At 33.2% G+C, this 57,671-nt stretch carries 62 protein-coding genes (1 of these 62 cut by a window edge); 41 read left to right on the top strand and 21 right to left on the bottom strand.

The annotated features are described in order from the left end of the window. A protein-coding gene (gene rho, locus ACFPTQ_RS13660) for a transcription termination factor Rho (RefSeq protein WP_379778107.1) crosses the window boundary here: on the bottom strand, positions 1-254 show its 5' end (the start). The gene continues 1,561 nt to the left of window position 1, outside the view; 254 of the gene's 1,815 nt are visible here — the first part of the coding sequence; the start codon lies at positions 252-254; the stop codon falls past the left edge of the window. 184 nt (positions 255-438) lie between these two features. Here rho and ACFPTQ_RS13665 point away from each other — a divergent pair, with 184 nt between their 5' ends. From ACFPTQ_RS13665 to ACFPTQ_RS13675, 3 genes are all read left to right on the top strand, one after another. Next, the gene (locus tag ACFPTQ_RS13665; protein ID WP_379778109.1) at positions 439-852 is read left to right on the top strand and encodes a DUF4293 domain-containing protein; all 414 of its coding nucleotides are present in this window, start codon (positions 439-441) and stop codon (positions 850-852) included. Positions 853-948: 96 nt separating this feature from the next. Continuing rightward, positions 949-1,611, top strand: coding sequence for a response regulator (locus ACFPTQ_RS13670; protein WP_379778111.1), 663 nt, complete (start codon positions 949-951; stop codon positions 1,609-1,611). 153 nt (positions 1,612-1,764) lie between these two features. Then, positions 1,765-3,333: an ATP-binding protein gene (locus ACFPTQ_RS13675; protein ID WP_379778113.1), complete on the top strand. Its 1,569-nt coding sequence runs from the start codon at positions 1,765-1,767 to the stop codon at positions 3,331-3,333. On the opposite strand, the gene ACFPTQ_RS13680 is transcribed toward ACFPTQ_RS13675, so the two are convergent. After that, entirely contained in the window at positions 3,334-3,831 is a 498-nt protein-coding gene (locus tag ACFPTQ_RS13680) for a metallophosphoesterase family protein (RefSeq protein WP_379778115.1), read from the bottom strand. It lies immediately after the preceding gene. Positions 3,832-3,950: 119 nt separating this feature from the next. On the opposite strand from ACFPTQ_RS13680, the gene truA reads away from it, so the two are divergent. The 4 genes from truA (at position 3,951) to ACFPTQ_RS13700 (ending at position 8,307) form a co-directional block, all read left to right on the top strand. Further along, complete coding sequence (gene truA, locus ACFPTQ_RS13685) at positions 3,951-4,691, top strand: tRNA pseudouridine(38-40) synthase TruA (protein ID WP_379778117.1); 741 nt, start codon at positions 3,951-3,953, stop codon at positions 4,689-4,691. An 89-nt stretch (positions 4,692-4,780) separates the two neighbouring features. Next, a complete protein-coding gene (locus ACFPTQ_RS13690; protein WP_379778119.1) occupies positions 4,781-6,535 on the top strand; it encodes an ABC transporter ATP-binding protein in 1,755 nt (584 codons plus the stop codon). Positions 6,536-6,541: 6 nt separating this feature from the next. Continuing rightward, positions 6,542-7,327 carry an ABC transporter ATP-binding protein gene (locus ACFPTQ_RS13695; RefSeq protein ID WP_379778121.1) on the top strand — a complete coding sequence of 262 codons (786 nt, stop codon included), beginning with the start codon at positions 6,542-6,544 and terminating at the stop codon, positions 7,325-7,327. 125 nt (positions 7,328-7,452) lie between these two features. Next, positions 7,453-8,307, top strand: coding sequence for a hypothetical protein (locus ACFPTQ_RS13700; RefSeq protein ID WP_379778123.1), 855 nt, complete (start codon positions 7,453-7,455; stop codon positions 8,305-8,307). Between the two features lie 39 nt (positions 8,308-8,346). Here the strand turns inward: ACFPTQ_RS13700 and ACFPTQ_RS13705 are convergent, their stop codons facing one another. The 5 genes from ACFPTQ_RS13705 to ACFPTQ_RS13725 form a co-directional block, all read right to left on the bottom strand. After that, positions 8,347-8,814, bottom strand: a complete 468-nt coding sequence (locus tag ACFPTQ_RS13705) for a tRNA (cytidine(34)-2'-O)-methyltransferase (RefSeq protein ID WP_379778124.1) — start codon at positions 8,812-8,814, stop codon at positions 8,347-8,349. 29 nt (positions 8,815-8,843) lie between these two features. After that, complete coding sequence (locus tag ACFPTQ_RS13710; protein WP_379778277.1) at positions 8,844-9,449, bottom strand: pseudouridine synthase; 606 nt, start codon at positions 9,447-9,449, stop codon at positions 8,844-8,846. A 67-nt stretch (positions 9,450-9,516) separates the two neighbouring features. Continuing rightward, positions 9,517-10,899: an outer membrane beta-barrel protein gene (locus ACFPTQ_RS13715; RefSeq protein WP_379778126.1), complete on the bottom strand. Its 1,383-nt coding sequence runs from the start codon at positions 10,897-10,899 to the stop codon at positions 9,517-9,519. A gap of 41 nt (positions 10,900-10,940) precedes the next feature. Then, on the bottom strand, positions 10,941-11,492 hold the full coding sequence (locus ACFPTQ_RS13720; protein ID WP_379778127.1) for an RNA polymerase sigma factor: 552 nt from the start codon (positions 11,490-11,492) through the stop codon (positions 10,941-10,943). A gap of 57 nt (positions 11,493-11,549) precedes the next feature. After that, the gene (locus ACFPTQ_RS13725) at positions 11,550-11,957 is read right to left on the bottom strand and encodes a hypothetical protein (RefSeq protein ID WP_379778129.1); all 408 of its coding nucleotides are present in this window, start codon (positions 11,955-11,957) and stop codon (positions 11,550-11,552) included. Positions 11,958-12,108: 151 nt separating this feature from the next. On the opposite strand from ACFPTQ_RS13725, the gene rmuC reads away from it, so the two are divergent. After that, the gene (gene rmuC / locus ACFPTQ_RS13730) at positions 12,109-13,476 is read left to right on the top strand and encodes a DNA recombination protein RmuC (protein ID WP_379778131.1); all 1,368 of its coding nucleotides are present in this window, start codon (positions 12,109-12,111) and stop codon (positions 13,474-13,476) included. A 202-nt stretch (positions 13,477-13,678) separates the two neighbouring features. After that, positions 13,679-14,221, top strand: a complete 543-nt coding sequence (locus tag ACFPTQ_RS13735) for a YceI family protein (protein ID WP_379778133.1) — start codon at positions 13,679-13,681, stop codon at positions 14,219-14,221. A 1-nt stretch (position 14,222) separates the two neighbouring features. Here the strand turns inward: ACFPTQ_RS13735 and ACFPTQ_RS13740 are convergent, their stop codons facing one another. Beyond that, positions 14,223-15,137: a TIGR01777 family oxidoreductase gene (locus ACFPTQ_RS13740; protein WP_379778135.1), complete on the bottom strand. Its 915-nt coding sequence runs from the start codon at positions 15,135-15,137 to the stop codon at positions 14,223-14,225. Between the two features lie 106 nt (positions 15,138-15,243). On the opposite strand from ACFPTQ_RS13740, the gene ACFPTQ_RS13745 reads away from it, so the two are divergent. The 6 genes from ACFPTQ_RS13745 to ACFPTQ_RS13770 are packed head-to-tail and all read left to right on the top strand — an operon-like array spanning position 15,244 to position 20,259. Beyond that, positions 15,244-15,903: a TetR family transcriptional regulator C-terminal domain-containing protein gene (locus ACFPTQ_RS13745; RefSeq protein WP_379778137.1), complete on the top strand. Its 660-nt coding sequence runs from the start codon at positions 15,244-15,246 to the stop codon at positions 15,901-15,903. Beyond that, positions 15,903-17,201, top strand: a complete 1,299-nt coding sequence (locus ACFPTQ_RS13750; protein ID WP_379778139.1) for an ABC1 kinase family protein — start codon at positions 15,903-15,905, stop codon at positions 17,199-17,201. Before ACFPTQ_RS13745 ends, ACFPTQ_RS13750 begins: the two co-directional genes overlap by 1 nt. 2 nt (positions 17,202-17,203) lie before the next feature. Further along, positions 17,204-17,482, top strand: coding sequence for a TIGR03643 family protein (locus ACFPTQ_RS13755; RefSeq protein WP_379778141.1), 279 nt, complete (start codon positions 17,204-17,206; stop codon positions 17,480-17,482). Between the two features lie 22 nt (positions 17,483-17,504). Beyond that, positions 17,505-18,188, top strand: coding sequence for an SDR family NAD(P)-dependent oxidoreductase (locus ACFPTQ_RS13760; protein WP_379778143.1), 684 nt, complete (start codon positions 17,505-17,507; stop codon positions 18,186-18,188). Positions 18,189-18,215: 27 nt separating this feature from the next. Beyond that, positions 18,216-18,827 carry a GTP cyclohydrolase I FolE gene (gene folE / locus ACFPTQ_RS13765; protein ID WP_379778145.1) on the top strand — a complete coding sequence of 204 codons (612 nt, stop codon included), beginning with the start codon at positions 18,216-18,218 and terminating at the stop codon, positions 18,825-18,827. Between the two features lie 13 nt (positions 18,828-18,840). Next, positions 18,841-20,259, top strand: coding sequence for an SDR family oxidoreductase (locus ACFPTQ_RS13770; RefSeq protein ID WP_379778147.1), 1,419 nt, complete (start codon positions 18,841-18,843; stop codon positions 20,257-20,259). Positions 20,260-20,398: 139 nt separating this feature from the next. On the opposite strand, the gene ACFPTQ_RS13775 is transcribed toward ACFPTQ_RS13770, so the two are convergent. The 7 genes from ACFPTQ_RS13775 to ACFPTQ_RS13805 all read right to left on the bottom strand — a co-directional run bounded on the left by ACFPTQ_RS13775 (position 20,399) and on the right by ACFPTQ_RS13805 (position 27,046). Further along, positions 20,399-21,694 (bottom strand): cryptochrome/photolyase family protein, encoded by a 1,296-nt coding sequence (locus tag ACFPTQ_RS13775; protein WP_379778149.1) that lies wholly within the window; start codon positions 21,692-21,694, stop codon positions 20,399-20,401. Next, positions 21,694-22,155: an SRPBCC family protein gene (locus ACFPTQ_RS13780; protein ID WP_379778151.1), complete on the bottom strand. Its 462-nt coding sequence runs from the start codon at positions 22,153-22,155 to the stop codon at positions 21,694-21,696. Before ACFPTQ_RS13780 ends, ACFPTQ_RS13775 begins: the two co-directional genes overlap by 1 nt. Positions 22,156-22,305: 150 nt before the next feature. Then, positions 22,306-22,746: a carotene hydroxylase gene (locus tag ACFPTQ_RS13785; RefSeq protein ID WP_379778153.1), complete on the bottom strand. Its 441-nt coding sequence runs from the start codon at positions 22,744-22,746 to the stop codon at positions 22,306-22,308. Between the two features lie 23 nt (positions 22,747-22,769). Continuing rightward, positions 22,770-23,612 (bottom strand): phytoene/squalene synthase family protein, encoded by an 843-nt coding sequence (locus ACFPTQ_RS13790; protein ID WP_379778155.1) that lies wholly within the window; start codon positions 23,610-23,612, stop codon positions 22,770-22,772. A gap of 2 nt (positions 23,613-23,614) precedes the next feature. Then, on the bottom strand, positions 23,615-25,084 hold the full coding sequence (locus ACFPTQ_RS13795) for a phytoene desaturase family protein (protein WP_379778157.1): 1,470 nt from the start codon (positions 25,082-25,084) through the stop codon (positions 23,615-23,617). A gap of 36 nt (positions 25,085-25,120) precedes the next feature. Beyond that, positions 25,121-26,017 (bottom strand): MerR family transcriptional regulator, encoded by an 897-nt coding sequence (locus ACFPTQ_RS13800; protein ID WP_379778159.1) that lies wholly within the window; start codon positions 26,015-26,017, stop codon positions 25,121-25,123. Between the two features lie 69 nt (positions 26,018-26,086). Next, complete coding sequence (locus tag ACFPTQ_RS13805) at positions 26,087-27,046, bottom strand: ion channel (RefSeq protein WP_379778161.1); 960 nt, start codon at positions 27,044-27,046, stop codon at positions 26,087-26,089. A 161-nt stretch (positions 27,047-27,207) separates the two neighbouring features. Here ACFPTQ_RS13805 and ACFPTQ_RS13810 point away from each other — a divergent pair, with 161 nt between their 5' ends. From ACFPTQ_RS13810 to ACFPTQ_RS13820, 3 genes are all read left to right on the top strand, one after another. Continuing rightward, the gene (locus tag ACFPTQ_RS13810) at positions 27,208-27,918 is read left to right on the top strand and encodes a DUF4197 domain-containing protein (protein ID WP_379778163.1); all 711 of its coding nucleotides are present in this window, start codon (positions 27,208-27,210) and stop codon (positions 27,916-27,918) included. A 136-nt stretch (positions 27,919-28,054) separates the two neighbouring features. Continuing rightward, positions 28,055-28,909, top strand: coding sequence for a formyltetrahydrofolate deformylase (gene purU, locus ACFPTQ_RS13815; protein WP_278036214.1), 855 nt, complete (start codon positions 28,055-28,057; stop codon positions 28,907-28,909). Between the two features lie 380 nt (positions 28,910-29,289). Continuing rightward, the gene (locus tag ACFPTQ_RS13820; protein WP_379778165.1) at positions 29,290-29,430 is read left to right on the top strand and encodes a hypothetical protein; all 141 of its coding nucleotides are present in this window, start codon (positions 29,290-29,292) and stop codon (positions 29,428-29,430) included. A gap of 1 nt (position 29,431) precedes the next feature. On the opposite strand, the gene ACFPTQ_RS13825 is transcribed toward ACFPTQ_RS13820, so the two are convergent. Together ACFPTQ_RS13825 and pyrF are read right to left on the bottom strand one after the other, a co-directional pair. Further along, entirely contained in the window at positions 29,432-30,223 is a 792-nt protein-coding gene (locus ACFPTQ_RS13825) for an ABC transporter substrate-binding protein (RefSeq protein ID WP_379778167.1), read from the bottom strand. A gap of 89 nt (positions 30,224-30,312) precedes the next feature. Beyond that, on the bottom strand, positions 30,313-31,134 hold the full coding sequence (gene pyrF, locus ACFPTQ_RS13830) for an orotidine-5'-phosphate decarboxylase (protein ID WP_379778169.1): 822 nt from the start codon (positions 31,132-31,134) through the stop codon (positions 30,313-30,315). Between the two features lie 175 nt (positions 31,135-31,309). Here pyrF and ACFPTQ_RS13835 point away from each other — a divergent pair, with 175 nt between their 5' ends. The 9 genes from ACFPTQ_RS13835 (at position 31,310) to ACFPTQ_RS13875 (ending at position 37,352) form a co-directional block, all read left to right on the top strand. Beyond that, entirely contained in the window at positions 31,310-31,873 is a 564-nt protein-coding gene (locus ACFPTQ_RS13835) for a helix-turn-helix domain-containing protein (protein WP_379778171.1), read from the top strand. A gap of 13 nt (positions 31,874-31,886) precedes the next feature. Continuing rightward, a complete protein-coding gene (locus ACFPTQ_RS13840) occupies positions 31,887-32,333 on the top strand; it encodes a response regulator (RefSeq protein WP_278036219.1) in 447 nt (148 codons plus the stop codon). Positions 32,334-32,336: 3 nt separating this feature from the next. Then, the gene (locus ACFPTQ_RS13845; RefSeq protein WP_379778173.1) at positions 32,337-34,103 is read left to right on the top strand and encodes a CHASE3 domain-containing protein; all 1,767 of its coding nucleotides are present in this window, start codon (positions 32,337-32,339) and stop codon (positions 34,101-34,103) included. A 79-nt stretch (positions 34,104-34,182) separates the two neighbouring features. Continuing rightward, positions 34,183-34,743, top strand: a complete 561-nt coding sequence (locus ACFPTQ_RS13850; RefSeq protein WP_379778175.1) for a hypothetical protein — start codon at positions 34,183-34,185, stop codon at positions 34,741-34,743. Positions 34,744-34,939: 196 nt separating this feature from the next. Further along, entirely contained in the window at positions 34,940-35,569 is a 630-nt protein-coding gene (locus ACFPTQ_RS13855; protein ID WP_278036222.1) for a porin family protein, read from the top strand. A 24-nt stretch (positions 35,570-35,593) separates the two neighbouring features. Further along, positions 35,594-35,746: a lmo0937 family membrane protein gene (locus ACFPTQ_RS13860; protein ID WP_379778178.1), complete on the top strand. Its 153-nt coding sequence runs from the start codon at positions 35,594-35,596 to the stop codon at positions 35,744-35,746. Positions 35,747-35,776: 30 nt separating this feature from the next. After that, positions 35,777-36,043 (top strand): YtxH domain-containing protein, encoded by a 267-nt coding sequence (locus ACFPTQ_RS13865; protein WP_379778180.1) that lies wholly within the window; start codon positions 35,777-35,779, stop codon positions 36,041-36,043. A 52-nt stretch (positions 36,044-36,095) separates the two neighbouring features. Beyond that, on the top strand, positions 36,096-36,632 hold the full coding sequence (locus tag ACFPTQ_RS13870) for a hypothetical protein (protein WP_379778182.1): 537 nt from the start codon (positions 36,096-36,098) through the stop codon (positions 36,630-36,632). Between the two features lie 72 nt (positions 36,633-36,704). Next, a complete protein-coding gene (locus ACFPTQ_RS13875; RefSeq protein ID WP_379778184.1) occupies positions 36,705-37,352 on the top strand; it encodes a hypothetical protein in 648 nt (215 codons plus the stop codon). A 145-nt stretch (positions 37,353-37,497) separates the two neighbouring features. Here ACFPTQ_RS13875 and ACFPTQ_RS13880 read toward each other — a convergent pair whose 3' ends face one another. After that, a complete protein-coding gene (locus tag ACFPTQ_RS13880) occupies positions 37,498-38,766 on the bottom strand; it encodes an aminotransferase class I/II-fold pyridoxal phosphate-dependent enzyme (RefSeq protein ID WP_379778279.1) in 1,269 nt (422 codons plus the stop codon). 374 nt (positions 38,767-39,140) lie between these two features. On the opposite strand from ACFPTQ_RS13880, the gene ACFPTQ_RS13885 reads away from it, so the two are divergent. The 4 genes from ACFPTQ_RS13885 to ACFPTQ_RS13900 are packed head-to-tail and all read left to right on the top strand — an operon-like array spanning position 39,141 to position 41,478. Next, the gene (locus tag ACFPTQ_RS13885; protein ID WP_379778186.1) at positions 39,141-39,662 is read left to right on the top strand and encodes an MltR family transcriptional regulator; all 522 of its coding nucleotides are present in this window, start codon (positions 39,141-39,143) and stop codon (positions 39,660-39,662) included. Between the two features lies 1 nt (position 39,663). After that, positions 39,664-40,770 carry a DGQHR domain-containing protein gene (locus tag ACFPTQ_RS13890; protein WP_379778188.1) on the top strand — a complete coding sequence of 369 codons (1,107 nt, stop codon included), beginning with the start codon at positions 39,664-39,666 and terminating at the stop codon, positions 40,768-40,770. A gap of 59 nt (positions 40,771-40,829) precedes the next feature. Beyond that, positions 40,830-41,150, top strand: coding sequence for a DNA-directed RNA polymerase subunit alpha C-terminal domain-containing protein (locus ACFPTQ_RS13895; protein WP_379778190.1), 321 nt, complete (start codon positions 40,830-40,832; stop codon positions 41,148-41,150). Next, positions 41,128-41,478 carry a DUF2200 domain-containing protein gene (locus ACFPTQ_RS13900; protein WP_379778192.1) on the top strand — a complete coding sequence of 117 codons (351 nt, stop codon included), beginning with the start codon at positions 41,128-41,130 and terminating at the stop codon, positions 41,476-41,478. The genes ACFPTQ_RS13895 and ACFPTQ_RS13900 overlap by 23 nt, the downstream gene beginning before the upstream one ends. A 52-nt stretch (positions 41,479-41,530) precedes the next feature. Here the strand turns inward: ACFPTQ_RS13900 and ACFPTQ_RS13905 are convergent, their stop codons facing one another. Continuing rightward, positions 41,531-42,016, bottom strand: a complete 486-nt coding sequence (locus ACFPTQ_RS13905; RefSeq protein ID WP_379778194.1) for an Lrp/AsnC family transcriptional regulator — start codon at positions 42,014-42,016, stop codon at positions 41,531-41,533. A gap of 137 nt (positions 42,017-42,153) precedes the next feature. Here ACFPTQ_RS13905 and ACFPTQ_RS13910 point away from each other — a divergent pair, with 137 nt between their 5' ends. From ACFPTQ_RS13910 to ACFPTQ_RS13925, 4 genes are all read left to right on the top strand, one after another. Beyond that, positions 42,154-43,206 carry a DUF1852 domain-containing protein gene (locus ACFPTQ_RS13910; RefSeq protein ID WP_379778196.1) on the top strand — a complete coding sequence of 351 codons (1,053 nt, stop codon included), beginning with the start codon at positions 42,154-42,156 and terminating at the stop codon, positions 43,204-43,206. A 24-nt stretch (positions 43,207-43,230) separates the two neighbouring features. Continuing rightward, complete coding sequence (locus tag ACFPTQ_RS13915; protein WP_379778198.1) at positions 43,231-44,262, top strand: methionine synthase; 1,032 nt, start codon at positions 43,231-43,233, stop codon at positions 44,260-44,262. A gap of 142 nt (positions 44,263-44,404) precedes the next feature. Continuing rightward, positions 44,405-45,397: a bile acid:sodium symporter family protein gene (locus ACFPTQ_RS13920; protein WP_379778200.1), complete on the top strand. Its 993-nt coding sequence runs from the start codon at positions 44,405-44,407 to the stop codon at positions 45,395-45,397. Positions 45,398-45,625: 228 nt separating this feature from the next. Further along, positions 45,626-46,426, top strand: coding sequence for an NYN domain-containing protein (locus ACFPTQ_RS13925; RefSeq protein WP_379778202.1), 801 nt, complete (start codon positions 45,626-45,628; stop codon positions 46,424-46,426). Here the strand turns inward: ACFPTQ_RS13925 and ACFPTQ_RS13930 are convergent. Then, positions 46,423-48,807: a hybrid sensor histidine kinase/response regulator gene (locus tag ACFPTQ_RS13930; RefSeq protein ID WP_379778204.1), complete on the bottom strand. Its 2,385-nt coding sequence runs from the start codon at positions 48,805-48,807 to the stop codon at positions 46,423-46,425. The genes ACFPTQ_RS13925 and ACFPTQ_RS13930 overlap by 4 nt on opposite strands. A gap of 173 nt (positions 48,808-48,980) precedes the next feature. On the opposite strand from ACFPTQ_RS13930, the gene ACFPTQ_RS13935 reads away from it, so the two are divergent. The 5 genes from ACFPTQ_RS13935 to ACFPTQ_RS13955 all read left to right on the top strand — a co-directional run bounded on the left by ACFPTQ_RS13935 (position 48,981) and on the right by ACFPTQ_RS13955 (position 54,957). Continuing rightward, complete coding sequence (locus tag ACFPTQ_RS13935; RefSeq protein ID WP_379778206.1) at positions 48,981-50,489, top strand: FMN-binding glutamate synthase family protein; 1,509 nt, start codon at positions 48,981-48,983, stop codon at positions 50,487-50,489. A 336-nt stretch (positions 50,490-50,825) separates the two neighbouring features. Continuing rightward, positions 50,826-51,404 carry a non-canonical purine NTP diphosphatase gene (locus ACFPTQ_RS13940; protein WP_278036484.1) on the top strand — a complete coding sequence of 193 codons (579 nt, stop codon included), beginning with the start codon at positions 50,826-50,828 and terminating at the stop codon, positions 51,402-51,404. A 203-nt stretch (positions 51,405-51,607) separates the two neighbouring features. Then, complete coding sequence (locus tag ACFPTQ_RS13945; RefSeq protein ID WP_379778208.1) at positions 51,608-53,467, top strand: DEAD/DEAH box helicase; 1,860 nt, start codon at positions 51,608-51,610, stop codon at positions 53,465-53,467. Positions 53,468-53,556: 89 nt separating this feature from the next. After that, on the top strand, positions 53,557-54,324 hold the full coding sequence (locus ACFPTQ_RS13950) for a carboxypeptidase-like regulatory domain-containing protein (RefSeq protein ID WP_379778210.1): 768 nt from the start codon (positions 53,557-53,559) through the stop codon (positions 54,322-54,324). Positions 54,325-54,432: 108 nt separating this feature from the next. Beyond that, positions 54,433-54,957, top strand: a complete 525-nt coding sequence (locus ACFPTQ_RS13955; protein ID WP_379778212.1) for a hypothetical protein — start codon at positions 54,433-54,435, stop codon at positions 54,955-54,957. Positions 54,958-55,036: 79 nt separating this feature from the next. On the opposite strand, the gene ACFPTQ_RS13960 is transcribed toward ACFPTQ_RS13955, so the two are convergent. Then, complete coding sequence (locus ACFPTQ_RS13960) at positions 55,037-56,500, bottom strand: aminoacyl-histidine dipeptidase (protein WP_379778214.1); 1,464 nt, start codon at positions 56,498-56,500, stop codon at positions 55,037-55,039. A 108-nt stretch (positions 56,501-56,608) separates the two neighbouring features. On the opposite strand from ACFPTQ_RS13960, the gene ACFPTQ_RS13965 reads away from it, so the two are divergent. Further along, on the top strand, positions 56,609-57,670 hold the full coding sequence (locus tag ACFPTQ_RS13965; protein WP_379778216.1) for a DUF3810 domain-containing protein: 1,062 nt from the start codon (positions 56,609-56,611) through the stop codon (positions 57,668-57,670). Position 57,671: the final 1 nt, after the last annotated feature.

The following is a 57,671-nucleotide window of genomic DNA, read 5'->3' on the forward strand; positions in this document are numbered from 1 at the left end:
GTTACAGTCTTGTCTTTAGCAACTGTTTGTTTTTTTACAGGAGCAATACGAGTACGTTTAGGCTTATCTTCTGTTTCAGCAGCTATTGGTTTTTCATCAGCAACAGTAGTAGCTTCTAACGATTTTTGAAAATCCAAAATACTTGCAATTAAGGCTTCTTTTTTAACACCGTTGTATTTTATTGTTTTAGCAGCTTTAGCTATTTGTTGAAGCTCAGAAAGCTTCATTTCTTTTAATGCCGAAATATCAAACATGAATGTTTTATGAATTTAATTTAAAATGGGGAACCTTGAAAAATTAATAGGTGTATTTTTTTCTTTGAATTGACCGCAGTATGAAGTGCTTACGGTATTGTATTGCAATAATACGAATAAAAATTTAGCATACAATAGTATTTTAAAAAAAGAAAATATATTTTTGTAGAGCAATATTGATACTATGTTACAAAGAATCCAAACCGTATATTTACTTTTAGCTTTTGTTATAACAGGAGTTTTGCCATTTATTTTTCCATTATGGACATTAGAAGGTGGCAAAGTTTTTTTATTTATGCAAAATCAGCTTTATGTAGTTCTCTTTGGTCTAAGTACTACTTTATCAATTTTAAGCATTTTATCCTATAAAAAAAGACAAAATCAATTTGTTCTTGGCAGATTGAATATGATATTAAATTTGATTTTATTAGGATTGTTTTTATATCATTCACTAAATTTATCTGGAGAAACGCCAAAAGTTTCTGAGAAAGGTATTGGGATGTTTCTACCTATTTTTGCAATTGTTGCATTAGTTTTAGCTAATAAAGCAATCAAAAAGGATGAAGATCTTGTAAAATCTGTGGATCGATTGAGGTAAACCTATAAATTTTAATTTATTAGTGCGAAGGAAACCCGAATTTATATTCGGGTTTTTTTGTTTTATTTTTTTACATTTGACTATAAGAAACTTATTATGAAAAAAACAATACGAATTCATCTTGCCGACGACCACAAAGTACTAATTGATGGTATGCGAACTTTATTGAATTCGATTCCTAATTTCAATGTTGTTGGTTTTTCATTGAAAGGCACTACCCTTTATGAAGAGGTAACCAATAACGCTACTGATATATTAGTATTAGACATTAATATGCCTGAAAAAGATGGTATTGAAGTACTCAAAGAATTTTCAAAAAAAGGCTATCCTTGCAAAGTAATTGTTCTTTCTTCCTATGAAGACGTCAAAATAATCCAAGAAGTCATGAAATTAGGAGCTAGCGGTTATTTGACAAAACAATGCGCTGGCGAAAATATTGTTGAAGCCATACAAGTTGTCAATACTGGTGAAGAATACTTCTCTAATCAAGTTCGTGAAATCATATTCAATTCGGCAACCAAAAAAAATCCAAAATTAAATTCAACAACAATAAGCCCCGAATACCAATTAACGGGACGTGAAATAGAAATCATTACATTAATTGCTTTGGAATATAGTGGAAAAGAAATTTCTGAAAAACTTTTTATTAGCTCCAATACCGTTGAAACACATCGTAAAAACATACTCAAAAAACTTAACGCTAAAAACACAATTAGTTTGGTCAAATTTGCACTGAAAAACAACCTAATCAAACCTTAACTGCTAGCCTCTTTATCGTTTATGACGTTCAAAAAATGTTTTTATAGCTTTCTATTAGTACTCATTTGCTGCAGTACTAATTTACTGTATTCGCATACAGAAATAGAAGCTAAAAACGACATTAAGAACTTAATAAAAAAAGCAACCGACTTAATGAGGAATGAAAAATATGAAGAATCATTATTGTTAAGTCGTAAAATACTGAGTGATGCAATCGCAAAAAAAGATAATAATCTAATTGCTCTGAATTATAACACTATTGCTGCCAATTTTGACCAATTAGGTGAATATGAAAAAGCATTATTTTATTACAGAAAATCACTAATTTTTGCCAATAAAACCAACAACTCAGAACTTAAGAGCTGGCTGTATAACAACTTAGGAAACATTCATTGTTTTGACAAGAAAGAATTTGGTAAAGGAATCTATTACTACAAAAAATCATTACTATACAGTACTAGACTTGGTGATTCCTCGGAAATTTTCCTAACTAAATTCAACATCACTTGGGCTTATTTTGACATACGCAAATTCGAGCTTGGACAACCCTATTTAAATTATATCAATAAACACCATAAAAAAGATAGTGATTCATCGACGCTAGTTATAATCAACATGCTTAACGGTATGTATCAATCACATCTTAACAATATCGAAGCTGCTGAAACCTATTTTAAAAAAGCCATTGAACTTGGCCAAAAAGATAAAGACAAATCAGATCTATCTTATGCGCATCAAGAATATTCAAATTTCTTATTTAAAACAAAAAAATTCAAACAAGCCTACGAAAATTTGCATGCCTATAATAGCATCACAACTCAACTTAAAAATGAAGAACGATTAAAAAAATTGAATATTATAGGTGTTAATTTAGAAATTGACGAGTACAAAAGAGAAATTGATAACATTAAAATTGAATACAAAACCAATCACGAACTATTAATAGAAAAACAATCCAAAAACAAAATAATAAGTATTGTAATTATATCCATTTTACTTACCGTAATTATTCTTTCTTATTTGTATTTTCAAAACGTTCAACTTAAACAAAAAAATAAAATTCGAGATATAGAAAATAAAATTCAAGAAAACATTATTACCGCTACTATAAATGGACAAGAAATGGAAAGAAAAAAAATTGCTTCTTTCCTACATGATAATATCAGCGCATTACTTTCTTCTGCTTCCTTACATCTTAAGGTTTTTTCAACAAAAAACAACACTAATAGTGAAGAGATAACTAAAACAAAATCAATACTAATTCAAACGCATTATAAAATTCGTGATTTATCTCACCAACTTTTACCCTCTCTCTTAGTGCGTTTTGGTCTATTTCATGCGTTGAATGATTTGTGCGAAACCAACTCAAACTCCTCTTTACAATTTAATTTCAGCAACAATATTCCTGACGAAACACGATATAATGATGAATTTGAAATGAAAATGTATTTCATTGTTAGTGAATTAATAAACAACATCATTAAACATAGCCAAGCATCACGAGCCAAAATTGATCTAAAGGAAATAGATTCAAATCTGCATATTTTAGTAAAAGATAACGGAATTGGATTTGAAATCAAAAATTTCAGAACCATCGAAGGCTTTGGATTGAATCAAATTAGAGCAAGAATCAATACAATGGGAGGAAAATTTAGAATCATTTCTGAACCGACTAAGGGAACCACCATAAAAATTATAGTTCCTATCGAATATAATTTGTAATCAAACTCTTTTGCCTAGTTCAACAATTTCTAAATCCTTGATTTTATCAGCATCAATAGTAAATCGCAACATAGTTCGTACTTGATGAAAACCACTTTTACCACAGGCACCAGGATTCATGTGCAATAAATTGTGTTTTTTATCAAACATTACTTTTAAAATATGCGAATGCCCGCATATAAACAATTGTGGAGGATTACTGGCAATTTCCATTTTTATGGCGGGATTATATTTACCAGGATAACCACCAATATGTGTTATCCAAACAGAAACCCCTTCGCACATAAAACGATTATGTAATGGAAATTCTAATCGTGCCTGAGCATTATCAATGTTTCCATAAACAGCTCGCAGTGTTTTGAGTTTTTTAAGAGTATCTGTAACATTCAAATCACCTATATCGCCTGCATGCCAAACTTCATCTGCTTGTGCTACATATTTTAAAATTGCATCATCTATATGGCTGTGAGTATCCGAAAGTAACAGAATTTTTTTCATTAAAAAATAAATAAAAGGTCCCGAAAAAAACAAAGATACAGGACAGTATAAAACTTTTAAGCTTTTTACAACATAAAAACTTTGTACCTTTGAAATTCTGAAACTTTGAGATAAAAAACTTGAGATATTTTATAAAATTAGCCTACAACGGAAGTCTTTATCATGGCTGGCAAATACAGCCAAATGCCGCATCAGTTCAAGAAACCTTGAACAAAGCGTTATCTGTATTATTGCATTCGGATATAAGTTTAATGGGAGCAGGACGAACGGACACGGGTGTTCATGCTCGAGAAATGTATGCCCATTTTGATTTTGAGACCGTTTTTGACATCCCAAAATTAATTCATAAACTCAATTCTTATCTTCCTAAAGACATTGTAATATATACTATTTTCCAGGTAAATGAAGAAGCACACTGCCGTTTTGATGCAACTAAAAGAACTTATGAATATCACATCCATCTTTTTAAAGATGCTTTTTTACATGAACAAAGTTGGTATGTCAATCAATCTCTCGATATAGATTTGATGAACGAAGCAGCACAACTCCTTTTGAATTATACCGATTTTCAATGTTTTTCCAAAGTAAATACCGATGTAAACACTTTTGATTGCAGTATTTATGAAGCCTATTGGAAAAAGGAGTACAATAAGTTAATTTTCACCATTTCGGCCAATCGATTTTTAAGAAACATGGTTCGTGCTATCGTAGGCACTCTCGTAAATATAGGTTTACACAAAATTAATGTAGCCGATTTTATTCGTATTATTGAAAGTAAAAACAGAGAAAAAGCAGGATTTTCGGTTCCTGCACACGGATTGTATTTAACAAAAATAGTATATCCTTACATAGAGGATTAGTTCTTGGTAAATAGTCCTTTGCTTTCAGTGGCAAAATAGAAAAAAAGGACTATGAACTGAAAACGATGGATTAAGCACAAAATAAAGAAATGAAAGCAAAAGCATTCGATACACGATTATTCAAAAGAATATTACACTATACAAAACCTTACCAATGGCGTTTTAATGGCGTGGTGGTATTTGCCATTTCGTTATCCGTTTTTTCAGCTTTAAGACCGTATTTATTAAAGCAAACAGTGGATAGCTATATCCAAAAAGAAGATGCTTCTGGACTTTTACTTTACATCACATTGATGGGAATTGTATTGCTATTGGAGGTTTTCTCTCAATTTTATTTTGTGTATTGGGCTAACTGGTTAGGACAAGACATTGTAAAAGACATTCGTGTCAAATTGTTCAAACACATCCTGAGTTTTAGAATGAAATATTTTGACTTAGTTCCAGTAGGACAATTGGTAACCCGTTCGGTATCAGACATCGAATCAATTGCTCGAATTTTCAGTCAAGGTTTATTCATGATTATAAGTGACCTAATGAAAATGGTAGTTGTACTTATTTTTATGTTCTACATGAACTGGAAACTCACTTGGATCGTTATTGTTGCTATGCCTATTCTTGTGTATGTTACCCGTATTTTCCAACGCAAAATGCAAGTTGCTTTTGAGGAAGTACGCGCACAAATTGCCAATATGAATACCTTCGTACAAGAACGTGTTACAGGAATGAAAATCGTTCAATTATTTAATCGAGAAGAAATTGAATCGGAAAAATTTAAAATTATAAACGAAAAACATCAAAACGCCTGGATTAAAACCATTCTTTACAACTCCATCTTCTTCCCTATTGCCGATATTATTTCGTCGTTAACCTTAGGATGTGTGGTTTTGTATGGAGGTATCAAAATCATAAATGGCGATCATTTTACCACGTTTGGGGATTTGTTTTCATACACTATGTTTATCAGTTTACTTTTCAATCCTTTACGCCAAATTGCAGATAAATTCAATGAGATGCAACTCGGAATGATATCGGCAAATCGTGTTTTTGAAATTATCGATACGCAGGACCAAATTCAGGATAATGGAAACATTGAAGCACCAATATTTGATGGGAATATTACTTTCAAGGATGTTCGCTTTAGTTATATTGACAACGAAGAAGTCATTAAAGGCATTGATTTAAAAATTAATTCAGGAGAAACCATAGCAATTGTTGGTTCTACCGGTGCCGGAAAATCGACCATTATCAATTTATTGAATCGTTTTTACGAAATAAAAAGTGGTACTATTTGTATTGATAATGTCAACATCGAAGATTACACGTTGAGTTCACTCAGAAAACAAATTGCTATTGTACTGCAAGATGTATTTCTTTTTGCAGATACCATTTACAACAATATCACACTAAACAATCCCAATATTAGTAGAAAAGATGTTTACGCTGCTGCAAAAGAAATAGGTGTTCATGATTTTATTATGAGCTTACCTAACAATTATGATTTTGATGTAAAAGAACGCGGTGTGATGCTTTCTTCAGGTCAACGCCAATTGATAGCGTTTTTGAGAGCCTACGTAAGCAATCCAAGCATCTTAATTTTGGACGAAGCGACTTCTTCGATTGATACTTACTCAGAAGAATTAATTCAACGCGCTACCGAAACCATTACTAAAGGAAGAACTTCTATTGTTATTGCGCATAGACTGGCTACTATTGTAAATGCCGATAAAATTGTAGTAATGGACAAAGGTTTAATTGTTGAAGAAGGAACACATCAAGAACTAATTAACAAAGAATCCGGTTATTATAAAAACCTTTACGACTCTCAATTTTCATTAGCTGAATAATTCAAAATGAGTAATTCTAATCCCTTATTACAAGCAAAGCAAATTAGCATAGGTTATACCCATAAAAAAGGGACAAACCTTATCGCTGCTGATATAAACTTAACTTTAGAAAAAGGGAAACTCGTGTCTTTAATTGGTGCAAATGGGATTGGAAAATCAACTTTATTACGAACATTAACAGCTATTCAAAAACCAATTTCTGGAACTATCACATTAAACGGAAAAGACATTCATCATATGAATGCTTTGACTTTAGCCCAAAATCTAAGTTTGGTACTAACCGAAAAATTACCGCCCAGTAATCTTAGCGTATTCGAGCTGGTAGCACTGGGTAGACAACCTTATACAAACTGGATTGGGACTTTATCAGAGGAAGACATAAAAAAAGTAAATGACGCATTAACGCTTACGCAAATTGAACACTTAGCAACTAAAAGACATTTTGAAATTAGCGATGGTCAATTGCAAAAGGTTTTGGTAGCGAGAGCATTGGCTCAGGATACGCCACTAATTATCCTTGACGAACCAACAACACATTTGGATTTACTTCATAAGGTAGCACTGTTCAAACTGCTAAAAAAACTTAGCAATGAAACCCAAAAGTGCATTCTTTTTTCTACTCACGATATTGATTTGGCCATTCAATTGAGTGATGAAATGATCATTATGACTCCAGAAACCATCGTTCAGGATCAACCTTGTAATTTAATCTCTAAAGGTGTTTTTGCTACGCTTTTCAAAGATGAACATATTTCATTTGATGCGGAAAAAGGGCGCTTTATATTTTCCTAAAACAAAAAATTAAAAACACTGTTTTTCAACAATTTACAAAAAATAAATCGTACTTTTAATACTCTTTTTTTACCGCTCCAAAGCTAAACTTATCTACATCATTAAATAATTTAAAACTTTTAATCATGGAAAATTTGTTTACTCTGCCCAAAAAAATGATTGCCCTAGGAGCTCTTTTCTTTGTTTTTGCCTGTAGTTCAGACAATACAACAAATGATGATTTACAAAGTGATGCTACAGTATTACTGTCTGGAAAAATGAACACTGATAAACTTTCTATTTTTAAAGGTCCAGAAGTTCAATTTGGATACGGAAAAGTCCGATCCTGGATAAGTATTACCAAAAGTGGTACTCCGATAGAAATAGGGCTAGAAATGACTGCAGATGCTTTTAAAAATCTCACAGCTGAAAATGACAAAAAAATCCCAACTGACCATTCTACGATTATAATTCCATTACATTTGAAAGCAAAACAGCACACCCCTTTTAACCACATTGGTCTCAATTGGAATCGAGAAGGACACTTTCCTGAAGGTGTTTTTGATGTGCCACACTTTGACATGCATTTTTATATGATTTCGGTAGAAGATCAAATGGCAATTCCTAGTTGGTCTGCTGAAACAGATGCTGCTTTTAATAATTATCCTCCTGATGGATATATGCCCGCCGATTATTTTACTCCACCAGGTGATGCCACTGCCGAGCCTCAAATGGGGAAACACTGGTTACCTGTTAATTTACCAGACTTTTTACCTTTTTCCCAAATAATGATTTATGGATCATATGACGGAAAAGTAATTTTTGTAGAACCTATGATTACTTTAGACTATTTACTTTCTAATGTAGATAGCAGCACAAGCTATTCTCAGCCTGAACATTTCCAAAAAGCTGGAAATTACCCAACAAAATATAACATCTATCATAATCCTAACAACGGCAACACTTATATCACACTGAGTGAGTTTGTTTCCCGTGAATAGTAGAAAATAAACGAGGAAGCAAAAACACTTCCTCGTTTATTAAATTGTATTGATCAATCCTAATTGTCTTTTCGCTTCCCCCACAACAAAAGCGACTGAATTTGCGATATTAAAACTTCTGATTTTAGTAGACATTGGAATCTTCAATTGGTTTTCTTTTGCAAATAAACTCAAAAATTCTTTGCTCAAACCCACACTTTCTTTTCCAAAAACCAACCAATCTTCATCTTGAAATTCAATATCCAAATACGAATTCTCAGCATGGGAACTCATTAGGAAAACTCTGGATTTATCTGGAATTTGCTGCATCCATTCGGCTACATTTTGATATTCAGTTACGTCGAGATGCACCCAATAATCCAAGCCTGAACGCTTTAAATTTTTATCATTAATCACAAAACCAAAAGGATGAATTAAGTGTAACCTACTTTCGGTCCCTACACACAATCGTCCAATATTCCCTGTATTATTTGGTATTTCGGGTTCTACTAATACAATGTTTAACATCTCTTTATGGGTATTATATCTGATTACTATTATTTGTTTTTCAAATTGCCATTGTAATTTTCAGCATCATTAAGACCAAAGTGATCTACTTCTCGTACTTCTCCAGCTTGTAAATTTCCTAAAAGCACATTTCCTACCCTAACGCGTACTAATCGCAAAGTGGGAAATCCAACGGCTGCGGTCATTTTTCGCACCTGACGAAATTTACCTTCATTCACTGTAATGGAAGCCCAAGAAGTTGGACCATGACGTTCGTCTCGTATTTTTCTTCCTCGGAGACCAAAATCAGGAATTTCAGAAATCAATCTAGCTTCGCAAGGTTTAGTTTTGTATTTTCCGCCTTTAACACCTATCATTACTCCTTTTTTCAGTTCGTCTAGTGCTTCCTGATTTATTATGCCATCAACCTGAACATAATATTCCTTATCTACTTTTTTAGAACGAACTAATTCGCTCATCATTCCATCTGTAGTGAGTAATAATAAGCCTTCCGAATCTTCATCAAGCCGACCAATTGCCATTGTTCCTTCTGGAAAATCATACAATTCGCCCAAAAGTCGCTTTTTGCGTTTCAATTCGTAAATAAATTGACTTAAATAACCGTAGGGTTTATGAAGTATAAAATGTTGATGCAACATGTTTTGAAGAAAAATTTGCGCAAAAATACACAAATCAAAACAGTCTTAAGCGCTTTTGAAAGAATTAAAAAGAAATATTAAAACCAAAATTCAAAAGCATTTGAAATTGGTTAAAATTTTGATTTTGAACTGGCTGAGTATAAAAATTCATTCCTGGCTCTACAAAAACCCTGGTCTTCTTGTATAATTCATATTGTAATGTACTGCTTAATACAGTTCCAAAAACCGTTTCATTTACATCCGAATTTTTACCAATCGTAGTATTATCCAATGCCACTTTATTCGAAATTACTCTACCCACAAATCCACCCGTGTTTAGATTCAAACGAGCCTTCCCTTTGTTTAAAATTGAATACGAAATCTCCATTGGCATTTCAATGTATTGAACTCGTTGAGATAAATTACCGCTTTCATAAAATGTAGGACTAACATTCGATTTCTCAGAATTAGTATTAGCTGATACAAATATATAATTAGAGTTGGTAGTGATTCCTTGGTTATCATGCGAAGCAGCAGCATACGATAACTGATTGACATTTACTAGACTTTGAGAAGCGTTCAGATAGGATACATTAGCGACTTGCTGACCTAATTCACTTACTTTTAATCCCGTACTTACCGCCCATCTTTTATTCAGTTTATAATTGGTTTTCACACCATAATTATAACCTTTTTGAGACTCAATCGAATTCCCTAAGCTCTTTTGATTTTTTAAATTCTGCGAATTATTTATTCCTGCAAATAACTGGAGCGACCATCTATCCTCAACAGTGGATTTTTTCTCTTTCTTTTGGTTTTCATTGGCTAAAGCAGCCAAGGCATTTTGTTTCAAATCCTCTTTAGGGTTAATGGCGTTATTCGGATTTTCAGTTGCTGATTTTTCAACGACTGAATTTGGATTTTCTTGCACTAAAACTGGATTAGTAATCGTATTTATCTCCGAATGATTTTGCTGTTCTTTTTCAGCATTCAAAACTTTAGAACTTGTTGTTGCTGCCACTAATTGATGATGCGAATTAGGCGAAGTTATACTTCTAGACCCTTTTTGGGTTGATGAATGCGTTAGGCCTTCTTCAGCTTGATTATTATTTTCTTTGTTCGATTTTGGATAAACTATTTGATTATTTTGATTCTTATCTTCAGCTTGGATTTCTTGTTTTGGATTATTTTCTTCCAAAGATCTGGATTGATTAACTATCCCATTTTGAGGAGTAACTGGTAAAGGCATGCCATCAGTATGCTTTTCATTAGAAGATTGAAAATAAAAAGCGCCCAACAAACCAAGACCAACAATCAAACTTGCTGCCACTGACCACCAATAAGCAAAAGCTCTTTTCTTCTTTGGTTCCTCTAATTTTTCCTCAATTGCTTCCCATAAATCGCTTGGAGGATTTTTAGAAAAATCTTCCAAAGGAGCAATCAGTTTTTTGAAATCATCTTTTTCCATATGCTTTTAAAATTGTATTTCAGTGCGAAATTCAAAATTCATCATTCTCTTTTTAAAGCCAGTAAGGCCGTAAGTTTCTTTTTTAAATTACTTTTGGCTCTATTCAAATTAGACTTTGAAGTCCCTTCTGAAATATTTAAAGCAATTGCAATTTCTTTATGCTTCATTTTTTCAAAATAATACAGATTGAAAACCAATCGGTATTGATCTGGCAATTGCTGAATACATTCTAATAATTGTTCTTGAGGAATCGCATTACTGTCTAAATCATCTTCTTCCTCTATAACATCTTCTTGATACATTTCCTCAGCAAAAAGTACCTCTCTTTTTCTTTTGTTAAGCGTTTCTATTAATTTATTGATAAAAATACGTTTTAACCAACCTTCAAAACTCCCTTCAAATCGGTATTGACCCATTTTTTGAAAAGCGACCACAAAAGCTTCCTGAAAAACATCCTTTGCATCATCTTCATTTTTCATGTATTTTAAGCATAGACCATACAATACAGGAGCAAACAACTGATAAATTTTCTGTTGTCCTCCTCTATCATTTTCGATACATTTCTGAATATAATGGTCTATAGATTCTTTCAAAGAAAACGAATTAAAATAATTTAACGTAAACAAAATTAAGCATTCCTACCTATTTAATCATTTAGTATAGTTCAAAACATAACCGTCTACAAAATTGTCATGAATCCTCATTTCTGTATCATTTATTTTTTCAATAACATAATTCATAGCATTAAAACTTAATATAGGTTGGGGCTCACTATCAAATATACTTTTTCCTAGTTGGATGGTATAATCATAAGTTCCTGTTTCAATATTATCGGTAAAAACTGTCACCTTTTTATTCGTCCCAAAGACCAATTTGATTGTAACTCCAGTGTTTTCTGGGTTAATAATTTCATTACCCGCAATACCTCCTCTTGATTCCTTCCAATGCCAAGTACCCACGATAGACTGCTGGTTTAAAGCACCATCCTCATTTCTTATCGTACAATAAGAAAATAAAAAGAAAAAAAAGAAACCTAAAAACAGACTAACTCCTCTCATGCGACTACAGACTTGACATCATTAAGAGTATCAAATATGAAAAAGGTTGCGCAGCAAATTGTGAAAAAAATTCATGCATAGCCACCATAAAAAAAGACTATAAATCAGTAGTATTCTTTATTTTTGCTTACTTTACCTATAAAACTTACTTATGTTTAATATGCTCCCACTTTTAGTATCTTTTGTAATTACACTTGCAATAGGAATTTACATTGGAAAATTGCTTTTTTCTGCTCGTTTTCAATCCGAAAAAACAAGTTTAGAAGAAAAATTAATTGCACTCCATTCGCAAATTGAACAACTAAAAGAGCAATTCTCGAATGAAAAAATCAATTTCGAAAAACAATTAGCAGCAAGCAAGCAAGAAAAAGAAGCAATCCGAACTGAAAAAGACAGTCTGGCAATCCAACTTTCAAAAAAAGAAGTTGATTTTGATAATCTTTGGGAACGAAACAAAGAGCAAAAAGAAGAAGTAGAAAAACTTCAAGAAAAATTCACCAAAGAATTTGAAAATTTAGCCAACAAAATTCTAGACGAAAAGTCAAATAAATTTACTGAGCAGAATAAAGAAAACCTGAAAAACATCCTGACTCCACTTCAGGATAAAATTCAATTATTTGAAAAGAAAGTCGAAGACACCCACAAAGAAAGTATTGATTATCATGCGGCTTTACGCCAACAAATTTTAGGCTTACGCGAAATGAATATTCAAATGAGTAAAGAAACCCTGAATTTGACAAAAGCATTAAAAGGCGATAATAAAATGCAGGGAAATTGGGGCGAATTAGTCTTGGAACGTGTATTAGAAAAATCAGGTCTGGAAAAAGGACGTGAATACGAGGTACAACAAAGTTTTATGACTGAAGAAGGAAACCGTGTTATGCCCGATGTAGTTATCAATTTACCCGACGGCAAAAAAATGATCGTCGATTCTAAAGTTTCGTTAACGGCTTATGAAAAATACATCAATGAAGAGGAAGACGAAATTAAAAATTCGTTTTTGAAAGAACATGTTAATTCCATCAAACGTCATGTGGAGCAATTAGGGAATAAGAATTATCAGGATTTATACCAAATTGAAAGTCCTGATTTTGTATTGCTTTTTATCCCAATTGAACCTGCATTTGCCATTGCTTTGAACGAAGACACTTCATTGTACAATAAAGCTTTTGAAAAAAACATTGTTATTGTAACCCCTGCTACCCTCTTAGCTACTTTACGTACAATTGATAGCATGTGGACCAATCAAAAACAACAGGAAAATGCCTTAGAAATTGCCCGTCAAGCAGGTGCTTTATATGATAAATTTGAAGGATTTGTTGCCGATTTAATCAAGATAGGCAAAAAAATAGACGAAACTAAAGTCGAATATACTGGCGCTATGAATAAACTAGTTGATGGAAGCGGAAATCTAATTATCCGTGTTGAAAAACTGAAAAAAATGGGTGCCAAAGCAAAAAAAGCACTTCCTGAAAGCATCATCGCTAGAGCCAAAAAAGACGATAATTTCATCGAATAAAAGAAAGACTTTTTATTAAGCAATTAAAAATGTACAAGACTTTAATTGGTTCTACTTTTAAATTATAGGTGTTTACTTGTATTTACTTTTCATTCATAGATAAAAAACACTAAAACCCGACATCTAACTCCAAATTAAGTTAGATTTTATTAGGATTTTTTGACTTTTTTTTCTAACTTTAAGTAGAAAAGATAGACTAATCATGAAAAAAAATCTACTCCTTTTTTTGCTTTTTTTCAGTATTCCAATAGTAGCTCAACATAAAAAAACAGCAACTAATGGCACTATCTTTTTTGAGGCATCCGTACCTTTTTTTGAAGCCGTAGAAGCCAAAAACAATAAAGTCTACAGCGCAATTAACACCAAAAATGGAAGCATTTATTTTGAAGTCTACATCAGTCTTTTTCAATTTGAAAGAAGCTTAATGCAGGATCATTTCAATACTAATTATATGGAAAGCCATAAATTTCCAAAAGCCTATTTTAAAGGTGTTATAGAAAACTTTTCAATTAATGACTTAAGCACTTCACCAAACCAATATTACATTAAAGGACGAATTACGATACATGGTGTATCCAAATATATCCGAGTAACTGCTAGTGTATTCAAAACTGTTCAAAACGCAATTGTAATTCAATCCAAATTTGCTTTGAACACAGACGATTTCAAAATTGAAATTCCGTCATTAGTGAGTAACAAAATTTCTAAAACGGTAAATGTTACCTTATATACAAATTTTCACTAAATCATTTTGAGAGACAATCCTTTAGTGCTTCCTCAAGATTCGTATGAGTAAACTCAAAACCCAAGGAACGAATTTTAGCATTTAAAACTCTTCGGCCTGTTAGTAGCAATTTAGACATTTCACCTAATCCTAATCGAATTAAGAAAGCAGGTACATTAGGCAACCAAATCGAATAACCCAAAACTTTTGCCAATGTATTGGAAAAAACTTCATTCGTAGTATCATCAGTAATAGCAGCATTGTAAGGGCCAGACATCTTAGGATTACTAATCGCTTCTAAATACATTTTACACAAATCATCTATGTGTATCCAAGGCATATATTGCTTTCCTGAACCTAATGGAGCACCTAATTTCCATTTGAAAACAGGTGTTAATTTAGCCAATAAACCTTCGTTAGCTCCTAAAACTAAACCAGTTCGTAACATCACAGTTCTAATTCCTTTTTTTTCGAAAGGCCCAGCTGCGGCTTCCCATTTCTGACAAGTTAAACCTAAAAAGTCATAGGCCGCTTGCATCTCCTCATTACAAATAGCTCGGCCATTAATAGCTCCATAAATTCCCACTGCCGAAGCGGTAATAAAGGCTTCAATTTTTGTATTACTTTGCTGCAAAGTATCAAAAATCAATCGGGCAGAAAGTTCTCTACTAGACAAAATAGCTTCTTTCCTTTTATCCGTCCAACGTTTACCAGCAATATTCTCACCGGCTAGATGAATAATATAATCCGCTTTTAAGACAGACTCTTTTTCAATTATTTGTTTTTCAACATCCCAAGTATAATAACTAATAGCTGTTGATGATTGCTTTTTATTCCTACTCAAAACAGAAACAGAATACCCATTAGCAATTAATAATTTGGTTAATTGTTTACCTACAAAACCGGTTCCTCCGGTGATTAAAACATTTTTTTTCATGCTAAAGTTTGCTTTATATCAAATATACAAAATATTTTGTTTAACATTAACACAAAATAGTTAAACAATTTACTATCTTTATAATCGAATTTATAAACAGCATGACATGGCAACTAAGAAAACAAAAATTACAAGGGACAGTATTGTTTCAATGTATATGAATTACACCTTAGATCACAATGAAAAACCAAAATCGGTTTATCATTTTACAAAGCTGAATGGTTTCTCGGAAACTGAATTTTACAATTTCTTTGGTACACTAGAAAGTATCGAGAAAGACATTTACACTCTTTTTTTTGAAAAAACCATAGAATTATTGAATAAGGATGCTAATTATGAATCGTATGACATGAAAAGCAAACTATTGAGTTTTTATTTTACTTTTTTCGAATTATTAGCAGCAAACCGCAGTTATGTAACCATTAGTTTAAAAGAAAACAAAAACCAGTTAAAAAACCTTGTACAATTATCCAGTTTAAGAACCCATTTCAAGCAATTCATTGCTGAAATCACAACGGATGATGTTAGAATTAAACAAGAAAAAATCCAAGATATACAGGATAAAGCGATTCAAGAAACGGCTTGGGTACAATTTTTATTTACTTTAAAATTTTGGTTAGAAGACGGCTCTCCAAATTTTGAGAAAACCGATATTTATATTGAAAAATCAGTCAACCTTAGTTTTGAGTTAATGAATACAGGCCCTATCAATAGTCTGATTGACTTTGGGAAATTTATTTTTAAAGAAAAAATACAAAAAAACTAATGAAGACAATTGATTATATTCCAACTTCGAAAATTGAACGCGCCACAAAACTCGTTCAAACGGGAGCAAAAGTAGGGGTGAATTACCTGAAATACTACGGTGAAAAAATAGTAAATTCTGACTTAAGTCGGGATAAACTTAACGAAAGTAACGCCGAAGATATTTATGACGGACTAAAAAGCTTGAAAGGAAGCGCTCTAAAAGTGGCTCAAATGTTGAGTATGGATAAAAATTTCCTGCCTCAGGCTTATGTCGAAAAGTTTTCTTTGTCGCAATTTTCTGTTCCACCACTATCGGCACCATTGGTACTTAAAACCTTCAAATCTAATTTTGGTAAAACACCTTACGAAATCTTTGACGAATTCAATCCTAATTCGGTAAATGCGGCAAGTATTGGTCAGGTTCATTTGGCTGTAAAAAACAAGAAAAAACTAGCTATCAAAATTCAATATCCAGGAGTTGCTAATAGTATTTCATCTGATTTGGCTTTAGTAAAACCCATAGCCATCCGAATGTTTAATTTACAAGGAAAGGATTCTGATAAATATTTTAAAGAAGTTGAAGATAAATTAATTGAAGAAACCAATTATTTATTAGAACTCCAACAAAGTCAAGAAGTTGCTGAAGCCTGCAAAAAAATCAAGAACTTGGTTTTCCCAGCATACTACCCCGAATTTTCATCCGAAAAAATCATCACTATGGATTGGATGACGGGTGTACATTTATCAGAATTTAAAAATTCAGACCCCAAAATTGCGAACCAAATTGGTCAAGCCTTATGGGACTTTTATATGTACCAAATTCATATTTTACGAAAAGTACACGCGGATCCGCATCCAGGCAATTTTTTGATAAATGATCAAAACCAATTGGTAGCACTTGATTTTGGCTGTATGAAAAGCATACCAAATGATTTCTACATTCCTTATTTCGAATTGGTTAACCCAGAAGTAATAGAAAACAAGGAACTATTTAGAAAAAAATTATTTGAATTAGAAATTCTAAGAAACGATGACACTAAAGCTGAAATAAACTATTTCACGCAAATGTTTTACGACTTATTATCCTTATTCACTAAACCTTTTCAATCAGAATCATTCGATTTTTCAGATGAAGCGTTTTTTCAAAATATTGCTCAATTAGGAGAACGTTTTGCGAAAGACACCAATCTGAAAAAAATGAACGGGAATAGAGGTTCGAAACATTTTATTTATATGAATAGAACCTTTTTTGGGTTGTACCAACTCCTGTTTGATTTGAAAGCCAATATTATTGTAAACCAATATCAAAAATATTAATCTTGAAAACAGCACTTAGCAATTTAGACAAAGACCGAATCATCGAAATGGCTTGGGAAGACCGAACTACTTTTGAAGCCATACAGTTCCAGTTTGGGTTAAAAGAACAAGAAGTGATTGATTTGATGCGAGCTGAAATGAAACCTTCAAGCTTTAAAATGTGGCGCGAAAGAGTACAAGGTCGCAAAACAAAACATGAAAAGCTAAGAAATTTTAGTGAAGGACGCTTCAAATGTAGCAGACAAAGACAAATAAACAACAATAAAATTTCAAAACGATAATTCAAACTAAAGCGATTAAGATATGAAAAACATTGTTATTATTGGTGGAAGTAAAGGAATTGGAAATGCGATTTTAAAACAACAATTAGAACATAATTACATTTACAATATCAGCAGAAATGCGCCTGAAATCACACATCCTCATTTAAAACATTTTTCGGTAGATGTATTGCAAGATGCACTACCTGAAATAGAAAATATTGATTCGCTCATCTATTGTCCTGGTTCAATTAATCTAAAACCCATTAGCAGCATAAGTCTAGATGATTTTAGAAAAGATTTTGAAATCAATGTAATTGGAGCCGTAAAATGCATTCAACACTATTTACCAACTCTTAAAAAAGGTAACAAGCCTTCTATCGTATTATTTAGTACCGTAGCTGCAAAATTAGGAATGCCTTTTCACGCTAGTATTGCTACTGCAAAATCAGCGGTAGAAGGATTAGTAAAAAGTCTTGGAGCTGAATTTGCTTCCTCAATACGCATCAACGCCATTGCTCCTACCATTACCGAAACTACGCTTGCTGCCTCCATTCTTAGAAACGATCGAATGAGAGAAAACATGATTGAACGTCACCCAATGAAAGGTTACTTACAAACTCATGAAGTTGCTGAAATGGCTGATTTTTTACTATCAGATAAAGCAAAATCCATCTCTGGACAAGTCTTTGAAATGGATTATGGAATTGTATCAATGAAACTATAAATTCACCTATCAACACTAATCAAAAACATGATTGAAGAAATAAAAAGTTACCAGAAAAAAGAAGAATACGATACTGAACTTACGGTATCAATTGCTCAAAACTATAAAGATATTATCGATAGTTTAGGTGAAGATGTTACTAGAGAGGGCTTAGAAAAAACACCGGAACGCGCAGCCAAAGCGATGCAGTTTTTGACCCACGGCTATGCTATAGACCCTTTAGAAATATTGAAATCAGCTTTGTTTACAGAAGATCACAACCAAATGATTGTGGTAAAAAATATTGAAATATATTCGATGTGCGAACACCACATGCTTCCTTTTTTTGGTAAAGCGCATGTTGCCTATATTCCTAACGGAAAAATTGTAGGACTGAGTAAAATTCCAAGAGTTGTAGATGCTTATGCTCGAAGAATGCAAGTACAAGAACGCTTAACGGATCAAATAAAAAATTGTTTACAAGAAGCACTACAACCTTTGGGTGTTGCAGTAGTAATTGAAGCACAGCATATGTGCATGCAAATGCGTGGTATTGAAAAACAAAATTCCTTTACCACTACCTCCTCTTTTACTGGAGCATTTGAAAAAAACAAAACCAGAAAAGAATTTATTAGCCTAATTTCAAATAAATTAAGTTAAAAAAAACAATACGATGACTATTCTCTTAACAGGTGCTACAGGTTACATTGGAAAACGACTTTTGCCTATTTTAGTTGCCAAGGGTCACCATGTAGTATGCTGTGTGAGGGACAAAAATCGTTTTTTTGTACCCACTGAATACCAAAACCAAGTGGAAGTCGTCGAAATTGATTTTTTAAAAAAAGAAAGCCTATTAAAAATCCCCGAATCCATTGATGCGGCTTATTATTTAATACACTCCATGTCTAGTTCAATTGCTAATTATGATGAACTAGAACGTATTTCGGCCGAAAATTTCGTAGAAAGAATAAACCAAACCCAAGTAAAACAAGTTATTTATCTAAGCGGAATTGTTAATGACCAATCATTATCCAAACATTTATCCTCTAGAAAAAGGGTAGAAACAATTCTTAGTACTGGAAATTTTGCCGCTACAACTTTAAGAGCCGGAATTATTGTAGGTTCAGGAAGTGCCTCGTTTGAAATCATTCGAGATTTAGTTAACAAACTACCTGTGATGGTAACGCCAAAATGGCTTAATACTAAATGCCAACCTATTGCTATCAATGATGTTTTAGAATTTTTATCAAAATCATTATTAAATCCAGTAACATACAATCAGAGTTTTGATATAGGCGGTCCTGACATACTTACTTATAAAGAAATGCTTTTGGGTTTTGCTAAAGCTAAAAAACTAAAACGCTGGATTTTTACAGTTCCAGTTATGACACCCAAATTATCTTCGTACTGGTTGTATTTTGTAACTGCAACCTCTTACAAACTAGCGACTGCTCTTGTAAGTAGTATGAAAGTAGAAGTAGTATGCAAAGATGCCCGTATCAATGAATTATTAGCTCTTACACCAATGTCCTATGAAATGGCTTTATCCAAAGCCTTACTCAAAGTAGAAGAAGATCAGGTTGCTTCAAGCTGGAAAGACTCTCTTGTTAGTGGACGTTTTAAAAATAACATATCCGAATTCCTAAAAGTTCCTAAAAAAGGATGTTTCATTGACCGCCGAAAAAAAGAAATCATCAATCGAGAATTAACCATTGAACGCATTTGGTCCATTGGCGGAGAAACAGGTTGGTATTATGGTAATTGGTTATGGAACATTCGAGGTTTTATCGATAAATTAGTGGGCGGTGTTGGTTTAAGAAGAGGTCGCACAAACAAACATTCTATCCATGCTGGAGATGTTTTGGACTTTTGGCGTGTTTTATATGCCGATAAAGAAAAAGGAAAATTGATTCTTTTTGCCGAAATGAAACTCCCTGGTGAAGCCTGGTTAGAATTTAAAATCATTGGCAATACTCTATATCAATCGGCGACTTTTAGACCTAGAGGCATTTGGGGAAAATTGTATTGGTATTCGGTTTTCCCTTTTCACGGGTTTATTTTTGAAGGGATGTTGAATCGATTGATTAGATAATTATTTATAAACAAATTAGGCATATGTTTTTTACCATTAAGAAATTAAGTTCAGTTGAGATACTAACTTAATTGAGCTTAATTTCAAAAAGCTTTCCATTTCTTCAGTAGCTTATATGACTTATATGTTTTTAATAAAATTAGTTAAGAATCCCCGCTTTATAAGTAGCAATGGCTCTGTCTCTAGCCATAGCGTGATCGACCATTGGTTTGCCATAACCCAAATCAAATTCTGGTATCCATTTACGAATGTAAATTCCTTTTTCGTCAAACTTTTTTAATTGGATATCGGGATTAAAAACTCGAAAATAAGGTGCTGCATCACATCCTGTACCAGCTGCCCATTGCCAGTTACCAACATTAGCTGACAAATCATAATCCAATAATTTCTGCGCAAAATAAGCTTCGCCCCATTGCCATTGAATTAATAAATGCTTACACAAAAAACTAGCAACAACCATACGAACACGGTTGTGCATATAGCCTGTTTCATTGAGTTGTCGCATGCCAGCATCGACCATAGGATAACCTGTTCGGCCTTCGCACCAACGCTTAAAATCCTCTTCGTTATTACGCCATTGAATACCATCATAAGCCGATTTGAAATTATGGGTAACTACTTTAGGAAAATGATACAAAATTTGCATAAAAAACTCCCTCCAAATCAATTCGCTCAAAAAAGTTGCATTCGTTTTTGCTGCAAAATTGACCATTTTACGAATACTCACCGTTCCAAAACGCAAATGAGGTGACAAATAAGAAGTAGCATCGATAGCCGGAAAATCTCTGGTTTCTTTATAATTGGCTAATGTGTTTAAAATATATGGTTTTACTTTGATAGCACTACGCACAAAACCTATTTGTTCCAATGATGGAAAATCAAAATTAGACTGGTAAAAATTAGTATAAAATTCCGAGGTATTGTACTCGTGAAGTGGCTTCAGTTGATTGAAATGTTCTAACCATTTGTTTTTATAGGGTGTATAAACCGTATAAGGCAATCCATCGGCTTTTGTGATTTCTTTTTCTTCAAAAATGACTTGGTCTTTAAAAGAATAACTTATAGAATTATTTTGTTCTAATAATTCACAAATGGCCTCGTCACGCTGAATAGCATACGGCTCATAATCCTTATTAAAAAAGACTTTTTTAACATCAAATTCTTCAATAAGAGCTTGCCAAACTTGCTGAGTTTTGCCTTTCTTAATTAAAAGGGAACTTTGAAATGTATTTAATTCCTTATCGATTCGTGAAAGAGAATCATAAATAAAAGCAACTCTTGCATCATCCTTAGGCAAGGAATTCAATATAGCTTCATCAAAAATAAATAAGGGAATTACAGGATATTCCGATTGTAAAGCATAGAATAATCCAATATTGTCCTCCAATCTTAAATCGCGACGAAACCAAAAAATAGAAACAGCCGTTTTAACCATTAGTTAGCATTAAAAATTTCGTTTACCTTCTTAGCCCTGTATTCAAAAATTTCATTGAGTTTATTATTAACAACTAATGCATTCATGATACGACCTATAAAACCCAATGGTAGCGCATAATGCACTAAGTCTGTCATTAGAACCCCATTTTCAGAAGGTTCAAAAAAATGTTTGTGATGCCACAAAGTATAAGGGCCAAATCGTTGTTCGTCTATAAAATAGCGTTGCTCTTTCACCATCGTAATTTCAGTAACCCAAGTAAGTTTTATTCCTAAAAGTGGCGAAACTTTGTATTGAATAATTTGCCCTGCATACATGTTTTTTTCATCAAAATCGGTAATAGTAAATCCCATTGATGGAGGCGTAATTTTTTGCAAATTGCGTGGACTTGAAAAAAATGCCCAACATTCTTCCAGAGATGCATTTACTTTTTGTTCGCTCTTTTTTGAATAGACTTTCATTGTAATATAGAGTTTGATGTTTTGCGTAAGGGATAGAAGTGAAAATCCTTTATGTTTTTTCTTTAAAAACATAAAGATTGCAACGAATAGCCCGACCTTTTTGAAAAACATTTTTCTTGTTTTTTCAAAAAGGGTACGCACTAAATGATGTTACATTTTATAGTATTTGAAAGGCACGAATAACATTCCGAAACATTCTCCTTCTTCCTTTCCTAAATGTTTATGATGGACTTTGTGTGCTTTTCGTAAACCAATTAAGTATTTATTTTTAGTATGCTTGAACCATTTAAAACGCTGATGAATTAAAACATCATGAATCATAAAGTAACAAAAACCATATAGTGTAATACCCAGACCGATAAAAAACAAATAATTAAAATTTGCTTGTGCGCCAAAGTAAAACAGAATGATACTAGGAACTGCAAAAATGACAAAGAAAATATCGTTACGTTCAAAAACATGGTTGTATTTAGGCTGATGATGGTCGGCATGAAAATACCACATAAAACCATGCATTACGTACTTATGGGTGAGCCAAGTGACACATTCCATTAAAAGAAAAACAACTATTGTTATTAAAAATGAAATCATTTTAAAAGATTTATGCGTTTTTATTATTCGACTAAGCGTAATTTATAGGTAACAAAAGATTGCGCTAACAAGGTTGCTTTAGTGTAATTAGAAACTCTGATTCGGGTATTGCCAATTTCTTTACAAGGAGTATTTTCTAGTTTACGCAATAATTTTTTGTAATAGACATAGGCGGTATATACGCCAAATTTAGCTTCCATAGGTAACTTTACGATTCCTTGATAAGCTACTCTAAAATCTTCATTTATCTCTTCAATAATCGCTTTTTTTGACTCTTCATCAAAAGATTTCAAATCAACTCCCGGAAAATAATTTCGATTCAGAATTAAATTATCATCTCTTAAATCTCTAAGAAAATTTACTTTTTGAAATGCCGAACCCAATCGCATCGCTTCATCCTTTAACTGCTCGTATTTTTGATCATTTCCTTTTACAAAAACTTTCAAACACATCAAACCTACTACATCTGCCGAACCATAAATGTACTCGTCATATTCTGCTTTAGAATGATAGTCTTGTTTGATTAAATCCATTTTCATACTTTTTAAAAAAGCTTGAATTAAATCATCCGAAATATTGTATTGCTTAACGGTATGCTGAAAAGAATTTAAAATAGGATTCAAACTAATTCCAGATTGATACGCTTTGTAATATTCTTTTTCAAAATCATTGATGAGATTTTCTTTATCAAAACCATGAAAAGAATCCACAATTTCATCGGCAAAACGTACAAAACCATAAATACTATAAATTGCATCTCTAATACTCGGCGAAAGCATATATACTGCCAATGAAAATGAAGTGCTGTAATCTTTAGTAACTAATTTACTGCATTTAAAAGAAACTTCGTCAAATAACTGCTTCATAACTATTCATTTAGAAATTGTTTGTCAATCAAATTAGATACTAACTTTCCTGAAATCAAAGCAGGAGGAACTCCTGGACCAGGAACTGTTAGTTGTCCTGTAAAATATAAATTACGAACTTTTTGACTTTTTAGTTTTGGTCTTAAAAAAGCCGTTTGTAACAAGGTATTAGCCATCCCATAAGCATTACCTTTATAGGAGTTGTATTGCTCTACAAAATCATTCTTACAAAAAGACTCCTTAAATATAATATTTTTCTTGATACTTTGCCCCGTAAGTTGCTCAAAACGAAGGATTATTTTATCAAAATAAGTCTCTCTTAGTTCAGGCGTATCTTCGATTCCAGGAGCTAAAGGAACCAAGAAAAAAGCCGATTCCATGCCTTCTGGTGCTGCTGTTGGATCAGTTACAGATGGAAAATTAGCATAAAACAAAGGTGCTTCAGGCCAATGCGGTTCATCATAGATTGCTTTTGCGTGAGCGTTAAAATCGGTATCAAAGAACAACATGTGATGCGAAATGTTTTCTAGTTTTTTATTAAAACCAATATAAAACAACAAGGAAGAAGGAGCAAAAACTCTTGATTCCCAATATTTTTCAGAATACATTCGGTGTTCTGCTTGCAAGAGCGTTTCGGTATGATGATAATCAGCGCCACTCAATACTATATCCGAATCGATTCGATTACCATTTACAACGATGGCTTTAGCAATTTTATTTTCAACAATTATTTCTTCAACATTCGAGTTAAAATAAAACTGAACACCTAATTCTTTGGCCAAATCTTCCATAGCTTGCACCACATCAAACATCCCTGTTTTAGGATGCCATGTTCCCAAACCAAAATCGGCAAAATTCATAAAACTGTAAAATGAAGGTGTATCAGAAGGTTTAGCACCCAAAAACAAAACAGGAAATTCTAAAATTTGAATTAACTTTTCATTTTTGAATTGCTTCCTAACATCACGACTTATATTACTAAAAAACTGACCGATTTTCATTGCCGTTTCCACAGTAATTAATTCCAGAGGTGATACTCCAGGGCGGTAAACTAAATCCTTGATAGCAATATCATAATTACTCTTGGCTTTTGCCATAAATTGGCGAAGTGCTTTCCCACTTCCTTTTTCTACAGACTCAAAAGTAGCAACGATTTCATCTAAATTATCCGCAATGGCAATAAAATCATTCACCCCAAAATAAACTTGATAAGCCGGACTTAATTTGATTAACTCATAATAATCGCTAGGTTTTTTACCAAAGTCGGCAAAAAAACGTTCAAAAACATCTGGCATCCAATACCAACTAGGTCCCATATCAAAAGTAAAACCTTCTTTTTTTAATTGCCTAGCCCTACCTCCTATTGAGGCATTTTTTTCATATACCGAAACCTCATGCCCGCTTTTTGCTAAATAACAAGCCGCTGACAATGCCGAAAAACCGGATCCTATAATTGTAATTTTCTTTTTCATTTGTTTAACAAATATATAAAAACATTAAACAAATAACTATAAATTCTGTATTAATTCTTTCGGTGTTTCAAAAACTAGTATTTGATCCCCAAAAAATGACTGATCTATGAACGAAACTAATCTACCAGTAAACCACAACTCATTTGAATTACCTGATAATTCTTGCACCATCTCTTTCACATATTGATTTACTTGATCCCTATCAGGCTTTACTGTTAAACAGCTTACAAAAACAATAGAATTAAAATGTTTTTTCATTTCACTCAAAAAATTAACCGGCATACTTTCACCTAGATAAATACTTTTATATCCAGCTAACAAAATTTCATAATGCAAATACATCAATCCTAGTTCATGAATTTCATCAACAGGCAATGACAAAACAAACACTTTATCTGTTTTAGTAGGACTTAACACCTGAAGCTTTTCTGAATTTAAAATTATTTTCTGACGAATCAAATAACTCATAAAATGCTCATGCGCAGGGGAAATCGTATCTGTTTGCCACAACAAACCAATTTCTTCAAACAAAGGAATAAAGACTTCTTGAAAAATTTCCCTAAACGATTTCTCCTCAGCTAACCAATCGTAGGTATTGAAAAACAATTGTTGATCAAAATGCATCATCGCCATTTTCATAGCATTAATAGCATGATTTTTAGCATTTTTAGTGGATATAATTTGTCTAACTAAAGTAGATACTTCTTCTTCAGAATATTTGGCTATCTTGGAAATTTTATAACCATAATCATGTAAAAAACAAATATTTAGTAATTTTTGCAAACTGTGCAAGTCATACAAGCGAATATTAGTATCCGTACGCATAGGCTCCAGAATTTGATATCTTTTTTCCCAAATACGTATCGTATGCGCCTTAACCCCAGATAGATTTTCTAAATCTTTTATACTAAAAACAGTCTTAACATTGTTCATCTTATTCTAAATAACGTTAAACAAATATACACTATTATTTTAAGATTAAAAGAATATTTTTGATCGTTTTTAAACCTCAACTATTTCATAATGATTTAATTTGTCTAAATCTAAAATTGTTTTGGTTTTATCCCCACTCCTTTCATACATCGAAACAAACCTTGCTCCATAAACAATTTCATCAAAAGTATAAGAAGTTCGCGCAGCTACTGTATTCGAAAATAGCTCATCAAAAGTTTTTACAAATACTAAAATCTCACCAACAGTATTCTCAAAATCTTCTTTAGTAAAGTCATACAAAGGACTCTGCTCATCAATAGGATGCACTAAAGTCCAACTCAAAGTCAACAAATTAATCTTAGAAAGTTCTAAGTCCAATGAATAAAATTTATTAACCTTTACTCCATTTTCTTCAACGCTCATCCCTAAAGTTATTTTTGCCTCCGCATCAGTAAAATTTGTATTCTTAAAAGGAGTCATCCTTACCATTAAAGCACGCCCTTCTTTATATGGAGCAATGAGAGCATTGTGCGAAAATTTTAAAAATGCAGTAGGCTTACTAAATCTTCCAAAAAACAAACCTGTTGCAATTGCAAATGTCAACAAACCTATCAAAGCCTCCGTTGCTGCTATAAAACTAGTTACAAAGCCTTGCGGACTAATATGTCCATAACCCACAGTAGTAAAGGTCTGCGCACTAAAAAAATAAGCTTGACCAAATTGCACTAATTGACTATCGGTTAAAGGAATACCATCCAAATGTTCCATTCCTATAACAAAATAGATAGAGGCGAAGACAAAATTTATCAATAAATAAAATGAGAAAATAATTCCAAAAAACTTCCATGATGGCATGTCAATCATGGTGTGGTACCAACTAATACGATGCAAAAAATGCATACCTCTTTTTTCTACATTGGCCACCCCGTTTTTATTAATAAAACGCCCACCATAACTATTAGCATTGGTTCCAAAACCTGTATTACGGTCTAAAACCGCTTTCAAATTTATCTTATCTAAAAAGGCCATCGAAGTAAATTGAATTGTTTTGCAAGTAAAAGTAATTAAAGTATTGATAAAAAAGTAGTAATAGCATCTAGCAGCTTTAAATAAAAAAAACAAATTCATTTAATTGAATTAAATAGTATTTTTGACCTGACTTGAAAAAATACAATCAAAATAGAATCATCATGAAAAAAGCAATCGCTTTATTATTCGTTTGTAGCCTATGGGGTTGCGCCGAAATGCAGCAAGTACTCAATCAACTCCCACAAACATCGGGACCAATAGGAACTATAGATATTGCAGGAGGATTGAAAGAAGCCTTAAACAATGGAATAAGCAAACAAGTTAGTAAACTAACGGCTACTGATGGATTTTTCAGAAATGAAGCTGTCAAAATACTTTTACCTGAAGAATTACGAAAAGTAGATGCTGGATTAAGACGAGTTGGACTGAGTTCACTTGCCGATGAGGGTCTAAAAGTAATGAATCGAGCAGCAGAAGACGCTGTAAAAGAAGCCACTCCTATATTCGTTAGCGCAGTAAAAAACATGAGCTTTACCGATGCTAAAGGCATTTTATTAGGAAATGACACTTCGGCAACAACTTACTTGGAAAATTCGACTTCAATAGCCTTGTATGGAAAATTCAATCCGGTAATAAAAAACTCTTTTACTAAAGTAGGTGCCGATAAAGTTTGGTCAAACATCATCACAAAATACAATAGCCTTCCATTGGTTACAAAAGTAAACCCCGACTTAACTGATTATGTAACAAAACAAGCCATGAGTGGCGTTTTTAAAATGATTGCTGTTGAAGAAAAAAACATTCGTACCAACATCAGTGCGCGAACATCACCATTATTACTTAAAGTTTTTGCGATGCAAGACAACAAATAATAGTATTTGCTGAATCAAAAAAATAAAACTAGTTTTGATTAAAAGTACACCATTATCTAAAAACTATTTCAATATTCTTTTTTGAATTATACTCTGGTAATTCTCAAAAAATATTGAAAATTTGAACTAAACAATAATGCACAAAATAACAATACTAATCCACTGCGAAGACCAAAAAGCGATTATTTCCTCTGTAACCAATTATATCGCAGGAATTGAAGGAAACATTATTTATCTAGATCAACATGTAGACGCACACGAAAATGTTTTCTTCATGCGTTTAGAATGCGAGTTCAATACTCCTAATTGGGATTTAGAAGCCATAAAAAAAGATTTTCAGACAAATTTAGCCGATAAATTCAATATGTCTTGGGAAATTTATACCCAAGAATACAAACCAAGAATGGCGCTTTTTATATCTAAATACGATCACTGTTTATACGATATCCTTGGACGTTACAGCGCTGGTGAATTACCATTAGAAATACCACTTATTATAAGCAACCATGAAGATTTAAGAGGTGTCGCTGAACGTTTTGAAATTCCTTTCCACCATGTACCTTTTACTAAAACCATTAAAGAAGAAGGTGAGAAACAACAAATTGCTTTACTAAAACAATACGATATTAACTTTATTGTATTAGCGCGTTACATGCAAATCATTACACCTAAATTGATTGAATTATACAAAAATAAAATCATTAACATTCATCATTCGTTTTTACCTGCTTTCCCAGGAGCAAAACCTTACCATTCCGCATTTGCAAGAGGAGTTAAAATTATTGGTGCGACCAGTCATTATGTAACAGAAGAATTAGATGAAGGACCAATTATTGAACAAGATATTACTAGAGTGACGCACAGCCATTCAATAGAAGATTTCATTGTTAAAGGTCGTGATTTAGAAAGAAGTGTCTTAGCAAGAGCCATAAAATTACACGCCGAACGCAAAACAATGGTCTACAATAACAAAACGGTTATATTCTCTTAAGCGTTAAAATTAGTTAAACAAGCGTTTAAAACTTAACTTATAACCAACAAAGTAATAACAAAACCTTAACAGCCATTTCGTTCATAAAGTGGCATCTTTGCAATGTAATGAACTGGTTATTTATTATATTTGGTTTTGGTTAGTTAAAACAAGTGCTAGTATTAAAAAAATACTAGCACTTTTTTATTTCCCACATTTTAAATCGCATAAATTAAATTCCCAAAGAATATTTTACGTTCCAAAAAACACTCAAAACCCTATCTCCTATTTTAGTATTATTCTTAAAAAACACCGACAAAATACATTAAAAAGTAAGACTTAACATTATAAAGTAGGTTTTTAATATTAAGTTTGTGTAAATTCGGCGAAAATTTTCTGCTATGAATGGTCTACTAAAAGAGAAAAGTGAAATAGAAAAATTACAACAAGAGTTCAAAATTCTAACTGGACAAATACAAAAAGACACTAATTCGTCTTCAAATAACGAAGAAGAAATGGTACTTGAAGATTGCGAAATCTAATTTAGTGCAAACTCATAAAATATTCAAATGCTTTCAATAATCGGCTACCGTGCCATGAAAACATTTCACCATCTACCAATATTACTTTTGCCGATGGGCTTATAGCCGCCATTTCTACCGCATCTTTTTCTTTGAAAGGATAAGGCTCGGAGGACAGCAATAGATAATCTAATTTTTTGATAGCACTTATTTCCTCTGGAGTCACTTCGGGATATCTAGATTGATTGTCAAAAACATTTTCAAAACGATTCAATTGCAATAAAGCATTAATATAATTAGCCGAACCAGCAACCATATAGGGGTTTTTCCATATAAAATAAGCTACTTTTCTAAAAGGCTTTTCTGAGATAAACGACTTAAATGTATTTAAAGAAAACCGAATTTTAGCATTCAATGTTTCAGCCTCTGGAATACAATGAAACAATTGCCCAAAATCACTTATCATCTTAAAATTGTCTTCTACGCAACTAACATCAGTGACCCAAACAGAACATACGGCTCGAAGCGTTTCGACAATTTCCTGAGTGTTTTCTTCTTTGTTTGCTATAACAATGTCAGGAGCCAAACTTTTTATTTTTTCAAAATCAACTTGTTTTGTCCCTCCTACCACAACTTTCTCTTTACGTAAATGTGTAGGATGGATACAAAACTTAGTAATTCCTAGCAGCTTAGACTCCAAACCTAAATCGACTAACAACTCTGTTTGAGAAGGCACTAAAGAAACTATTCTTTGAGGCACTTTATCAAAAACATGCTTCGTTCCTAAATCGTCAATTAATATATATTTTTCCAAATTAAATCTTTAAACAAAAATAAATAACCATAAAAAAACCACTAAAAACAGGGTTTTTAATGGTTTCTTTCCTATCGTACACAACTAATTTAATTGATAGTTGCCATAATATTTTTCATTTCTTGTTGCATTTTTACAGCTTCTTGTCTTGCCTTTTCGGCAAAATCAGCTCCTTTTGATGCATAAATAATAGCTCTTGAAGAATTCACTAATAGTCCAACATTTGCATTCATTCCGTATTTACAAACTTCAGACAAACTACCTCCTTGCGCTCCTACTCCTGGAACAAGCAAAAAGCTATCTGGAACAATTTTTCTAATTTCAGTAAAATATTCTGCCTTTGTAGCACCCACTACATACATTAAATTCTCTGAATTTTTCCAAGTCTTAGATGTTTCTAAAACCTTTTTGTATAATTCTTTTCCTTCTACTTCTAATGTTTGAAAATCAAAGGCTCCTTCATTAGAGGTTAATGCTAACATGATGGTATGTTTATCTTCAAAAGCTAGAAATGGCTCTACTGAATCCTTCCCCATATAAGGAGCTACAGTAATACTATCAAAATTCAAATCCTCAAAAAAAGCTTTGGCATACATTGAAGAAGTATTACCTATATCACCGCGTTTGGCATCAGCAATGGTAAAAATTTCAGGATAGTTTGAATTAATATAATCAATTGTTTTTTGTAAAGACATCCATCCTTTTAAACCATAAGCTTCAAAAAAAGCAATATTAGGTTTGTAAGCAACTGCTACATCATGAGTCGCATCAATAATTGCTTTATTAAATTCAAAAATAGGATCTTCTAATTCTAAAAAACTTTCAGGGATTTTATTTAAATCGACATCTAAACCTACGCATAGAAACGATTTTTTCAAGTTAATTTGCTCAATTAATTCCTTTGTAGTCATGCATTTTGTTTTACAGATTGCAAAGTTACAAAGCCAAACCTAAATTATAGAAGAATTATATAAGTTTCTCAAAAAATTCTATAACAGCTCCAGAAAAAGACTCCTGTAAATTTGAAAAAACATCTAATTTTAGCAACTGTTTTATTACTTTTACTAAAAACCTAAATCAATAAACTTGAAACTATTTTTAAAAACAGACACCAATTTTCTAATTAAGAAGATTTTAGAAGAGAAATTAGATGTATTTAACGTCAAATATTCTATTGTAAACAGCAATGAAATTTTATTTTTAGAAAACATAGAAACAGCCACCTATGAAAAAATAACAGCGTTGCTTAACGACTATGGATTTGAAATCATAGAAAATCAAAAAAATATTATCGTTCAAAAAATCAAAGAAACAATTATTGAAATGATTTTTAACGAAAATGCTCCTGCTGTTAAAAGTTCTGTGTATTTAGCCGAAAAACTAGACCATAGTTACGGCTATCTTTCCAATCTTTTCTCGGAGGTTACCTATACGTCAATTGAGAATTTTATCATTATTCAAAAAATTGAATATGTCAAGAAACTCATCACACAACAAGATTTGACACTCACCGAAATAGCTTTTAAACTCAATTACTCAAGTGTAGCTCATTTGAGTTCGCAATTTAAAAACACCACAGGAATTACGCCATCGGCATTCCAACGCATTATTAAAAAAAGAAGTGAAATAAGCACTCAAAAAATAAACTAAACCTCATAAGGATATGCAAAAAGATTTCATCATAATTACGCTTGCTGATGACGACGAAGACGACAGAATGTTCTTTACAGATGCCTTCGAAGAATTAAAAATCAACACGGTTGTTAATACAGTAAATGACGGAGTTGCACTAATGGACTTTCTAAACCATCCTGAGACGGTTTTACCAAACATTATTTTCTTAGACTTAAATATGCCTTTAAAATCAGGTATCGAATGTTTAAAAGAAATCAAAGCCAATCCCAAATTTAAAGATATTGTTATTGCCATCTATTCGACATCATCTTCCGAAGAGGACATCGAAAACACTTTTGTTTTGGGAGCCAATATTTACATTAAGAAACCCAATAATTTTGGCAAACTAAAAGAAGTTTTATCCGAAGTAGTTACCATAAACTGGCAATATATTACTTCGGGATTAGATAAAGACAATTTTTTATTACGCATGTAAACTATGTTCAAACCTAAGTTTTTAGATTCGATAAGCTTTATTAGAGCATTATTTTTAGTCGCCTTTTTTATTTTAATTTTTTTAGCATCTGTCACTTATAGACACATTAAAGAATTAGATAAAATAAGTGACTCCATCTCTAACACTTATGAAATTTCTTTAGAATTAGGCAATCTTATCTCTTATATTAAAGATGCCGAAACAGGCCATCGTGGTTATATAATCACAAAAGATTCGCTCTACTTAGAGCCGTTTATCAATGCCAGAAAAAACGTAAATCAGTCTTTCCAAAACCTAAACATCATAATAGAAAAAAATCCTAAAAAGCAGGAAGAACTCAATCGAATTTACGATTTAGTAGACAAACGTTTTTCGTATTTTAAAAATCGTTTTATTGATAAAACCGAATTCAATAACGATTTTAGAGAAGGCAAGTTAGTAATGGATTCGTTGAGAATTGAACTCAATAACATGCTCAGCGAAGAAAACAAATTACTTGATTCTAAAGGCAAACTTTATAAATACAATAACTCCAATACGCCTTTGATTGTGTTTTCGACCTTCTTGATTTCGATTCTAATTTTAGGTTTAGGTTATTTACGAATTATAAAAAACTACAAAGACTTAATTAACCAAAATATCCAACTAAAGATATTTGATGAATCTAGTAAACAGGCCGAAATCCTTGGTAAATACGGCAGTTGGCTACTAAATATTGAAGACAAAACCTTTAATTATTCGGATAATCAATTTCGATTATTAGGCTGTTTACCTACGTCTTACAATCCTACTTTTGAAAACCTGTTAGAGTACATTCACCCGGAAGATAAAGAATTACTCAATCAGGCTTTTAACCAAGTAGAAAAAACGGAGTTACTACCTTTAATTCATTATCGTATCATCAAAAAGGACACGCAAGAAATACGTCATTTTAGAACGACTGCAAAAATTTTTACCGATCATTTAGGCAATAAAAAAATGATTGGAACCACACAAGACATTACCGATGATTACCACAAAACGGAATTAATCGAACTGAGAAATAAAGAATTAGAGCAAAACAACAAAGAGCTGATGGAGTTTAACCATGTGGCTAGTCATGACTTGCAGGAACCACTTCGAAAAATTCAAACTTTCATTTCTAGAATTGAAGACAAAGAAAAAGCGTCACTTTCTACCAGTGCCCAAAATTACTTTGAAAGAATACAAGAAGCATCTAACAGAATGCGTATTCTAATTGACGATTTATTGCAATACTCTAGAACGAGTCGTTCCGAAAAAATATTTGAAAACACTGATTTGAATACTATTGCCTCAAATGCAATAAGTGAACTATCGGAAAACATCAAGGAGAAAAAGGCACAAATAAACTTTGAAAAATTACATCAAGTTCAAGGGATTCCATTTCAGTTGGAACAACTGTTTATCAACCTCATTGGGAATTCTTTAAAATATGCTAAGGAAGAAGTAGCCCCAATAATAACAATTACGACCAAAAAAGTAAAAGCATCAAAAACGCCTAAACTCAATGATAGCTCTAAAAAAGAATACATAAAGATTGTTTTTAAAGATAACGGTTTAGGTTTTGAACAAATATATGCCGATAAAATATTTTTACTTTTCAATAGACTACATGGCAAAAAAGACTATCCAGGAACTGGCGTGGGACTTGCAATATGTAAAAAAATTGTAGAGAACCATAAAGGACAAATTTTCGCGAAAGGAAAGCCAAACGAAGGAGCAGTTTTTGAAGTCTATCTGCCTGCTTAAATGAAATTATATAACAATCTCAAATAATCATATAAAATAAATAGCATACTAATTTTTACTTTTACACAAAACTCAAGAAATGAGCGCATTACACAACATAAAACAACTTCTTTTTTTACTGCTGTTTTACACTTGTTGCCTTTCAATAGTCTCTTGCGAACAAAAAGCAAAAGAAGCCCCAGCAACTGATACAACCGAAGAATTAAGAAGCGAACCAAAAACCAAAGAGAATACTCAAGTAAGCGAACTGGTACTCACACAAATGGCCGAATCTAATTTGAAAGTGGTAGCAATAACACAAAAAGCACTGGAATTAAAAGTACCTAAAAATACAAGAATGATTCTTCAAGAGATTGAAAAAGACCACAATCAACTTAAAAATCAAATTAGAAAAATAGCAAAAGAAAACTTCATCATCATTCCTAACATCTTATATGACACAAATACATTGAAGGATTTCATTAGCGAAAGTAGCATCGATAAGTACTTACAAAAAATAAACAATTCCCTAACTTCCGAATTAGAACTTTTCAAAAAAATTGCCTCTTCAACCTATAATAAAGACTTACTAGATTTAACCAATAAAGGCATTATTAGCATCGAAAAAAATATTGCTACTATTAAAAAAGAACAAAAATAGGCCCCAATAAACCCTACATATATATCCACTTAAAACACCCGTAATGGGTGTTTTTTTTTGCTCAAAAAAACGAAATGGCAATTCTATAAAAGTCTCAAAATATCCTGTAACATTTTTAATATAAAGCAGTTGCATCTTTGTAATGTAGAATTAGAACTACTAATAAATCACATTAAATAACTTAAAATAGACAGCCATGAAAAGATTATTATTTGCAGGAATACTAAGCCTATCTTTGATACATTTTGCAAAAGCGCAAACCCTAACTCCTTCAGCAGGTATTAAAGGAGGACTCAATTTTACGAATCTATACACTGAAGATGTAAACGACAACAATGTATTAAGCAGTTTTAATGCCGGTCTTTATGCTAATCTTCCCGTTTCATCCTCCGTTTCAATTCAACCTGAAATTAATTTCTCCCGAAAAGGTTCTGAATTAGTGTATGACAATGCATTTGCAACAGGAACAACAAAATTAAAACTGAATTACCTGGAAATGCCCGTTTTGTTAAAACTAAATGTCACTCCTAATTTCAACATTCATTTTGGTCCTTATGCAGCTTATTTAATTGACGGACAAGCTACAAACGAAAGCTCTGATGGTTCCTTCAATTTTGAAGAAAACATCAACAATGATGACTTAAACAAATGGGATTATGGACTTTCTGGAGGGATTGGATTTGACTTTGACTCAACTACTTTAGGAATTCGATATAATTATGGTTTACAAACCATTGGTAAAGAACGAAATTTTGGAGGAAGCACCTATACTTTCCCTGATTCCAAAAATAGCGCATTGAGTTTGTATGTAGGTTTCAGACTCTAAATAACAATTTAAAAAACGACAATCATGGGAAACATACTATATCTCGCCGCAGTATTATTAGTAATATTTTGGGCACTAGGATTTTTTATATACAGCATCGGAAGTTTAATACACATCTTATTATTAATTGCTGCAATCGCAGTCCTGATGCGCATTATAAAAGGAAAAGAACTTTAAAATAATAATAACCCTTAAATCTATAAAATTATGAAACCGAACAAAGTAATATTAGGAACAATTGGAGGTTTAGCCGCAGGAGCCATTTTAGGAATTTTATTTGCTCCAAGTAGTGGAAAGAAAACAAGAAGAAGAATTGCCGAAAAATCAAAAGCTTTGAAAGAAAGCGCAAAAGAAGACTTTGACAACTTGATTCAAAAAATCGATAGCAAATACAAATCGATTTCTGATGATACGCACACATTTCTTCAAGAAGGAAAAACAAAATTAGAAAACGAAGTAGCAAAGAAAAACTAAGGCTAATTCGAAAAACCACTATTGGTTAACGTAAAACTCAAAAAAAGAAATCATGAAAAAAACAATTATAACGGGAGCTATCCTAGCTTTTTTAACCCTAGGTGCTACCTCAGCAATGGCTCAAGATATTAAAGGCGATGATTACGAACAAAAATTCAAAATGGGAGTAGGTGCCAGTGTAGGTTACCCTTTTGAAGATCCCTACAATCTAAATGTAGGTGGAGATGTTCGTTTGCAATACGACTTATCAAAAAAATACTCCCTAACCGCAACTACTGGATTCAACAATTTATTTGTTAGCGGAGACAATAATGACCTAGGATATATTCCTGCTAAATTAGGTTTCAAAGCCTTTGTTTTAAAAGACAAATTTTACCTTATGGGGGAAGCAGGAGCAGCATTTGCGGTAACGAACAATTACAACGACAAATCACTTTTGTTAAGTCCAAGTATAGGTTATGCCACTAAATATATTGATCTAAGCTTACGTTACGAATACTTACCCGATTTCCCTTCCATACGAAATAATGCAGCAGATAAAGGGCTAGGACAAGTTTCATTGCGTTTAGCATATGGTTTCGACCTTTAGATTAAAAAGGAGGCTGATTCTTGTAAAAGACAGCCTCCAAATTAAATTCCATCAATTTAAAATCAATTACGTATGAAAAACTGGAACTTACCTCTTGTTTTAGGCGCTATAGCGGTAACACTCGCCTCTTGCAAAAATGAAGAACAAAAAATGGCCGATGAAAAAGTGGAACAATTCAAAGTGTTTGTAGACTCCATTAGTGATATCGCAATGGACAAGGCAACCGTAAATTGGGTAAATATTCAAAATGAATACGAACACAGTAAAAACGAAGCGAAACAAACCCTAGCAAAACTAGACAACAAAGTAAACCTAGATTCCATACTTAAAAAAGCAGATAGCAAATACGAAATATTCAAAGCCAAAGTAATTGCGAAAAGAGATATCATGTTGCGTGAAAATTTCAGAAATAGTCTTTTTACCGAAAAAGTAGGCGAAGACATGAAATTTGAATGGGTTAACAAAAGCAATATTGTTGCCGTTTATGAACATTTTGTAGCTACTGTTGACCAAAATAAATCCGTATACAGTAGAGAAGATTGGGATGAAATCAAACTCATCTACGAAGCCTTAGATAACCGAAAAAATGCAGTTGAAAAAGAAGGCTTATCAACTAAAGACAATATTAAAATTGCAGGTTTAAAAATTAAATTCACCACAATATACCAAATCAATAGAGCGACTGCAAAATACCGAGAAAATGCAGAAGCGAAACAATAAACCCATATCTACCTATCTATATATAACAGGGAAATTCTAAAAATCAATCCTTTTTAAAATTTCGCCTCCCGTTTATTGTAAACAAAAAAATAGGCTATCTGTAAAAAGATAGCCTATTTTTGTTTTTATAAGTAACTGTAAACAATTACGCTTGCGCTTCCATATCTACAGTAGTTTTTTCAGCGATAGCTTTGTAAGTTCCGTTTACTAATTTCTCACGGATTGCTTCAAAAGCAGTTAATGTTTCCTCGATATCTGCTAAAGTATGAGAAGCTGTAGGAATCATTCTTAGCAAGATAATCCCTTTAGGAATTACAGGATAAACTACGATTGACAAGAAAATACCATAGTTCTCTCTCAAGTCGTTTACCATAACCATTGCTTCTGGAATACTTCCTTGAAGATATACCGGAGTAATACAAGTATTCGTATCTCCAATATCAAATCCTTTTTCTTTCAATCCGTTTTGTAATGCATTTACGTTTTCCCACAATTTATCTTTAATTGCAGATGATTGACGCAATAACTCTAAACGTTTCAAAGAACCAATTGTTTGGATCATTGGCAACGCCTTAGCAAACATTTGCGAACGTAAGTTGTATTTCAAATAATCAATAATGTCTTTATCAGCCGCTACGAAAGCCCCAATGTTAGCCATTGATTTAGCAAAAGTGGAAAAATACACATCAATTCCGTCTTGACAACCTTGCTCCTCACCTGCTCCAGCTCCTGTTTTTCCAAGCGTACCAAAACCGTGTGCATCATCAACCAAAAGACGGAAATTGTATTTCTCTTTCAAGGCTACAATTTCTTTCAATTTTCCTTGTTGCCCACGCATACCAAAAACACCTTCAGTGATAAATAAAATTCCACCACCTGTTTCAGTAGCCATTTTTGTAGCACGTTGCAAGTTTTTCTCCATGCTTTCTAAATCATTGTGCTTGTAAGTAAAACGCTTACCCATGTGCAAACGAACACCGTCAATAATACAAGCGTGCGAATCCACATCATACACAATAATATCATTCTTAGTCACCAAAGCATCGATGATAGAAACCATTCCTTGGTATCCAAAATTCAATAAATAAGCTGATTCTTTCATTACAAAAGCAGCCAATTCATTCTCTAATTGCTCGTGGTAAGTAGTGTGTCCACTCATCATACGAGCACCCATTGGGTAAGCTGCACCAAATTGAATCGCTGCATCTGTATCGGCTTTACGCACCTCAGGGTGATTCGCTAAACCTAAATAGTCATTCAAACTCCAGTTCAAAATATCCTTCCCACCAAACTTCATTCTAGGTCCTAGTTCTCCTTCTAACTTAGGAAACACATAATATCCTTCTGCTTGTGAAGCCCATTTTCCTAAAGGTCCTTTATTGCTTTGAATCCTTTCGAATAAATCTTTTACCATAATATATCCAGTAATAATTTTAATTTTAAGAGGTTGCAAAAATAATTATTTAAATTTTATAAAGGGCTGGAAAGCACAATTATTTTCAGAGGTCATGCCAGCTGTTAGCCCTATCTTAGGGTTTTAATCTGAAAAAATTTCAGATTCTAAGAAAAACCATAAGGATGCCGCTCTTACCACCTAGCTATCGGCAGACAGCTCAGGGCTAAAAAATTCCTGCTCCAAAGAATAGCTATTCTTAACCAGCATGAATTATTTATAAGAAAAATAAGTATATTTGGAAAAGAAACAAAACTTCGCATATACATCCTGATTAGGTTAATTGGCGAAGGATTGTATCGTATATAGATAAGTTGTGCAAAATATTAAAAAAAATGACCACCAGACAATTTGACGAATTAGTTGACGAAATATTAGATGAAAGAAATGATAGATCTTTAATCATTTTATGTTCTTCGATTATCGATGAGCAATTATATAATATTCTTAACAAATTTCTAAAACCCCCTTTAAAAGATGACGACCTCTTAAAAGGAGACAATCCCCTTTCAACTTTTTCATCAAGAATCAAAATAATATATAGAATAGGTATTATTGATAATACTTTTAGAGATATATTAGATACAATTAGAAAAATAAGAAATTTATCTGCTCATAGTGTTGAACTAAATCTTGGAAAATCCCCTATTAAAGACCACATTAATACACTAAAAAAGACCATTAAAATAAAACCCTCTTATGAATTAACCAAAAAAAGATATTTTGAAAATAACATTAATAGTTCAAATGAAGTTAAAGCATTATTTGTTACTATTTGTGTAATTTTGGAAGCAATTGATCTTTCAATTTTAGAAATTGAGGATAACAAAAAAACAATTCAAATATCAAAAAGATAAAATGAAAAAAACTAAATTAGAAAACATAAAATGTCCAGCAATAAAGGGCAAAGTTTTAGGAGTAAAAGTTTACAGAGGTTATTTAAAACTTTCTGACTTATCATATTTATCTAAAGCTGACGTTTATGATGCTAAAAACAATCCAACTGGAACACAAAGAGACCTTAGTCCTAAACACGCGAGAGAAGCTTATGAGTATGTAAAAAATACTGACCTTGGTTTTTGGCCAGAAATTTTCTTGTGCGCACGAAATAATAGTGTAATATCATTCAAGCCAGTTTCTGAAGAATATTCTGAAATTGGAATATTAGAATTTGACGTAAATAAAATAATAGCTAGTAATGCTATCCTTTTATCAAGAGTTGATGGGAATCACAGACTTCACTTTGGTAATACTGAAGGAAAGGTGTTTAGTAAAATTGAAAAAGAAGTTTCTTTTTGCATAGCATTTGACTTAACTAGAGAAGAAGAAATTAAACTTTTCAAAGACATCAATAAAAACCAAAAACCAATGAATACAAGCCATCTAGATGGCATAGATGTTAGATTAAGTCCTGAAGAAGAATTAAAAAGAAGACAACCTGAATTATTCATTGGAAAAAAACTTGGTACAGATAGTGATAGCCCATTCTATGAAAGAATATATGATGGTGGTAAAAAACCTATTGGGGTGGACATTCCGCTAAGAGCTATTAAAACTGGTTTACAATATATGTTTTCTAAATCTACGCAACTATCGAGATTAGACAACACAGACGCACAGTATATAGTCATAAAAAATTATTTTAAAGCAGTCAAGCAGTGGACACCTGATTCTTGGACAAAACCAAAAGATTTTTTAACTTTAAGAGGAGTTGGTTTATGGTCAATTTGTTATTTGGGTGCACAAGTAATTGATAGAGGTCTCATTAATAGTAAATTTGACACACAGACTTTTTTAGATATTCTAAATTCTGGTAAAGAATGGGATTGGAGTAATAAAGGTGATTTTAAAGGTTATTCAGGAGCGCAAGGTGCCCAAGAAATAAGTAATAAAATTGCTAGACATTTAAAAGACACTAATCAAATATCTACTCAAGATTTACTTAAAGAAATAATGAAAGATTAAAATAAATACTTCCCTAGCTAGCGCGAGCGTCACGCTCGTGCAAATGACACAACATAACAATGAAACAAACCCCAAAACAAACTTTGAGAAGCTGCGAAAAAGGCCATCAATACTTCAAAAGTAGCGACTGTCCGGTTTGTCCTGTTTGTGAATCCGAGAGAAAACCTCTCCAAGGTTTTTTATCATTATTATCGGCTCCAGCCAGAAGAGCTTTAGAAAACAAAGAAATTACCACTTTAGAAAAATTAGCAGAATATAGCGAAAAAGAACTTTTAGCGCTTCATGGTTTGGGCAAAAGCTCCATTCCTAAATTACAATCGGCATTAGAAAAAGAAAATTTAGCTTTAAAGAAAGAAAATGAACAACCACAAAGTTTTTAAAATGGCTTTTGCTTCGGTCTATCCGCATTATATTACCAAAGCGGAGAAAAAAGGCAGAACCAAAGAAGAAGTCCACACTATCATTTTTTGGTTAACAGGCTACAACGAAACAAGCCTAGCCAAAATACTCGATAACAAAACAGACTTCGAAAGCTTTTTTGCGGAAGCACCACAACTCAACCCGAATGTTACTAAAATTACAGGCGTTATTTGTGGTTATCGTGTAGAAGAAATCGAAAACCCACTGATGCAGCAAATTCGCTATCTAGACAAACTCATTGACGAATTAACCAAAGGAAAAGCAATGGAGAAAATTTTGAGGAAATAATAGGGTTTCCTTCTTCAAAAATCTAAGATAGTTTCATCCGACGGCTTGTTTTTTATATCGGCACCGCATGGTTTTGTTTGATAACCCCTATAACAAAGGTACTGTGCGCACTTCCAATATTTTTCACCGAGCCTAAATCGTTAATCACAAAAGACTGATAATGCTTCATGTCTTTAACCATAATCTTCAGTAAAAAATCATAATCGCCCGAAATATTGTAACATTCCACCACTTCTTTAATCGAAACGATATCCTTTACAAACTTATTTCCTATTTCTTTGGTATGTTCCTTTAAAGTGATATTACAAAATACAGTTAATTGTAAGCCCAATTTTTCAGCATTTACAATAGCAGCGTACTTTTCTATAAAACCTTCTTTTTCCAATCGTTTAATTCTTTCATAAACGGGTGTAGGAGATAAATTTACTCGGGTAGCGATTTCTTTGGTCGTCAATTTTGCATCTTTTTGAAGCACTTTTAACAACTCCAGGTCGATCATATCTATGTTTTCTAAAGAGAAATTATCTGTTTTTTTCATTATTACAAGCACTAAAAGATTAATTATCTACAAAAATAACAAAAATAGATATATTATCTAATTTTAAACAGTAATTAAAAAAATCCATCTTTTATATTAAACTTTGCAAGACAAAAAATCTAAAACCTACTACCATAATGAAAACAGACGTACAAGAAGATTCCAGAATAAAAGAAAAGAAGGATAGTGAAAAGCACCAGAAGGTAATTAAGAATGATTTTACCTTCACCCTAAAGAGCACTTGTTTAGATGAAAACTACCATCCCTCAAGTAAAACGCGTTTAACAACCAATTTTGCAAACCTGGCTAGAGGAGCCAATCGCCAGCAAAACTTACGTAATGCATTGAATATGATTAACAATCGATTCAATTCATTAGCCCATTGGGATAACCCAAAAGGAGATCGTTACCATGTAGCACTTGAAATCCTCACTGTGACGATGAGTATCGATGATAAGGACGGCACTAATGACCTGCCGATGATTGAGGTTTTAAAAACGAATATTTTTGACCGTAAGACGGGTCAGCAAATTGAAGGTGTTGCCGGAAATAATTATTCCTCTTATGTTCGTGATTATGATTTCAGTATTTTATTGCCCGATTATAATAAGGATAAATCTAGTTTTAGTGTTCCTGAAAATTATGGTGATTTGCACGGAAAATTATATAAATGCTTTGTGAATTCAACCACTTATAAAGAACACTTTAAGAGATCTCCAATCATTTGTTTAAGTGTCTCAAGTAACAAAACCTATACTCGCACGGAATATCAACACCCGGTTCTGGGTTATGAATATCAGCAGGATCAATATTCGCTCACAGATGAATATTTCTTTAAAATGGGCTTAAAAGTTCGTTTTTTCATGCCTCCGAACAGTGTAGCACCGATGGCTTTTTACCATTCCGGAGACCTACTTAATGATTATACTGATCTTGGACTAATCAGTTCCATCAGCACGATGGAGACTTTTCAGAAGATTTATCGTCCTGAAATTTACAATGCCAATTCAGTAGCCGGGAAAATCTATCAACCTAGTCTTAAACACGAAGATTATTCACTTACTCGCGTAGACTATGACCGTGAAGAGCGCAGCCGACTAGCTGTAGAACAGGGTAAATATGCTGAAGAACATTTCATTAAGCCCTACAAAAACATCCTGGAAAACTGGTCTGCAAATTTCAGCCTTTAATTAATACTACAAATTTATTCGAATATGAAAAAAATACTATTACCCACCTCAATTGTTGGAAGTTTACCTAAACCTGCTTGGCTGGCGCCACCTGAAAAACTTTGGTCCCCTTGGAAATTAGAAGGTGATCAGTTACAGGAAGGAAAACAAGATGCTTTGCGTATTTCTTTGCAAGAACAACTTTTGGCTGGAGTTGACATCATTAGTGATGGCGAACAAACACGCCAACATTTTGTAACCACTTTTATCGAACATTTAGGCGGTGTCGATTTTGAAAATCGTAAAACCGTAAAAATTCGTAACCGTTATGATGCGAGTGTTCCTATTGTAGTGGACGAGATTACACGCCAAAAATCCGTTTTTGTTGAAGACGCTAAATTTTTGCGCAAACAAACTAATAAACCCATAAAATGGGCATTACCAGGTCCGCTGACCATGGTAGATACCTTATACGATGACCATTATAAAAGTCGTGAAAAATTGGCATGGGAATTTGCAAAAGCACTCAACGAAGAAGCCAGAGAACTGCAAGATGCCGGAGTAGATATTATCCAGTTTGACGAACCTGCCTTTAATGTATTCTTTGATGAGGTAAACGATTGGGGAATGGCAGCATTAGAGCGAGCTATAGAAGGTTTACATTGCGAAACAGCTGTACATATTTGCTACGGTTATGGTATTCAAGCGAATAATGATTGGAAAAAAACATTGGGGTCAGAATGGCGTCAATACGAAGAAATTTTCCCAAAAATTCAAAAATCTAAAATTGATGTGGTGTCATTAGAATGTCACAACTCCAATGTGCCTTTGCATTTAATGGAATTGGTTCGTGGCAAAAAAGTAATGGTGGGTGCTATTGATGTTGCAACCAACACTATCGAAACGCCTGAAGAAGTCGCTGATACTTTACGTAAAGCTTTGGAGTTTGTAACTATTGAAAATCTTTATCCTTCTACCAATTGTGGAATGGCTCCATTGTCGCGAAACGTAGCCAGAGGCAAGTTAAACGCTTTAAGTGCAGGAGCTGAAATTATTCGCAAAGAACTTGGTATTTAATTCTATTGAATTCATCATATAGCTTAGAAATTTCCGTTAATAACACAGCTATCCGATTTAAGGATATTTTATAATAGCAAATTTATCTGCTCGTTATTTTTTTTGTAATCTTGCCTCAACGGAGGAATAATAGTAAAACACATTGAAAAAATTATTAGAAACATTAAGTAAAGTAGGTTTAGACGTTTTCCTATTAATGATCGCCACTATGATTCTACTGGCTTATTTTTTGCCGCAGCCAGGAATGATTAAAGAACCAGTTTCATTAGAAGAAATTGCCAATGTAGGTGTGTCATTTATTTTTTTGTTTTATGGCTTACGCCTAAGTGTTGAAAAACTAAAAGCGGGGCTTGCCAATTGGAAAATGCACATTATCGTCCAGTTAACAACCTTTTTGTTTTTTCCGTTGATTGTTTTGGCATTTCGCCCCTTGTTTATCAACGCCGGCTTTGAATTGCTTTGGCTAGGAGTTTTTTTTCTCGCAGCCTTACCTTCTACGGTATCTTCTTCTGTAGTTATGGTTTCCATTGCCAAAGGCAACATTCCCGCAGCGATTTTTAATGCGAGCATTTCCAGTTTAATCGGAGTAGTAGTCACGCCACTTTGGGTGGGGCTGTTTATCGCCTCTGCAACTGGCAATTTTGATATCAGCACCATTGTTATAAAGTTAATTGTTCAAGTTCTGCTGCCTGTTGTTATTGGTATAAGCCTCAATTCCCGTTTTGGTGCCATTGCTGAAAAATATAAGAAACAGCTCAAATATTTCGATCAGGCAATCATCCTTACGATCATTTACACCTCATTTTGTAAGTCATTCTCCGAACATCTTTTTGAAGGCTTCACCGCCCTTGAACTTGCCGGACTCACTACAGGAATGATGCTCTTGTTTTTTGCTGTATTCCTTTGTGTGGGACTTCTCAGCCGTCTATTTGGCTTTTCAGACGAAGACCGAATTACAGTCTTGTTTTGTGGTTCTAAAAAGTCATTGGTTCACGGAACTGTCATGTCAAAAGTACTGTTTCAACAAAGTACTATCACTGGTATCGTGTTGTTGCCACTCATGCTTTATCATGCTTTGCAATTGATTGCCGCCAGTATCATTGCTCAGAATATGGCTCGAAGAAAAAAAGCATAATTGATTATTTACAACTTGTATGTCTCGCTTGTACCCAACTCTTAAATAGTTATAAGCGAGACTCTAGCTTGTCATGAAATCAATAACAACGGCTACGCCACTATTCCAACTCGCTCAAAAATTAATAATCGTGCTTACAATATTCTCACTATTAACAAAACATTAAAGACATTTTAAAAGCATTTCACGCCAAAGAATTACTACCTTTAGCTTTCAAATGAGAATGCTATGTCACAAAACAATAAAGAACTCAAATTAGCGGTTCTTATAGATGCCGATAATGTTCCGTACAGCAATGTAAAAGGAATGATGGAAGAAATTGCCAAATACGGCACTCCTACCACCAAACGTATTTATGCCGACTGGACCAAACCAAACGCTAACGGATGGAAAGGCGTTTTATTAGAACATGCCATCACTCCTATTCAGCAATACGGTTATACCACCGGAAAAAATTCTTCAGATTCGGCTTTGATTATTGATGCAATGGATTTGTTATATTCTGGAAAACTAGACGGTTTTTGTATTGTTTCCAGTGACAGTGATTTTACCCGATTAGCTATTCGTTTGAGAGAATCAGGAATGAAAGTCATTGGAATTGGCGAACAAAAAACACCAAAACCCTTTATTAGTGCCTGCGACCGATTTATTTTCCTCGAAGTCCTAGATGGTGCTATCAAGAAAAAAGCAGCCAAAACTGTAATTGAAACAAAAAAAACAGTTGAAAAAACCACTACAACTAAAACTACTGAAAAAGCAACTCAAAAACCGCTGAATAAAATCGACGAACCAACAATTGAACTGATTGAATCGACCATTGAAGACTTAGCCGATGATGCAGGTTGGGCATTCCTAGGTGACGTAGGAAACCTAGTAGTAAAGAAAAAACCCGAATTTGACCCCAGAAACTATGGTTTTTCTAAACTCACGCCAATGCTCAAATCACTTACCGACATTTTAGAAATAGACGAAAGAGATTCGGATAAAAAAGGAATTAAACACGTATATGTTCGTTTACTTTTTAGTTAAACATATTGCTTAATCGTTTGATATAAAACCTCTTTATTGATCGGTTTGGTTAAATAATGATTCATCCCTATTTCGGCAACACGCTGTTTTGTACTTTCCATTACATCCGCAGTAACGGCTATAATAGGAATCGTAGCATTTTGTTCTCCTACTTGTCCGTTTCTAATGGCAATAGTGGCTTCATAACCGTCCATCACTGGCATTTGCAAATCCATCAAAACTAAATCTATTCTATTCGCAGCAAATGCGTCCAAGCCTTCTTGACCATTATTAGCATATATAACAACCGTATTCAACCATTTTTTAGTAATCATTTTAATGACCATTTGGTTCATTGCGTTATCTTCTACAACTAAAATGGTTTTTCCACCTAAATCACATACTGCTGCTTCGGTAACCACTGGGGCTGCTACTGTTTTTTTCTCAGGAATTTCATAATCCAATATTATAGTACACACGGTTCCTTTTCCTAATTCACTATCAATAGCGATATGTCCTCCTTGCATATCAACCAGTGTTTTTACAATGTACAATCCTAATCCAAGTCCGCCAAACTTTCGTTTGTTATCAATGCTATGTTGTGAAAAAGAATCAAACAAACTGTCTTTCTTTTCCTTAGCAATTCCCACACCTGTATCGGAAACAATCATTTTAATACTGGCCAAAGTATCCGATTTCATTTCGATTTCTACTTTGAATTCTACCAATCCTTCTGTAGTAAATTTGATAGCATTATTTAACACATTATTCAATATCTGAAACAACCTATTCTCATCACCAATAATCACAAGACTTGTCAATTCCGGCTTTTTAAATTTGAATTTCAAACCCTTATCTTTCGATTTAAGTTTGGCATTGTAGCGTACATTTCTAAAAATATTCAGTACATCGAACTCCTTTTTCTCTAGTCTTAATTCATTTTTTTCAATCTTAGAAAAATCCAAAATATCATTTACGGATCCCAATAAACTCTGTGCCGAATAGGTAATTACTTCGCAATTTTTCTTTGTCTTTTTGTCCTTCACCTCAGCCGAAACACTATCAATTAAATTAGTAATCGCATTCAATGGTGTGCGTAACTCATGACTAATATTAGACAAAAAATACGATTTCAACTCGTTCATTTCTTCCGATTTCACTAAGGCTATTCGGTTGAATTCTTCTTTTTCATTTTTTAATTTCCTAATCAAATTTGACATCGAAAGTGATAAGAAAATAACTTCTAAACCAGTACCTATTTTGGAACTATTTTGTGTTACAAATGTATTAGGAATTACTCCCACATTATTAAGAATGAATACTCCAAAACCGATGATTAAAAAGAAAATCCCCAACACATACAGGATATCTACTTCTTTTTTTGAATACAATAAATAACTAATGGAATACACCACTATTATCAAAAAGATTAGGGCAAGAAAATTGACAATTTGATACGAATAAAACAATGCCGCAGGCACAAATACAGTTACCAAAAAAAGAGCAACCAAGGAAATATAACTTATTTTATAAACCAAATACAAGCGCTCACTGTTCTTTTTTATTTGCAAAAACAATTCACTATAACGTCCTGAAATAAAAGCTCCTACAATTGCTAGCAGCAAGACGGCATGTTTTGAAAACCAACCTCCGCTTGGCGTTATATATTGATAAAAATAACCATCTAGAGCAAATTGTAACAGTCCTACTGAAACAACATACAAGCTGTAATACAAAAAAGTTAATTCCTTCAAGCCAATAAAGAAGAAAAAATAAACGATTGCTACAATAAACAATAATCCATAAAAAAGTCCAAATACAAACTGTTCAGTTGAGTTAACATTAACAAAAGCCTCCGTTGAATATAAAATTAATGGTAATTTTAAAACTTCTCCATCGCTTTTTACATGCAGGACTAACTTTAAGTGGGAATTTGGAGGAATAACTAAATCAAATAAACATTTTCGATGTGGATAACTTCGTTGTGAAAACTTCTTTTCATCTCCACTAATATGTTTAATAATTTTTCCTGTTCGCTGATTTACAACATACAATTCAACAATATTGGTAATAGGACGTGCTGTTTCAAAATAATATTTTAACTCTCCATTTGTAGTGTTGACAATGGTTGTAGAAGACCAAAAATTATTTTCAGTAAATCCTAAATAATCTCCTTTGGTTTTTAATGAAACCGGTTTTAATGCATCGAAATTTTTTAATACAAACTGAATATCTAGTTTTTTCTGACCTACATCAGCAATGGAAGTATAATTTTCAAGAGAGACTTTATAAGGTAATTGATCTTTTTTAAAAAAATATTGTGAGTAACCAATTATCGAAAAAAGTAGAAAAAAAAGGCTTAATACAATTTGTTTTACATTTAAAATTCTCGCTATCTGCATGTTCTAAAATTTAGGGCTGCGTAAAAATAAAAAACATATTGATAGTTACTGATTAACATTGTGTTTCTTTTAACGTTTTACAGCAAAAAAACCCATGATTTATTAATGTTTTCTAAATTATTTTTGAATAATACAGATTCTTATTACATTTAGACTAACCTATTTTTCAAACTATGAGAAAAGAATTTTTTATTATTGGATTTGGACTTTTGTTATTAAGTCTTGCCGCTCATTTTTTATTTAAAACAAGCCTTTTAATAGCCCTCACTATTTTCATTCTATTGATTATCGGGATTTTTAACAGTTTACAACACAAACATGCTATTCTTAGAAATTTTCCAGTTTTGGGATATTTCAGGTATGCTTTTGAAGAAATTGCCCCTGAAATTCAACAATACTTTATTGAAAGAACTACAGATGGTAAACCATTTTCCAGAAACGAAAGAGCACTAGCCTATCAACGTGCTAAAAATATTAGTGCCAACACACCATTTGGAACACAATTAGATATTAACACTTCTTCATACGAAGGCGTAAAACACTCCATTTTTCCGGCACACGTTAACGAAGAATTACCGAGAGTTACAATAGGTGGTCCCGATTGTACCCAACCCTATTCCGCGTCCTTATTGAATATCTCTGCCATGAGTTTTGGGTCGCTAAGCGAAAATGCAATTATAGCACTCAACAAAGGCGCACAAAAAGGCAACTTCTACCACAATACGGGCGAAGGAGGTTTAACAGAATACCATTTGCAAGGCGGTGATATCACTTGGCAAATTGGAACAGGTTATTTTGGATGTCGCAACGAGGAAGGTAATTTTGACGCCGAAAAATTCAAAGAAAAAGCTAATCTTCCATCTGTAAAAATGATTGAAATCAAACTATCTCAGGGTGCCAAACCAGGACATGGAGGGGTTTTGCCAGCAGCAAAAAACACCGAAGAAATTGCAAAAATTCGTGGCGTAAAACCGCACACTACTATTCTTTCTCCACCTTGCCATACTGCTTTTAATTCGCCTAAAGGTCTGATTGAATTTGTTGCACACTTACGTGAATTAGCCAACGGAAAACCAATAGGATTTAAATTATGTATTGGGAAAACCGAAGAATTTGAAGCCATTTGCCACGAAATGATCCAACAAAATTGCTACCCTGATTTCATTACTGTTGATGGCGCCGAAGGCGGAACAGGAGCTGCTCCATTAGAATTTGCAGATGGCGTAGGAATGCCTTTAGAACCTTCATTGATTTTTGTAAACAAGACTTTAATCCGTTTTGGAATTAGAAAGAACATCCGCATCATTTGCAGTGGAAAAATTATTTCTGGTCATGCAATTCTAAAAGCGATTGCCCTGGGTGCCGACTTGTGCAACAGCGCTCGTGGTTTTATGTTTTCGCTCGGTTGTATCCAAGCCTTGCGTTGCAATACAAATAACTGCCCTGTAGGTGTTGCCACTCAAGACAAAATGCTAATGAAAGGATTATCCGTTACCGATAAATTTGAACGTGTATATCATTTTCACAAAAATACCTTATATGCTGCAAATGAATTATTGGCTGCGGCAGGAAAAACATCTTATGAAGAGGTTGATGTTTCCATTTTTATGAGAGGAGATGAATTTACCCATCTTTCGGATTTGTATTTTCCAGATAACTTATCGAATGTTATCAAGCATTAAAAAAACAAGGAGGGCAATAAAGCCCTCCTCTACTTGGTTTTGATTTACTATCTCAACTTATAATTAACTAAATGCTGCTGATGATTGTTGTGTTTTCTTTTTCTACCCAAATTAACATACACAAGTAATGAATCAAAACCACATATTAAAGGTACAAAATAATTCTAAATTTATTTCAAAAAACTGATTTTTAACGTATTACAAAAATATTATTAATATCAAATTACGCTATCCTAATCGAATTTTATGGTATATACTGCAAAAAACCACAAACAGTATACATCAAAGAAAGAGCATAAAAATTGTACATTTGCAGCAATCGTTAAAAACATTACTATGCAACTTGTATTTGCCTCTAATAACAAAAATAAAATCAAAGAAATCCAACAGTTACTACCTAATACTATTGAAATTTTAAGTTTGGAATCCATTGGATGTCTAGAAGAAATTCCTGAAACAGCAGCCACTATTGAAGGAAATGCTATTCTTAAAGCAAATTATGTAACCGAAAAATATGGCTATAATTGTTTTGCCGATGACACAGGCTTAGAAATTGAGGCTCTCAACGGCGAACCTGGCGTGTACTCAGCAAGATACGCTGGCGAACAAAAAAATGCCGAGGATAACATGAACAAAGTACTCAACGCCTTAGCCAATTCAACAAATAGAAAAGGACAATTCAAAACGGTAATTGCCCTTAATATGAATGGTGAACAACTTTTGTTTACTGGAATTGCCAAAGGCGAAATCACCACCGAAAAATCAGGAAATCAAGGATTTGGCTACGACCCTATTTTTCAACCTGAAGGATATCAAGAAACATTTGCTGATTTACCTTTAGAAATTAAAAACCAAATTAGTCATCGCGGAAAAGCAACCCAATTGCTTCTAAACTATTTAAATCAAATGAAATAATGTTTTAAATCTAACTTTTTTATTTGTTTTTATTATAAAATTCCTCAGTAAAATGGCTTGAAAATCAAAAAAACCTAAGTGTAATTTTGTTAGAAAACCATAACTTTCTGATAATCAAATAAATTAAATTCATTAAATCTTAGTAATGCATTAGTTTATATCGATTATTAGCAGTAATTTTGCACCCTATTTTAAAAATACATATGAATAAATTTGAACAATTAGGATTGAGTGAATCGTTACTGAAGGCGATCAAAGATCTAGGATTTGAGAATCCGTCGGAAGTACAGGAGAAAGCGATTCCCCTATTATTGGAAAAAGATACAGATTTAGTTGCGTTGGCTCAAACTGGGACAGGGAAAACGGCAGCTTTTGGTTTTCCAGTTATCCAAAAAATTGATGCTGACAACAGAAATACACAGGCGTTAATTTTATCTCCAACGCGCGAGCTTTGCTTACAGATTGCCAACGAACTTAAAAACTACTCAAAATACGAAAAAGGTATTAATGTGGTAGCAGTTTACGGAGGGGCTAGTATTACAGAACAAGCTAGAGAAATTAAAAGAGGAGCACAAATTATTGTGGCTACTCCAGGTAGAATGCAAGACATGATTAACAGAGGATTGGTAAACATTACTCAAATTAACTATTGTATTCTTGACGAGGCAGACGAAATGTTGAACATGGGATTCTATGATGATATCGTAAACATCCTTTCAACTACCCCAGACGAAAAAAGCACATGGTTGTTTTCTGCTACTATGCCAGCAGAGGTTGCTAGAATTGGAAAACAATTCATGAGCAATCCTCAAGAAATTACAGTTGGTACTAAAAACTCAGGTTCAGCAACGGTTTCTCACGAATTTTACTTAGTAAATGCTCGTGACCGTTACGAAGCTTTAAAACGTTTGGCGGATGCTAATCCAGACATTTTCTCGGTAGTTTTTTGTAGAACAAAACGTGATACACAAGCTATTGCCGAAAAATTAATTGAAGACGGATATAGTGCTGCTGCTTTACACGGTGATTTATCTCAAGCACAACGCGATGGGGTAATGAAATCTTTTAGAGGAAGACAAATTCAAATGCTTGTTGCTACTGACGTTGCAGCTCGTGGAATTGACGTAGACAACGTAACTCACGTAGTAAACTACCAATTACCTGACGAAATCGAAACTTACAACCACCGTTCTGGACGTACAGGTCGTGCTGGAAAATTAGGAACTTCGATTGTAATTGTTACTAAAAGTGAATTACGTAAAATTTCTTCTATCGAAAGAATCATCAAACAAAAATTTGAAGAAAAAACAATTCCTTCTGGAATCGAAATTTGCGAAATTCAATTATTACACCTAGCTAACAAAATCAAAGATACTGAGGTAGATCACGAAATTGACAACTACTTACCTGCTATCAATGATGTTCTTGAAGGTTTATCGAAAGAAGAATTGATCAAGAAAATGGTTTCGGTAGAATTTAACCGTTTCATCAATTATTACAAGAAAACTAGAGATATTTCAGCTTCAGGTTCTGACAGACGCGAACGTGGAGATGATCGTACACCAAGAGAAAACAACAACGGTGGTGCTACTAGATATTTTGTAAATATTGGATCTAGAGACAACTTTGATTGGATGACATTGAAAGACTATCTAAAAGAAACCTTAGAATTAGGTCGTGATGATGTTTTCAAAGTTGATGTAAAAGAAGGATTCTCTTTCTTTAATACTGATGCAGAACACACTGAAAGAGTAATGGAAGTATTAAACAACGTTCAATTAGAAGGACGTCGTATTAATGTTGAAATTTCTAAAAATGACGGTGGTGGAAGACGTGACCACAACGGAAGAAATTCTGGTGGAAGACGTGAAGGCGGAAGACGCGAAGGAAGTTTTGCTCCAAGAAGAGAAGGTGGTTTTAGAAGCGAAAGAGCGCCAAGAGAAGGTGGTTTCCGTAGCGAAAGAAGCAGTTCTTCAAGAAGAGAAGGCTCTTCTGAAAGAGCACCAAGACGTTCTGAGAGCTTTGGTGACTCGCCTAGACCAAGAAGACCAAGAAGAGACTAACAGCCTACTGTTAATTTTCTTATAATAATAAATAAAAACTACAAAATATTCAAAGCTGTTTTAGTACTTTTAGAGTTTTAATTCAGTCTATGAAATATTTTGTAGTTTTCTTTTTTCTATTCCTAACCGCAAATACTTTTGCACAAACAGGAACTATTTCTCAAAAAGTAACGGGTTACGTATACAACGACAATACCAAAAGCCCTTTGATGGGAGCCAACATTATCAATATCAACAAAGTAAGAGGAGCCGTTACCGATTCCAATGGCTATTTTGAAATCGATGTTCAACCTACCGACACCCTACACTTTACGCTTTTAGGCTTTCAATCCTTACGAGTAAAAGTAACCAATGACTGGATCAAAAATAAAGTAGCCAAAATTTTCCTGACCGAAAAAGCAATAGCCCTAGAAGAAGTTGTCATTAGACCTTTTAATCTTACAGGCTATTTAGAGGTTGATTCCAAAACAATTCCGATTAATCAAAACCATCGTTACAATATTAAAGGACTTAATTTAGGCTATGAAGCAGGAGAATATTCTCCAGGCGCTTTTGGCAAAGTATTAGGATCCATTTTTAATCCTGCCGATATGCTGTATAATTTCTTTGGGAAAAAATCAGGAGAACTCAAAAAACTCCGAGAGATGAAAAAGGACGATACAGTTAGAACATTATTAGAATCTAAATTTGACCGTGAAACCCTAGCTGTTTTACTTGGGATTGACAAAAAAGAAATTCCAGAAATCCTACAAAGATGTAATTATTCGGAATCTTTCATACAAACCGCAAACGACCTCCAAGTTATGGATGCAATAAGTAGCTGTTACGAACAATATAAAGTCCTTAAAAAGAAATAAGATATATTCGAAACCAAATCCTCAATCTCATTGAGGATTTTTTTATGCAACACAATTGAAATTTCAATAATTTCTTATATTTGAAAAAATTCAATTAAAAACTACAAAATGAAAGCAGGCAACATTTTTCTTCCTTTACTCTTATTATTAACTTCTATTAGTTTTGGACAAACTAAATTCAACAAACAAATAGCTGGGCATGTTTTTTACCTAGACATACCCGATTACATGACAAAAACAGTGGGCCTTAATGATGTGGCTTCTATCCAATACAAAAGCACCGTAAAAGACGTTTATACGATAGCCATAGAAGACAGCAAAGAAGATCTTGCTATTTTAGAAATACATTATTCAACCATAAAAGATTTTCAGGAAGAATTTGCCAATGATTTTTTAAAAGACGAAGATAAGAGAACTATCTCCAAAGCCCTCTTTAAAACCAAAGACAATATTAATTTTGCTGAATTGGAAGCGAGCTACTTTGACAAAGATTCCCAACTTGAAATCTATTATCTAATAGGAATCGTGGAAACTAAAACCCATTTTTACAAAGTACTTTCTTGGACCACGCTTGAAAACAAAGACAAATACAAAGCCGATTTTCAAAAAATAATTTACAGTCTAAAAGACTAAACGTTAGCTACCCAAAAACAAAACCGCCTCAACTAAAACTTAGATGAGGCGGTTTTGCTTATAATAGATCTCAGCAAAATTACTTAACTGGAATATTTGCTAAAATTTCGACTAAAAATTTCCAAAATTTTTGAGAAGAAACAATACTAGCTCTTTCATCCGGAGAATGCGCTCCCTGAATGGTTGGTCCAAAAGAAATCATATCCATATCAGGATAATTAGCACCTAAAATACCACATTCTAAACCAGCGTGACAAGCAACTACTTTTGGCTTATCCGAGAATAAATTTTCATAAACAGGTACTAAAACCTTCAAAATAGCCGAATCTGGATTAGGAGCCCAACCTGGATAAGAACCTGACAATTCCACTTCACACCCCATTAATTCGAAAGCCGATCGTAAATCATTAGCCAAATCAAACTTAGCTGATTCAACTGAAGAACGCGTTAAACACTGCACAATCAACTTTCCATTCCCAACCATTACTTTGGCAATATTATTTGATGTTTCAACCAAATTATCAAAATCGGCACTCATTCTATGCACTCCATTAGTTGCCGTTGCCATGGAACGTACAAAATAGTATTGCGCCATTGGAGGCATTACTTTAGCAGGTAGTGTTTCTAATTTTTCAAAAACGATCTCCAAATTAGGTTCCGTAGTTTTTAACTCAGCTTTGATTTCGTTTACAATTTGTTGCATATCAAAAACAAAAGCCTCATCATATACCGAAGCAATAATTACCTTAGCTACACTTTCTCGTGGGATTGCATTACGCAAACTTCCACCTTGAATTTCGGCAATTTGCAAACCAAAATTATCAAAACCATCAAACAGCAAACGGTTCATGATTTTATTGGCATTTCCTAATCCTTTGTGGATATCCATTCCGGAATGACCTCCTTTTAGCCCTTTAACCGTAATAGAATAACCTACTGAATGTTCAGGTGTTTCCTCCTCATCATATTCGGCTTCCGCAGTAACATCAATTCCACCCGCACAACCAATATCGATTTCATCGTCTTCTTCGGTATCTAAATTCAAAAGAATTTCTCCTTGCAAAACACCTCCTTGCAAATTCATTGCCCCAGTCATACCTGTTTCCTCATCAATGGTAAACAGAGCCTCGATAGCTGGATGTGCTATATCCGTGCTTTCTAGTACTGCCATAATAGCTGCTACTCCTAAACCATTGTCGGCACCAAGAGTGGTTCCTTTTGCACGTACCCAGTCACCATCTACATACATTTCGATTCCCTGAGTATCAAAATCAAACACAGTATCGGCATTTTTTTGATGAACCATATCCAAATGCCCTTGCAAAACAATTGGTTTACGATTTTCCATCCCGGCAGTAGCCGGTTTACGGATGATTACGTTTTGAACTTCGTCCTCAATAACTTCTAAACCTAAATTATTACCAAAATCCTTAATAAATGCTACCACTTTCTCTTCCTTTTTAGAAGGACGCGGAACAGCATTCAAATCGGCAAACTTATTCCACAATGCCTTTGGTTCTAAATTTCGTATCTCTTGACTCATATCTATTATTTGCAATTTTTAGCTCTCAAAGTTACAAAGTTTAAAATCTTTTTGCTGTTATTGAACCAAATATTATGATATATTTACATCACAATAAAAAATGCTGTTTTGAAAAGAAAATACCTACTGCCTTTTTTACTAATTATTCAGATTATCATTCTTAAAATAATAGCTTTTTATCCGCAATGGATAGAACGCTATTACAGCAATTTAGTTTATTCCCAAATTGCTACATTTTCAAGAATTGTTTTTGGAAAATTCCCTTTTTCAATAGGTGACTGTCTTTACATTCTTTTAATTCTGCTTATCGCAAAATGGTTTTGGAACAAAAGAAAATCTTGGAAACTTCATTGGAAAACCAACGTTATCCACATTTTTAGTTTTCTATCCGTTTTTTATTTTAGTTTTCATCTACTTTGGGGACTGAATTATTACCGTATGCCTCTATTTGAAAAAATGAATATTAAACGTGAATATTCGGATGCTGATTTGTATGACTTCACAAAAAAAATCATAGCTAAGGCAAATGCAATTCAAATACAAATTACTAAAAACAAAAATCTAAAAGTAGCTTACCCTTATAGTCACGAAGAAACCTTCGAAAAAAACATAAATGGTTATCAAAACCTATCGAAAAGCTACGCTTACTTTGGTTACCAAAATAGAAGCATCAAAAAGTCTCTTATCAGTTTGCCATTAACCTATATGGGATTTGGAGGTTATTTAAATCCATTTACTAATGAAGCCCAAGTAAATGACTTAATGCCCAAATACAATTTACCTACTACCAGTTGTCACGAAATGGCTCATCAAATGGGTTATGCCAGCGAGAGCGAATGTAATTTCATCGGTTTTTTGGCTTCGGTCAATAACGAAGATTTGTATTTTCAATACTCAGGTTACAGTTTTGCGCTTCGTTATTGTTTAAACAATTGGTATTTGAAGAATGAAAAAATATACGAACGACTATTACAAACTGTACATCCCGGTATTATAGCAAATTATAAAGAGAGTGAAATTTTCTGGAGGCAATATGAAACCCCTATCGAAAAAGGATTTCATGCTTTTTATGACCGCTATTTAAAAATTAACCAACAAAAAGAAGGAATGGATAGCTATAGCAAATTTGTAGATTTATTAGTCAATTTTTATAAAAATAAAAATTTGTAAA

Source organism: Flavobacterium sp. GCM10022190, from assembly GCF_042656445.1.
Taxonomy (GTDB): Bacteria; Bacteroidota; Bacteroidia; order Flavobacteriales; family Flavobacteriaceae; genus Flavobacterium; species Flavobacterium nitratireducens.

What these genes read in the sequence shown, in the direction of transcription:
- ACFPTQ_RS13665 (WP_379778109.1), top strand. Translation starts at nt 439, where the DNA reads ATGTTACAAAGAATCCAAACCGTATATTTACTTTTAGCTTTTGTTATA.
- ACFPTQ_RS13670 (WP_379778111.1), top strand. Translation starts at nt 949, where the DNA reads ATGAAAAAAACAATACGAATTCATCTTGCCGACGACCACAAAGTACTA.
- ACFPTQ_RS13675 (WP_379778113.1), top strand. Translation starts at nt 1,765, where the DNA reads ATGAGGAATGAAAAATATGAAGAATCATTATTGTTAAGTCGTAAAATA.
- ACFPTQ_RS13680 (WP_379778115.1), bottom strand. Translation starts at nt 3,831, where the DNA reads ATGAAAAAAATTCTGTTACTTTCGGATACTCACAGCCATATAGATGAT.
- ACFPTQ_RS13690 (WP_379778119.1), top strand. Translation starts at nt 4,781, where the DNA reads ATGAAAGCAAAAGCATTCGATACACGATTATTCAAAAGAATATTACAC.
- ACFPTQ_RS13695 (WP_379778121.1), top strand. Translation starts at nt 6,542, where the DNA reads ATGAGTAATTCTAATCCCTTATTACAAGCAAAGCAAATTAGCATAGGT.
- ACFPTQ_RS13700 (WP_379778123.1), top strand. Translation starts at nt 7,453, where the DNA reads ATGGAAAATTTGTTTACTCTGCCCAAAAAAATGATTGCCCTAGGAGCT.
- ACFPTQ_RS13705 (WP_379778124.1), bottom strand. Translation starts at nt 8,814, where the DNA reads ATGTTAAACATTGTATTAGTAGAACCCGAAATACCAAATAATACAGGG.
- ACFPTQ_RS13715 (WP_379778126.1), bottom strand. Translation starts at nt 10,899, where the DNA reads ATGGAAAAAGATGATTTCAAAAAACTGATTGCTCCTTTGGAAGATTTT.
- ACFPTQ_RS13725 (WP_379778129.1), bottom strand. Translation starts at nt 11,957, where the DNA reads ATGAGAGGAGTTAGTCTGTTTTTAGGTTTCTTTTTTTTCTTTTTATTT.
- rmuC (WP_379778131.1), top strand. Translation starts at nt 12,109, where the DNA reads ATGTTTAATATGCTCCCACTTTTAGTATCTTTTGTAATTACACTTGCA.
- ACFPTQ_RS13735 (WP_379778133.1), top strand. Translation starts at nt 13,679, where the DNA reads ATGAAAAAAAATCTACTCCTTTTTTTGCTTTTTTTCAGTATTCCAATA.
- ACFPTQ_RS13740 (WP_379778135.1), bottom strand. Translation starts at nt 15,137, where the DNA reads ATGAAAAAAAATGTTTTAATCACCGGAGGAACCGGTTTTGTAGGTAAA.
- ACFPTQ_RS13745 (WP_379778137.1), top strand. Translation starts at nt 15,244, where the DNA reads ATGGCAACTAAGAAAACAAAAATTACAAGGGACAGTATTGTTTCAATG.
- ACFPTQ_RS13750 (WP_379778139.1), top strand. Translation starts at nt 15,903, where the DNA reads ATGAAGACAATTGATTATATTCCAACTTCGAAAATTGAACGCGCCACA.
- ACFPTQ_RS13760 (WP_379778143.1), top strand. Translation starts at nt 17,505, where the DNA reads ATGAAAAACATTGTTATTATTGGTGGAAGTAAAGGAATTGGAAATGCG.
- folE (WP_379778145.1), top strand. Translation starts at nt 18,216, where the DNA reads ATGATTGAAGAAATAAAAAGTTACCAGAAAAAAGAAGAATACGATACT.
- ACFPTQ_RS13770 (WP_379778147.1), top strand. Translation starts at nt 18,841, where the DNA reads ATGACTATTCTCTTAACAGGTGCTACAGGTTACATTGGAAAACGACTT.
- ACFPTQ_RS13775 (WP_379778149.1), bottom strand. Translation starts at nt 21,694, where the DNA reads ATGGTTAAAACGGCTGTTTCTATTTTTTGGTTTCGTCGCGATTTAAGA.
- ACFPTQ_RS13780 (WP_379778151.1), bottom strand. Translation starts at nt 22,155, where the DNA reads ATGAAAGTCTATTCAAAAAAGAGCGAACAAAAAGTAAATGCATCTCTG.
- ACFPTQ_RS13785 (WP_379778153.1), bottom strand. Translation starts at nt 22,746, where the DNA reads ATGATTTCATTTTTAATAACAATAGTTGTTTTTCTTTTAATGGAATGT.
- ACFPTQ_RS13790 (WP_379778155.1), bottom strand. Translation starts at nt 23,612, where the DNA reads ATGAAGCAGTTATTTGACGAAGTTTCTTTTAAATGCAGTAAATTAGTT.
- ACFPTQ_RS13795 (WP_379778157.1), bottom strand. Translation starts at nt 25,084, where the DNA reads ATGAAAAAGAAAATTACAATTATAGGATCCGGTTTTTCGGCATTGTCA.
- ACFPTQ_RS13800 (WP_379778159.1), bottom strand. Translation starts at nt 26,017, where the DNA reads ATGAACAATGTTAAGACTGTTTTTAGTATAAAAGATTTAGAAAATCTA.
- ACFPTQ_RS13805 (WP_379778161.1), bottom strand. Translation starts at nt 27,046, where the DNA reads ATGGCCTTTTTAGATAAGATAAATTTGAAAGCGGTTTTAGACCGTAAT.
- ACFPTQ_RS13810 (WP_379778163.1), top strand. Translation starts at nt 27,208, where the DNA reads ATGAAAAAAGCAATCGCTTTATTATTCGTTTGTAGCCTATGGGGTTGC.
- purU (WP_278036214.1), top strand. Translation starts at nt 28,055, where the DNA reads ATGCACAAAATAACAATACTAATCCACTGCGAAGACCAAAAAGCGATT.
- ACFPTQ_RS13820 (WP_379778165.1), top strand. Translation starts at nt 29,290, where the DNA reads ATGAATGGTCTACTAAAAGAGAAAAGTGAAATAGAAAAATTACAACAA.
- pyrF (WP_379778169.1), bottom strand. Translation starts at nt 31,134, where the DNA reads ATGACTACAAAGGAATTAATTGAGCAAATTAACTTGAAAAAATCGTTT.
- ACFPTQ_RS13840 (WP_278036219.1), top strand. Translation starts at nt 31,887, where the DNA reads ATGCAAAAAGATTTCATCATAATTACGCTTGCTGATGACGACGAAGAC.
- ACFPTQ_RS13845 (WP_379778173.1), top strand. Translation starts at nt 32,337, where the DNA reads ATGTTCAAACCTAAGTTTTTAGATTCGATAAGCTTTATTAGAGCATTA.
- ACFPTQ_RS13850 (WP_379778175.1), top strand. Translation starts at nt 34,183, where the DNA reads ATGAGCGCATTACACAACATAAAACAACTTCTTTTTTTACTGCTGTTT.
- ACFPTQ_RS13855 (WP_278036222.1), top strand. Translation starts at nt 34,940, where the DNA reads ATGAAAAGATTATTATTTGCAGGAATACTAAGCCTATCTTTGATACAT.
- ACFPTQ_RS13860 (WP_379778178.1), top strand. Translation starts at nt 35,594, where the DNA reads ATGGGAAACATACTATATCTCGCCGCAGTATTATTAGTAATATTTTGG.
- ACFPTQ_RS13865 (WP_379778180.1), top strand. Translation starts at nt 35,777, where the DNA reads ATGAAACCGAACAAAGTAATATTAGGAACAATTGGAGGTTTAGCCGCA.
- ACFPTQ_RS13870 (WP_379778182.1), top strand. Translation starts at nt 36,096, where the DNA reads ATGAAAAAAACAATTATAACGGGAGCTATCCTAGCTTTTTTAACCCTA.
- ACFPTQ_RS13875 (WP_379778184.1), top strand. Translation starts at nt 36,705, where the DNA reads ATGAAAAACTGGAACTTACCTCTTGTTTTAGGCGCTATAGCGGTAACA.
- ACFPTQ_RS13880 (WP_379778279.1), bottom strand. Translation starts at nt 38,766, where the DNA reads ATGGTAAAAGATTTATTCGAAAGGATTCAAAGCAATAAAGGACCTTTA.
- ACFPTQ_RS13885 (WP_379778186.1), top strand. Translation starts at nt 39,141, where the DNA reads ATGACCACCAGACAATTTGACGAATTAGTTGACGAAATATTAGATGAA.
- ACFPTQ_RS13890 (WP_379778188.1), top strand. Translation starts at nt 39,664, where the DNA reads ATGAAAAAAACTAAATTAGAAAACATAAAATGTCCAGCAATAAAGGGC.
- ACFPTQ_RS13895 (WP_379778190.1), top strand. Translation starts at nt 40,830, where the DNA reads ATGAAACAAACCCCAAAACAAACTTTGAGAAGCTGCGAAAAAGGCCAT.
- ACFPTQ_RS13900 (WP_379778192.1), top strand. Translation starts at nt 41,128, where the DNA reads ATGAACAACCACAAAGTTTTTAAAATGGCTTTTGCTTCGGTCTATCCG.
- ACFPTQ_RS13905 (WP_379778194.1), bottom strand. Translation starts at nt 42,016, where the DNA reads ATGAAAAAAACAGATAATTTCTCTTTAGAAAACATAGATATGATCGAC.
- ACFPTQ_RS13910 (WP_379778196.1), top strand. Translation starts at nt 42,154, where the DNA reads ATGAAAACAGACGTACAAGAAGATTCCAGAATAAAAGAAAAGAAGGAT.
- ACFPTQ_RS13915 (WP_379778198.1), top strand. Translation starts at nt 43,231, where the DNA reads ATGAAAAAAATACTATTACCCACCTCAATTGTTGGAAGTTTACCTAAA.
- ACFPTQ_RS13925 (WP_379778202.1), top strand. Translation starts at nt 45,626, where the DNA reads ATGTCACAAAACAATAAAGAACTCAAATTAGCGGTTCTTATAGATGCC.
- ACFPTQ_RS13930 (WP_379778204.1), bottom strand. Translation starts at nt 48,807, where the DNA reads ATGCAGATAGCGAGAATTTTAAATGTAAAACAAATTGTATTAAGCCTT.
- ACFPTQ_RS13935 (WP_379778206.1), top strand. Translation starts at nt 48,981, where the DNA reads ATGAGAAAAGAATTTTTTATTATTGGATTTGGACTTTTGTTATTAAGT.
- ACFPTQ_RS13940 (WP_278036484.1), top strand. Translation starts at nt 50,826, where the DNA reads ATGCAACTTGTATTTGCCTCTAATAACAAAAATAAAATCAAAGAAATC.
- ACFPTQ_RS13945 (WP_379778208.1), top strand. Translation starts at nt 51,608, where the DNA reads ATGAATAAATTTGAACAATTAGGATTGAGTGAATCGTTACTGAAGGCG.
- ACFPTQ_RS13950 (WP_379778210.1), top strand. Translation starts at nt 53,557, where the DNA reads ATGAAATATTTTGTAGTTTTCTTTTTTCTATTCCTAACCGCAAATACT.
- ACFPTQ_RS13955 (WP_379778212.1), top strand. Translation starts at nt 54,433, where the DNA reads ATGAAAGCAGGCAACATTTTTCTTCCTTTACTCTTATTATTAACTTCT.
- ACFPTQ_RS13960 (WP_379778214.1), bottom strand. Translation starts at nt 56,500, where the DNA reads ATGAGTCAAGAGATACGAAATTTAGAACCAAAGGCATTGTGGAATAAG.